Here is a 54,681-nt window from a genome sequence, read left to right on the forward strand (position 1 = left end):
GCCATTGGCTACCGAAATTCAGCCAAAAGTGGAAACAGGGTAGCCAAAGGGAGCTATTGGCTACCGAAATTCAAGCAAAAGTGGAAACAGGGTAGCCAAAGGGATCTATTGACTCCCGAACAGCCAGAAAATATTACTCATAATAGGTCCATTGACCATATCCCATTAATGTATAGTGTTGCTTAAGGATTCTTCCAATCATCTTTTTAGATCCTATCCCCCCGCACCACTCAAACACCAAATTAGTCGTAATCTTAAACTCCGGAAAAAGCAACCTTATCTCCCCAACACTGCGCAGCACTACAGACTCCAGTTTCTCCTCACACCTACACGTATTACAAACCATTTTCCTTTCCCCAACCGAAACCGAAAATGAATTGCACTTCGAACAATAAGGACCCTTTTTCAGCTCCTTATAGGTATAAGTCGGCTTTGTAGCATTTGGATAATCTCCTTGATCCAAAGAAATTAACAGGTCTGCCAGTCTCTCATGGCCACCATTCAGGTTTGATGGGATATTTTCTAATTTTCTTATAAAGCGATTGAGTTGTGTTGGGAGAATAACATGATTGTTTTGGGGAGCATTGTATAAAGTGAAGGTGGGGCAAATATGAACAACATAGGATTCAACCGGCAAATTAAATCTGTACTCGTCGAGAAGCTGCCGCAGCTTTGACTCGCTGCGAATTAATTGAAGGATTGGGTCGTCAACTTCGGTATCATTCTTACATAATCGGTCGGGGTCAGTTTTATAAATATAGTCTCCTTCAAAATTTTTAACATCAATCAGGTAAATCGTTTTTTGAAAAATAATAATAGTATCGATTTGAAAGTGCTTTTCTTTCAATTTAAAGAGCAAGCCATTTAATACGATGCAGTTATTCTTCAATCCTTCGGTTAAAGCATCAAACATCACTTCTCCTTGATAGCCTTTTTCAAGAGCGTAATACTTTCTCCTGTCTTTGTCAGAAAGTTTCATACGCGGGTTTAAGGCTCGTAATATAAGTAACTCATCTGTTTCTTGGCGCGATTTTTTGGGTGTAGGCATAGTCCACTTCCTTTCAAATTATTAAATACCCATCCCCAATTTTACTCCAATTTACAAACAAGCAAATTAGATTGTATGAATATTTTGTTAACATTACCAATATCTTGCATAGTCCGACATATTTCTCGGGAAATGTTAATATTTCCCCACCCGTCCGAAGATAATGTCGAGCAATTCATAAAGGAATAGACGCATCACTGCTGAATAGTATTTGGTATAGACAAGGATTTCGGAGTGATGGAAATGATTGATAACATTCATAGCTTTTTAAAAACATTCAAAGAACAAGGACATATTCTTCCGTTAATTCAGCACGCAGAACTTAGGATTAGCCTAAGCACCACCGACCAGAAATCGGTTCAACTGGTTATTAAAAACGGGGAAATATTAGCCCTCTTTGATTCAAAACAGGAGCAGGCAAATTGCCAAATCCACGGGGGACCACAAGAACTAAAGCAACTTCTAGAAGGGAAAGAAAGATTAAGGGTACTGCAACGGAATGGCGCCCTGAACGTAAAAGGCGCATTAAGGACCGTATTATTGCTGGAATCACTATTTTATTTAACTAAAGCTCAGACAAATCTTGCCGAAATAATTTAATCAAAGGTATTGACTCGGAATTAAACTTCAGGTATTATTTTTTTAGAATATTCAAGCAACGAATAGCAAACTAAATATACATTCTTATCAAGAGCGGCGGAGGGACTGGCCCATTGAAGCCCGGCAACCGGTGGACCACACGGTGCTAAATCCAGCAGAGCAAACAGGCTCTGAAAGATAAGAAGAGCGGAGAACCCCCATCTTCTTATAGGAAGCATGGGTTTTATTTTTATATTGGGAGGGAATAAGAACTATGTCAGAAAAACAAAAGAAGTTAAGGTTTGAAACATTAAGTGTTCACGGTGGCCTCTCACCAGACCCAGTAACAGGAGCACGGGCGCTACCTATCTATCAAAATAACGCCTACCAATTCAAAAGCACAGAGCATGCTGCCAACCTATTCGCCTTAGCAGAACCTGGGTACATATACACAAGGATTCACAATCCGACCACAACTGTTTTTGAAGAAAGAGTATCGCTTCTAGAAGGCGGCGTTGGCGCACTGGCAGTGGCAAGCGGAATGTCTGCCATCACATTGGCCATCTTAAACATTGCCGAAGCGGGTGATGAGATTGTTGCTGCATCCAATCTATATGGTGGAACGTATAATCTATTTGCAGTGACCCTGCCTAAATACGGGATTAATGTGAAGTTTGTCGACCCTGAGAATCCGGAAAACTTCCGTGCCGCCATTACGGAAAAAACAAAAGCTGTTTTTGCTGAAACGATCGGCAATCCAAGCTTAAGAATCCTTGATATTGAAAAGGTAGCCAATATTGCTCATGAAGCAGGGGTTCCTCTTATCGTGGACAATACCTTTGCAACACCATACTTGTGCCGTCCGATTGAGCATGGCGCTGATATCGTCGTTCACTCCGCAACCAAGTGGATATTAGGTAATGGAACAACTACAGGGGGCATCATTGTCGACGGAGGCAAGTTCGATTGGAATTCACCGAAATTCCCAGGCTTAACAACGCCAGACTCCAGCTATCATGACCTTGTTTATGCAGAGGCTCTTGGACCGGTTGCTTATATTATTAAGGCACGCGTACAGCTTCTCCGCGACATGGGGCCTGCTTTAAGCCCGCAAAGCTCATTCCAGTTTGTTCTTGGGTTAGAAACGCTTCATGTACGGATGAAAGAGCATGTCGCCAACACCCAAAAGGTAGTGGAATACTTGCATAATCATCCTGCGGTTGAATGGGTTTCATATCCGGGGTATCCATCACATCCTGATTACGAATTGGCGCAAAAATATTTACCTAAGGGCGCTGGTTCAATGGTTGTATTTGGCATTAAAGGCGGAAGAGAAGCCGGTGCGAAATTAATCGATGCGATCACCCTATGGGCGCACGTGGCCAATGTCGGCGATGCCAAGAGCTTAATTATCCATCCGGCAAGCACCACACACCAGCAGCTGGATGCGGAAGGATTAAAGTCAGCGGGTGTTTCTGAAGACTTGATCCGTCTTTCCATTGGAATCGAAAATGTTGAGGACCTAGTGGAAGATTTAGAGGATGCAATCGAAGCTGCAACAGGCTTAACATCTTTAAAAACAAATGCCTAAATTTTCCTTAAATAGTTTTTTGAAAATGTAGAATTTTGTCGTTGACACTACTATCTAACCGTGATACTATTACTTTCATAATAATAGTATTAATGCATGGATAATTAAATATAGGATAGCTTTTGCTCTTATCAAGAGAGGTGGAGGGATGTGCCCTATGAAGCCCGGCAACCGTCAATTTTATTGAAATGGTGCCAATTCACACAAAGCCTGCGGCTTTGAAAGATGGGAGAAAGGATTCATTTGATAATGATGCCTTTCTGCCTTTGCGGAGAGGCTTTTTATTTTACTAAAATAGAATTCTTTCATGAAAATTATCAAATCCTATAATAAGGACAAGAAGTAGGTGATTCAATGATTTCCATTAAAAATGTACGAAAGATTTTTTCTACCAAGCAGGGACAGCTAAAAGCTGTTGATGAAGTAAACCTGGATATAAAAGAAGGAGAAATCTTTGGTGTGATCGGATATAGCGGGGCTGGTAAAAGTACCTTAATCCGCATGTTAAATGGCCTTGAGCTGCCTACGGGTGGAACTGTCAACGTGGCTGGCCGGGAGATTTCAAAAATAAAGGGTGCAGAGCTTAGAAAAGCCCGTCAGGAAATCAGCATGATTTTCCAGCACTTCAATCTACTTTGGTCAAGAACAGTCAGTGAAAATATCGCGTTTCCATTAGAAATTGCCGGTGTGAGCGCTCCGGAAAGGAAAAAACGAGTTGAAGAGTTGATCAAGTTAGTTGGCCTTGAGGGCAGAGGTGACGCCTACCCTTCACAGTTAAGCGGTGGGCAGAAGCAGCGGGTCGGGATTGCCCGGGCCCTTGCCAATAACCCAAAGGTGCTTTTATGTGACGAGGCAACATCAGCACTCGACCCGCAAACAACAGACTCTATTCTCGACCTTTTAGTGAATATCAATAAACAATTCGGCTTAACGATTGTGCTGATTACTCACGAAATGCACGTCATCCGGAAAATCTGTCATCGAGTAGCGGTCATGGAAAGTGGGCGGATTGTCGAGCTTGGTCCGGTGCTTGATGTATTTAAAAACCCTCAGCAGCCGATTACGAAACGGTTTGTCCAGCAGGTAACCGAACCGGAAAAAACAAAGGAAACAGCAGAGCATTTGCTTGAGCGCTATCCGCATGGAAAGGTCATTCAACTATCGTTTCTTGGGGAAGCAACAGAGCAGCCATTAATCACACGTGTGATTCGTGATTATGATGTCGTAGTAAATATTCTCCAAGGTAATATTTCACATACGCAAAACGGGTCTTATGGAACATTATTTATTCATTTGGATGGCCAAGCTAATGAAATTCAGAAAGCCATCGATTATATTCACTCGCAGCAAGTGGGCGTGGAGGTGATCAGTAATGGCTGACTTTATGGAATTAGTTAAGTGGGATGAGCTGTTACTGGCAACACGTGAAACGATCTATATGACCGCTATCTCGGTCCTTGCGACATTTATTTTGGGCTTGTTACTAGGCTTGCTGCTATTTCTAACGAGTAAAGGAAACATATGGCAAAGCCGCGGGGTAAACATAATTATTGCTGGCTTTGTAAATATTTTTAGATCCATTCCCTTTATTATTTTAATTGTTTTATTAATCCCTTTTACTAAAGTTCTCGTTGGAACAATGCTCGGTGCCAATGCTGCACTGCCGGCACTGATTATTGGAGCAGCTCCGTTTTATGCTCGAATGGTGGAAATCGCCCTTAGGGAGATTGATAAAGGTGTGATTGAAGCATCCCAATCAATGGGTGCAACACATGGACATATTATTTTTAAGGTATTAATACCAGAATCCTTGCCAGCATTAATTTCCGGGATTACCGTTACGGCGATTTCACTTGTTGGCTTTACTGCAATGGCTGGGGTCATTGGAGCCGGTGGACTTGGTCATTTTGCCTATCTAGAAGGCTTTCAACGCAACAGGCCAATGGTTACATTAGTGGCAACGATTGCTATTTTAATCTTAGTTTTTATTATCCAATTTATTGGAGATTATTTTACAAAGAGAACAGATAAACGTTAACAGGAGGAGAAAAAAATGAAAAAAGTTCTGGGTTTGATCTTCATTGCGTTTACCGTATTTGCCTTAGCGGCCTGCGGCGGTGCAAAAAATGAATCGGCAGATAAAGATGGGAACAAAAAATTAGTTGTTGGTGCAACTGCTGTACCACACGCAGAAGTACTTGAAGCGGCAAAGCCAATATTGAAGAAAAAAGGTATTGATTTGGAAATTCAAGTTTTCCAAGACTATATTCTGCCAAACGTAGCATTAAAGGATAAAGAAATAGATGCAAACTATTTCCAAACACCTGGATATTTAGATCTGCAGATGAAAGAAAATAAAGATTTTGATTTTGTCAGTGTGGGTGGGGTTCATAAAGAACCAATCGGCATTTACTCAAAAAAGTATAAAAGTCTAAAAGATCTTCCAAATGGTGCAACCATTATTATGAGTGATTCTTTAAGCGACCACGGCCGTATCCTGCCGATTTTTGAAAAGGCTGGATTAATCAAGCTTAAAGAAGGCGTTGGTGCAAACGCAAGAATAGATGATATCGTTGAAAATCCAAAGAACCTGAAGTTCCCTAAATTAATTGAAGCAAAATTATTAGCATCTTCCTTTGAAAACGGTGAAGGTGATGCGGTTGCCATTAATACTAACTATGCATTAGAAGGCGGCATTGATATTGGAAAATATGGTATTGCCTTTGAAGGCAGTGACGTGGTTCCAGCCAACCTTGTTGTAGTTCGTTCAGAAGACAAAGACCGTAAAGAAATCAAAACACTTGTAGAGGTTCTTCAATCGAAAGAAATTCAAGATTTTATTAAGGATAAATACAAAGGTGCTGTTATCGCAGCAACTGAGTAATTGTTAAATATGTAGCAATATTGCAGAAAAGTCAGTGAGGATTCACTGGCTTTTCTGCATTCATTACATGAAAGCCCATTAAGTAGTAAAAAATAGATGGCATAACCACCCATGGCATTTTAGCAAAAAATAAGGTATCATTTTATTCGGGCTTGTATTACATAAAAAGTCTTTATCTGAATTTTCTTTAAAAACTTCCTGCTATTCTCATTTAGCATGTTCTTAGTGAAAATACATGCTAGTTATTACTATTAAAAAGTTGCTAACAAATTTCATTTGTTATAAGATTGTAATGAGAATAAAGTGAGAATGAATGTGGAAGATCTAAAAAATCTGTCTGCAAAGATACAATACATTTTCGGAGGTATGAATATGGCTGGATCAACTTTAACAATCAAAGATCTGCACGTAGCAATTGATGGGAAAGAAATCTTAAAGGGTGTCAACCTTGAAATAAAAGGCGGCGAAATTCACGCCATTATGGGTCCTAACGGAACTGGTAAATCTACATTATCTTCTGCTATCATGGGTCACCCTAAATATGAAGTAACAAGCGGCAGCATTACGCTTGATGGGCAAGATGTTTTAGAAATGGAAGTAGATGAGCGCGCTCGTGCTGGACTATTTTTAGCCATGCAATACCCAAGCGAAATTAACGGTGTAACGAATGCTGACTTCTTGCGTTCGGCGATTAACGCCCGTCTTGGCGAAGGTAACGAAATTTCTTTAATGAAATTCATTCGTAAAATGGATAAGCAAATGGAATACCTTGAAATGGATCTAGATATGGCGCAGCGTTACCTTAATGAAGGCTTCTCCGGCGGTGAGAAAAAGCGCAATGAAATCCTGCAATTAATGATGTTGGAGCCAAAGATTGCGATTCTCGATGAAATCGACTCCGGACTTGATATCGATGCCTTAAAGGTAGTATCGAAAGGTGTCAACGAAATGCGCGGTGAGGATTTCGGCTGCTTAATTATTACTCACTATCAACGTCTGTTAAACTATATCACTCCTGACCATGTGCACGTGATGATGCAAGGCCGTGTGGTAAAATCCGGCGGGCCAGAGCTTGCACAGCGCTTAGAAGCAGAAGGATATGACTGGATCAAGCAAGAGCTTGGTATTGAAGATGAAACAGTTGAGCAAGAAGCTTAAAAGCTTTTGTTAGGAGGGTTAGCAATGACAACAGAAACAACATTACCGTTTGATAAGGGTTTTGTGAGCTCTTTTTCAAAAGAAAAGAGCGAGCCTGCTTGGTTTGAAGAGCTTCGACTGAAGGCACTTGAGCATTTTCACGAACTGCCGATGCCTCGGCCAGATAAAACAAAAATAGATAAATGGAATTTTACACAGTTTGAGCAGCATACAGTTAAAAGTGCTCCATATACATCTTTGGCAGAACTGCCAGAAGAGGTTAAAGCATTAGTTGATTTGGATGCGTCAAAACAAAATTTATATATTCAGCGCAACCAAACTCCAGCCTATATTTCTCTTTCAGAAGACCTAAAGGCAAAGGGTGTTGTGTTTACCGATATTTTCACTGCTGCTAGAGAGCACGGCGATTTATTGAAAAAATATTATATGACACAGGCGATCAATGCTGATGAGCACCGTTTGACTGCTCTTCATGCTGCATTTGTTAATGGCGGAGCTTTCCTGTATGTTCCGAAGAACATCGAAATTACGGAACCGATTCAAGCAGTGTTCGTTCATGACAATACGGAAGCAAACCTGTTTAACCATGTTCTTGTCGTCGCAGAAGATAACAGCTCTTTAACATATGTGGAAAACTATATTTCCACAGTGGAAGAGTCTAATACATTGGCAAATATCCTGACAGAGGTAATTGCCAATACAAATGCAAAGGTGCAGTACGGTGCTGTGGATACTTTAGCAAAAGGAATCACAACCTATGTGAACCGCCGCGGTGTCACCGGCCGCGATTCCCGAATCGAGTGGGCGCTTGGCATGATGAATGAAGGTAATACCATATCTGAAAATACCACCAATCTTCTTGGTGACGGTTCTAATGGCGATACGAAAACTGTTGTGGTTGGACGTGGTGAGCAGACCCAGAACTTTACGACAAAGGTTGTTCATTTTGGCAGACATACAATAGGAAATATCTTGAATCATGGCGTTGTTAAGGATAACGCTACTTCTATCTTCAACGGAATTGGCAAAATTGAACACGGCGCCTCTAAATCTGACGCTGAGCAAACATCACGCGTGTTAATGCTGAGTGAAAAAGCTCGCGGCGATGCGAATCCAATTTTATTAATCGACGAAGATGATGTTATGGCTGGCCACGCTGCTTCTGTAGGACGTGTTGACCCAGTGCAATTATATTATTTGATGAGCCGCGGTATTCCGAAGAAGGAAGCGGAACGTTTAGTCATTCATGGCTTCCTTGCACCGGTGGTAAATCAGCTTCCAATTGAGCAAGTAAAACAGCAATTAGTGGAAGTTATTGAAAGGAAAGTAAGATAATGAATATCCAGGATATTCGCAAACTGTTTCCTATTTTAGACCAGGAAGTTAACGGCAAGCCATTAGTTTATCTGGATAGCTCTGCGACATCGCAGAAGCCAGTTCAAGTTATTGAAACACTCGACAGATACTACCGCGAGTACAATTCAAATGTTCACCGCGGGGTGCATACATTAGGTACAAAAGCAACAGATGCTTACGAAGGTGCCCGTGAAAAGGTCCGTAAGTTCATCAATGCTAAATCCATTCAAGAAGTTATTTTTACAAGAGGAACGACGACCTCCCTTAACACGGTGGCGGCAAGCTACGGCGCCGCCAACCTGAAGGAAGGCGACGAAATCGTCATTACCTTTATGGAGCACCACAGTAATATCATCCCATGGCAGCAGGTAGCTAAACGGACTGGTGCCCAGCTGAAATACATTCCGCTCCAAGAGGATGGAACGATTTCATTAGATGATGTTCGCTCGACGATCACACCAAACACAAAAATTGTGTCGGTGATGCAGGTATCCAACGTGCTTGGCGTCATCAATCCTGTTAAAGAAATCGCCAAGATTGCCCATGAAAATGGCGCTATTATGGTAGTTGACGGTGCACAAAGTGCTCCGCATATGAAAATTGATGTTCAAGATTTAGATTGTGATTTCCTTGCTTTTTCCGGTCATAAGATGTGCGGACCAACCGGGATTGGTGTCCTTTACGGGAAAAAGCATCTGCTTGAAAAAATGGAGCCGGTTGAATTCGGCGGTGAAATGATTGATTTCGTGGAATTATATGAATCAACTTGGAAAGAGCTGCCGTGGAAGTTCGAGGGCGGAACACCTATTATTGCGGGTGCCATTGGTCTTGGTGCAGCGATTGACTTTTTAAATGAAGTCGGTTTAGACAATATTGTCGAGCATGAACATAAGCTTGCAGCGTATGCACTGGAAAAAATGTCAACTGTTGAAGGCATCACGATTTATGGACCGCATGATCCAGCTAAACGCGCTGGTCTAGTGACTTTCAATTTAAGTGATGTTCACCCGCATGATGTAGCGACGGTTCTGGATGCGGAAGGAATCGCTGTCCGCGCCGGCCATCACTGCGCCCAGCCGTTGATGAGATGGCTTAAGGCATCGGCAACAGCTCGTGCCAGCTTTTACCTATACAACACAGAAGAAGATATTGATAAACTCGTAGAAGGGCTTGTCAAAACGAAGGAGTATTTCAGCGATGTCTTCTAACTTAGATGCACTTTACCGAAGAGTAATTATGGACCATTACAAAAACCCGCGCAATCGCGGGGTTTTGGAGGATGGCAGCCATACGATCAATATGAATAACCCGACCTGCGGTGACCGCATTCAATTAACCTTGAAGGTGGAGGACGGCATTGTTGTTGATGCCAAGCAGGAAGGGGAAGGCTGTTCGATTTCCATGTCATCTGCATCGATGATGACGCAGGCCATTAAAGGTAAGAAAATCGAAGACGCATTAAAGCTGTCGAAGATTTTTTCGGATATGATGCAAGGCAAAGAAGTGGATGATGATATCGATTTAGGCGATATCGAAGCACTTCAAGGGGTTGCCAAGTTTCCAGCCAGAATTAAATGCGCAACATTGGCTTGGAAGGCAATGGAAAAAAGCTTGAAAGAAGAGAATCAAGATTAAAACGGTTCTGAAAGTATCCGGCCTCTTGCCTGGAGCTTTCACCTCTCGTAAAAAAAGGAGGAATACTTGTGATGGCGAAGAAAATGCCGGAGATCGGCGAGTATAAATATGGTTTTGCCGATAAAGACGTTTCCATATTCCGATCAAAACGTGGTTTAACACGTGAGATTGTTGAAGAGATTTCAAAAATGAAGGGTGAACCTCAGTGGATGCTTGACTTCCGCTTGAAATCACTTGATATATTTTACAGTAAACCAATGCCGCAATGGGGCGGTGACTTAAACTCATTGAATTTCGATGAAATTACCTACTATGTAAAACCATCGGAGAAATCAGAAAAGTCTTGGGATGAAGTACCGGAAGAAATTAAAGCGACATTTGACAAACTTGGAATTCCTGAAGCCGAGCAAAAGTATCTTGCAGGGGTTTCTGCGCAATATGAATCCGAGGTTGTTTACCATAACATGAAGGAAGACCTTGAGGCATTAGGAATCATCTTTAAAGATACCGATTCTGCGTTAAGGGAAAACGAAGATATTTTCCGCAAACACTGGGCAACCGTTATTCCGCCAACTGATAACAAGTTTTCTGCATTAAACTCAGCTGTTTGGTCCGGCGGCTCTTTCATTTATGTACCGCCTGGTATTAAGGTGGATACACCATTACAGGCCTATTTCCGAATTAACTCAGAAAACATGGGGCAATTTGAAAGAACACTGATCATTGTGGATGAAGGCGCATCTGTCCACTATGTTGAAGGCTGTACAGCACCAGTTTATACAACTAACTCCCTGCACAGTGCAGTTGTAGAAATCATCGTTAAAAAAGGCGGCTACTGCCGTTATACAACGATTCAAAACTGGGCAAACAACGTCTACAACCTTGTAACAAAGCGGACTGTCTGCGAAGAAAATGCGACAATGGAATGGATTGACGGTAACATCGGTTCTAAATTAACAATGAAATATCCTGCTGTTATATTAAAAGGCGAAGGCGCCCGCGGTATGACCTTATCGATTGCAATTGCTGGCAAAGGCCAAGTGCAGGATACAGGTTCTAAGATGATTCACTTAGCACCAAATACTTCTTCAACGATCGTATCTAAGTCGATTTCTAAGCATGGCGGAAGTGTAAACTATCGCGGTATGGTCCATTTTGGCCGTAAAGCAGACGGCGCTCGCTCTAATATCGAATGCGATACGTTGATAATGGATAATCAATCTACTTCAGATACGATTCCATACAACGAAGTGTTAAATAACAACATCTCACTTGAGCACGAAGCAAAGGTTTCTAAGGTTTCTGAAGAGCAATTGTTCTACTTGATGAGCCGTGGTATCTCCGAACAGGAAGCTACTGAAATGATCGTTATGGGCTTCATCGAGCCATTTACAAAGGAACTTCCAATGGAATATGCCGTTGAGATGAACCGCTTGATCAAGTTCGAGATGGAAGGCTCTATCGGTTAATATTTTTTAAAAATTAAACCCGCTTGCTGGGATAGGCAGGCGGGTTTTTACTTTGGATATGGGGATACTCTCGGATGGTGGCGGGATACTCTCGGATAAGCGTGAAATACTCTCGGATGGGGGCAGGATACTCTCGGATAAGGACGGAATACTCTCAGAAAGGATGCTTACTGTCGTATAGGTCCTTCCAACTGTCGGAAGCCCACACAACTGTCGCCCAACTATTCCCAACTAAAAAGGTTATGCTATTATAAAAAATGGAGGTGAACGCATTGATATATATCGGTCTGACAGGCTGGGGCGACCATGACAGTTTGTATACAGGTCCAATCACGCCCAGAGACAAATTAAAGGAATATGCGGGCCATTTTCCAATCGTTGAAGTGGACACCGCATTTTATGCGATACAGCCCCAAAGGAACGCCTTGAAATGGGTTAATGAAACACCTGCCAACTTTCAATTTATCGTCAAAGCCTATCAAGGCATGACAGGCCACAATCATGGCGAAATACCATTTGAAAATAAACAAGCAATGTTTCAAGCATTTATAGAATCATTGGAACCTTATATTGAGAAAAATAAACTTGCCATGGTTTTATTTCAATTTCCCCCGTGGTTTGATTGCAAACGGGAAAATGTTGATTACTTAAGATGGTGCAAACAGCAAATGGGAGAAATCCCGTGTGCTCTCGAATTTAGGCACCAATCCTGGTTTGCGCCGCAATACCGCAAACAGACACTAGAGTTTATGAAACAGGAAAATTGGATTCACAGCATATGTGATGAACCGCAATCCGGGGAGGGTTCCGTTCCGACTGTTCTTGTATCCACAAACCAACAAAAGGTTCTCGTCAGATTCCACGGCCGCAATGTCCATGGCTGGCAAAAGAAAAACGCCGAGAATTGGCGGGATGTCCGCTACCTTTACCGCTATAACGAGCAGGAGCTTAATGAATGGGCCGAACGCATCCACAAGCTTGCCGAGGGATGCGACTATGTGTACCTCCTGTTTAACAACAATTCCGGCGGCGACGCAGCAGATAATGCTAAACAGATGATGGACATATTAAATATTGAATATGAAGGATTGGCTCCAAGACAGCTGGACTTATTTTAAAAGAAGACATAGAAAGAAAGTGAAACAATGGAATGGATTGTTCTTCTGATCATCGGTATTTGCGCAAGCTCATTGGGCTCGCTGATTGGCCTTGGCGGTGGAATCATTGTCGTGCCGGCGTTGCTCTATTTGGCTACAGTAAACGGGTTTGCACACATCACGCCACAGGTTGCAGTTGGGACATCGCTTTTTACGATGATTTTCACGGGGCTTTCCTCCGTGTTGGCCTACACGAAACATAAAGTGGTTGATTATAAGAGCGGGCTTATTTTTCTGATTGGAAGCGGTCCGGGGAGTATTTTAGGGGCGTGGGTAACAGAAAGAATGAACCTCCATGCTTTTAATTTATATTTTGGTCTATTTATCATTCTCGTCTCGATTATCCTGTTTGTAAAAGATAAATTAAAGCCAATACCATATCGGAAGGACATAGGCATTACCCGTACCTTTACGGATAACAGGGGTAAAACCTTTGAATATGGCTACAGCCTCGTTGTTGCTGTCATTGTTTCGTTTCTTGTCGGTTTTTTATCAGGTATTTTTGGTGTTGGCGGCGGCTCGCTGATGGTTCCAACGATGATTCTCGTCTTTTTCTTCCCGCCGCATGTGGCTACAGCAACATCTATGTTTATGATTTTACCAACTTCAATTTTAAGCTCCATAACGCATATCTCATTAGGAAACGTCAATTGGCTTTATGCTTTAGCACTTGTACCGGGGGCTTATATTGGGGCGAACATTGGCGTATTTTTAAATACAAGATTAAAGAGCAAAACGATTGTCTGGATATTAAGAACGGTTCTTGTCATCGTTGGGGTTCGGCTAATCTATGAAGGAATAACAGGGTAGGTAGATGCAAATGGAAAGAATACATATATACCATACGAACGACATCCACAGCCACTTGGAAAATTGGCCGCGCATTGAGCAATTTTTGAAGCAGCAAAGGAAGCACCACCAAGACCAAGATCAAGACGAGGTTTTCCTATTTGATATTGGCGATTTCATTGACCGCTGGCATCCGTTGACAGAGGCGACCATGGGTAAAGCGAGTATTGACCTCTTAAACGAATGCCAATATACTGCAGTCACAATTGGTAATAACGAAGGAATCAACCTGCCGCACAATGGGCTCGATCAGCTTTATGATGATGCACAATTTGATGTGCTGGCGGCGAATTTTTTTCAAAAAAATAACCAGCAGCCAGGCTGGGTGAAGCCCTATCAAATTTATCGAACCAAATCGGGTACCCGCCTTGGTGTCATCGGCTTAACGGCTAACTTCGCACGTCTCTATGAATTACTTGGCTGGAATCTGACCGAGCCGATAAATGAGCTTAAAAAATGGATCATAGCCGTAAAGGAACAATCGGACATGGTTATTCTGCTTTCCCACCTCGGTCTTCGTGATGACGAACGGATCGCAACAGAATTTCCTGAGATTGACGTGATTCTGGGTGCTCATACTCATCATTTTTTGGAAAATGGAAAGCTTGTAGACAATACGCTTTTGGCGGCCGCCGGAAAATTTGGCTATTATGTGGGACAGGTTACGATTACGTTGGACAGCCAGAAAACCATTCAAGACAAACAAGCCATTCTTTATGATACAAAGGAGCTTCCGGCGGCTCAAAATGAGGCTCAGATAGCAGAGACCTTTCTAGATAATGGGAAAAAGCTGCTTAATGGAAGAGTCACGACTCTAACGAAGCCATTCTTAAGCGATCCGTTTAAAGAAACAGATTTCTCGCTTTTCCTATGCAAAGCTTTACGGGATTGGTGCCATACAGATTGTGCGATGATCAATGCCGGCCTTCTTCTTGGTCCCTTATCAGGCGATGTGACAGAATTTGACCTTTTAAACATCTGCCCGCACCCGATTAATCCGTGTGTTGTCGAGGTTAACGGCGAAGAATTAAAAGATATATTAATCGAAACGATGGACGAAAGCCTTCATCAAAGGCAAATCAAAGGGCTTGGTTTTAGAGGAAACATGCTGGGAATCTTTGTTTATGACGGAATCACGTTTCATTCCGGAGAAATTTTTATTAATGGAGAAAAGCTAGAGCCGCAAAAAATCTACACACTTGCACTACCGGATATGTTTACGTTTGGGCATTTTTTTAAAGGAGTTCTTCCTCATAAGGATAAGCAATATTTTCTGCCGGAATTTTTACGCGATATCCTAAAATGGAAACTAAAGACCCAGTCTTAATCCTGGGACACACGCTTTTTCCTTTTCCTACATAATGTGATAGTAGGGAAAGGAGTGTGGAATCCTGATGATTGATCTTTCACCAATTGAAATTGACGGCCATACGTTCCTGGCGGTCTCCGTTCTACTTCCGAAAACGACCTTGCTTGCTGTGACAAGCGATAAAGGATATATAATGTGCGGTGCGTTGGATGTTGGCTTATTAAATGATAAACTAAAGGACCGAAACATCATCGCAGGAAGAGCTGTCGGAGTAAGAACGATTGACCAGCTGTTGAATGCGCCGCTGGAATCCGTCACAATTGGCGCGGAGGAATTAGGAATCTCAAAAGGCATGATCGGCAAAGACGCCTTGCTGAAAATGATATAAAAGTCTGCTATCGTAGCAGGCTTTTTACCATTTATTTATTGGGCTAGTTCACCCCTTTTTCGCATACACATACGATGAAGGGGTGATTTTTGTTGGCAAAATTTCGCATGTACCGGCGGCGAAGAGGTCCGTTGCCTTTCCGATATGTCATGCTTTTAACTTTTGTCTTTTTCCTGTTGACATCAGCAATCAGTGTGTTGCTTGTGAACAAAGGGATTGAACCTACCTTAATGAGATATGCCGAATCCGAAACTCGGAATATCGCTTCCCTTGTGATAAATAGAGCTATTACGAAAAGGACCACCAATGTCGGGGAAAATAATCAAGTCGTGCAAATCATCCCAGGCAGCGATGGGGAGAAACAAAACTTTCAGTTAAATACGGATTTAATAAACAGGGTATTGGCTGAAACAACCGCACAAATTCAAAAGAATTTGAAGGCGGCAAAACAAGGTAATCTTGCCCAGCTGGAACAGATTACAGATGTGGAAATTGAGACAGAGAACACGAAGGATGAGAACTCGATCACCTGGTATGTTCCATTAGGGCAGGCAACCAATATTGCTTTGCTTGGGAACCTTGGTCCGAAAATTCCTGTCAAATTTCAAGCCATTGGGGAAGTGGAACCGGATGTGCATATCCAAACGAAAGAAATGGGGATTAATAATACATGGGTGGAAGTCTCGATTGAGATTGAGGTGTCCGTTCAAATTATTACTCCATTTGCAACGAAAATTACGAAACTGAAGCAAAGTATTCCAGTAGGAAGTGCTCTTGTCGAGGGAACGGTTCCGCAGTTCTATAACGGTGGAGGAGGCATGATTCCATCCATTCAGGTTCCCGAGAAAAAGCAGAATACCAAAAAATCGGGAAATTAACAAAAGGACTATCCATTATGGACAGTCCTTTTGTCTGGTCAAGGCGCTTCCGCTTTTCTTATTTGCGTACATTCATCCGTTCAATGCGTTTCCACTTTGCCAAATACGGATAGGGGTCAAATGACCATTCGGTAATCCCATTATCTTTATACATGCCATAATGGAGATGCGGCGGGAATTTCCCTGATGTGCCTGGAGGGCCGTAGCCGGAGCTTCCTACTCCGCCAATTACCATCCCGGGTTCAACAATTTGCCCGACCTTTAAGTCTTTGGCAAACCCGCTGAGATGGGCAAAGTAATGATATGTGTTATTGATATCCCGGATGCCTATTCTCCAACCGCCAAATTTATTCCAGCCCTTCATTTCCACAATCCCGTAACAAGTAGCCCTTACGGGTACACCATAGCCGGCAAAAATGTCAGTACCCTCATGAATTCTTCGTCCGCCCCAGCCCCGGGCATCTCCCCAGGTGCTGCGATAGCTGTGATTGCTTCTTAAAGGAACTGGGAAAACATTTGTATCCAAATTCAGCCGTCCAAAATGATGGTACATTTTGGCATAGCTGACGATGCTGCCAACCGTTCGATCCCGGTGATAATAATCCCATAAACCGATTTTAATATTATCTTCATCTACTCCATAAGAAAGCAGATAATGAGCAAAGGAATACAATACATCTTCATCATTTTTTAGGCTGGCATTTCCATCTCCATCCCCATCAACTCCGACTCCATTAAAAAACTGGATAATTGCAGGATTCTCTTCGGATGGATTAGGATTAGTCAGCCCGGCCCATTGTTCAGGGCGAAAATAAATGCCAATCAGGCTCTCTGGTTTTGGCAAATCGCGGCGTGCCAAGCGGACATTTCGTTCATATTGGTCAACCGCAGCTAAATAATACCAAGGAATTTGTGTAATCGTTTCAACCTTCTTATAAAGCTTCATTCGTTCTTGGTATGGATTGGCTTCCGCAGCTTTTGCCTCTATACTTGAGGTAAATAACAATAGGAAAGCTGCTATTATCAGCACAGCCCGCATAGGAATTCTCCCTTCCCATTTATAGTTCAAGGTTAGTTTATGAATTCTAGAACATTTCATTATGGTCAATAATTGGAAATCGGGAAAATCATTGCGGCAGATGCTGACTTCTTGTCGTTGTCGACCCAAGTATGTTAAAGTGACAACAGGAGTGTTTATTCATAGTCGGGGGTGCATGATGAGCAAGAAAGAGGAAATCCTGAGAAAACCTGATTGGTTAAAAATAAAGCTTAATACAAATGAATCATATACAGGATTAAAGAAATTGATGCGGGAAAAGAATCTTCACACCGTTTGTGAAGAGGCGCGCTGTCCAAATATTCACGAATGCTGGGCAGTACGGCGAACGGCTACATTTATGATTCTCGGTGATACTTGTACCAGGGCCTGCCGTTTCTGCGCTGTAAAAACGGGTCTGCCGACAGAATTGGATTGGCAGGAGCCGGAAAGAGTCGCCGATTCTGTTCAACTTATGAACCTGAAGCATGTTGTCGTAACCGCAGTTGCCAGAGATGATTTAAAGGATGGCGGTGCTGGTGTTTTTGCGGAAACCGTTCGGGCCATCCGCCGGAAAAACCCGTTTACAAGCATCGAGGTTCTGCCGTCTGATATGGGCGGAAAAGAAGAAAACCTGCGGACGCTGATGGATGCGAAGCCAGATATTTTAAACCATAATATCGAAACAGTCAGACGCCTGACACCGAGAGTCAGAGCACGTGCCAAATATGACCGGTCACTAGAGTTTCTGCGCCGGGCTAAGGAAATGAATCCGAGTATTCCTACTAAATCAAGCCTAATGATTGGCCTTGGCGAAACAAAGGAAGAAATTATTGAGGTTATGGATGATTTGCGTGCAAATCATGTTGATATCATGACGATCGGCCAGTATTTGCAGCCGACCAAAAGCCACCTAAAGGTTATAAAATACTATAGCCCTGATGAGTTTAATGAATTACGTGACATTGCCATAAGTAAAGGGTTCAGCCATTGCGAAGCGGGACCGCTTGTTCGTTCTTCTTATCACGCTGATGAACAAGTAAATGCTGCTGCAAAGCATAAGCAATTACTTGGCGAACAAAGTACGCAGGAAGCCAAATAACTTGAATTTAAAAAAGAGTTCAGCCCTTAGTTTAATTCGGGTCTGAACTCTTTTTATTAGCGTTTGTGATTATAATCCATATCGTCCTTTGTCAGACCGTTTTCATCTTCACTATCGTTCATTCTCGTCCCTTGTGGGGATTTTTTCATTTGTTTGATTACATAATTTACCTGATCACGTGATTTACTGCTGAGGGAATCCAAATTAGCCAAGTTTTGGATATCTCGGATATGGACCTTATTATCACTGACATATACATGGTAATACCTTGGGACAACGGATAACGCCGTTTTCTTCACCTGGTCAGCAGTTAAGTTTCGGTTTTTCGAATCGGTACGGTAAGCAACTAGAACTTCTCTGTCCGTTACTAATGTAGCCACATCATTAACGTTTGGTATATTGGCACTTAAGCGGCTGATGACATGGGCTACCTGTTCACGGTCTAGGGCCGTGTAACCATCATTTGTGTTATTATCGTTCATCAGTGGACTTTTCTGATGACGTACAAAGCCATAGTCATTGCTGGCATTACGGATATCCTTACTTGCACCTTCACGGTAGAGCTCGTGACGTTTATTGTTCACATTGATGGTATTGCCAGACTCTTCATATACGTCGTTATTACCCATGTCCTTTGTGCAGCCTGTCATTGCTGTCAGTGCACATAATCCAATAATTATGCTTAATTTTTTCAACATTAACACCTCCTTTTATTAGATTTTCCAAAGCACTCATTTTTTTTCTTAGTAATTGATGGTGAATCGGTTATAATGGGATAAAGATAGCTGGCAAAATTTGAGGTGAAAACCATGATTCTTATTAATAACACTACTTACGAACTTGTACAGGAATTTCGGAATGGTTTTAATGAGGAAGCCCTAAAGGCTAGATATAGTGACATCTTATCCAGATATGATTATATTGTGGGGGACTGGGGCTATGGCCAGCTCCGATTAAAAGGCTTCTTTGAGGACCAAAATCAAAAAGCAACCTTTGATACAAAAATCAGCACTTTAAGCGAGTACCTTTATGAATACTGCAATTTTGGCTGTGCTTATTTTGTATTAAAAAAGGTTAAAAAATAAACGAAGGGGCGATTAATCCCCTTCGTTTATTTTTTAAGCTTCGTTATTGTTATACGGGGCCTGTTCATCGGTTTCTTTATCATCATGCGGAGGATGCGCTCCCGGGTATTCTCTTGGCAAATCCTGATGCAGGGCCTTAAACTCATAGTTAAATGCACTGTACCGGCGCTGCCCCTCTTTCCATGGGGTACTCTTCAGTTCGACAGGGTCTTCTTTTCGAATCGGCGATCCTAAAGGGCCATCGGGAAATTCTTCCGCAGTCAGATAGTTCCGCTGTACTTCCACATTCGAGAAATCCCCGTATTTATCGGAATCCTTTTCAGCCATGTTCCTCACTCCTTTTTCTTTTATTATTTCATCCTGAGTGAAAAACATGAGTCAACCTTTAGATAATCTCCTGTAAGAAGGATTTTAGCTCTTCTGCCTCTGCTTCATTAATATTAAAAGCATATTCTAAATATCCTTCCTCCTCGAGATCATCATGCCCAATGATGGCAAATCGATTTCCTTGCATATTCATTACTAGGGATTTGCCGTAGTGCCGGTCCGTTTTTACGACTGCTAAATCATAACGCTGATTTTCCCCGACAAAGCTGACAAACCTTGTTTTGGTATTTTCGGTATCATCATATAAGAAAAAACGCTCGCTCATTTCATATCTCCTTTTAAAAAATACTCTCACATTATCTATAGTAACAAATTCCTGCAGTGGATGGGAGGAGGATTAAATTTCCCAACCATTTGTTTAGGAATTTTTTCTTCGAAAAATACGGATAATGTAAAAATATGTTATAATATAACTAAATCTGTAAGCTAAACTGGTTGTGAGGGATGAATGTATGGCTCGTCGCATCATGAATATGCTATTAGGGGTAATGGAATGGGGGAAGATTTTGCTTCCTGCTGGTTCCTTGCGCTTTTATCCGCCTCAATTTATATTGCGCAACCCCGTATTAGAGGGTGTAACAGCCGCCTTTCAATCAGGCTTGGAGGCAGCAGTTATTGTTTTTCACCTGCAAAATATGAATGAATTGTCGGTTTTAAAAGGCAAATCACAGCAAGGTTATTTCATGAAGCAGTTAAAAAAGTATTTTCGCCATGCTGTCCAAGAGGAACTGAAAGAAGAGGAGATCATCGCGCTGCATGACTTTTATGGCGATGTGGTGACCTTGATTTTGAAGGTGGATGTTGATAAAAACACTTTGTCTGATATGGATCATGTCATAAACGGATTGCTTTATTATGTTGAGGGAAGTCTGCAAAAACATTATCCTTCACAGCAAATTCACTTTGAAACCGGATATATGTTTATTGACAAGAAACATTACTCCATTTCTGATTCTATCCAAAAAGCCCATCGACAGGCCATTGCGATGGCTGAAAAAAGACTGGCAGTAAAATATGATGATATAGATTATATGATCAATCAAATTATTACTAATAAAAATATCCGTCTGCTGGCCCAGCCCATTATTGATGTGGCAACAAATGAAATCCGTGCATTGGAGCTCTTGACACGGGGGCCTAAAGGTACGGCAGTAGAAAATCCTTTGCCGTTATTCTCGGTTGCAAGGCAGACAGGGACATTATATGCACTCGAAATGCTGGTATTGGAAAAAGCGTTTGAACAAATTAAGAAAGCAAAATGCAGACAGGATATTTTTATCAATTGTACTCCGTTAACCCTTGGAAATATTCGTTTCACAAGGGATATAAAGAATTTATTGCAAAGATTTACTGGTATATCACCAAAACAAATAACAATTGAAATTACAGAAAACGATTCAATCGAAGGTTTAAAGAATTTCATTTATAATATAAAAATGTTACGATTAATGGGGTTTCGAATTGCCATTGATGATACAGGTGCGGGATACTCCAATTTAAGTACCATTAGTGAAATTATGCCGGATATTATAAAAATTGACCGATCTCTTATTCAAAACATCGATAAAAACTCTCTTAAGGAATCGATGTTAAAGGGGATTCTCCTAGTCGCGCGGGAGGCCGGTTCACTGGTTGTCGCGGAGGGAATCGAAAATGAGGATGAGGCATCTGTCCTCACAAGAAACAAGGTCGATTTGGCGCAAGGCTATTTCTACGCTCCGCCTACTGTACTAAACATGGAAATGGCAACTTAGAACAGAAAATAGAAGGAAGTGGAGTTCATGTACTTTGTTGACCGGGATAAAATTGAAACGACATTAGTTTATTTGGAAACACAGATCACTCATTTCTCTACCCAGCAGGTATGGTCGACCCCCATTGAAAAGGCGGCATTAGAAAGGCTTACCCACATGATGCTCGAGTCGGTATTGGATGTCGGTAATGCAATGATTGACGGCTTTATCATGCGTGATCCAGGAAGCTATGAAGACATTATAGATATTTTAATGGATGAAAAGGTCGTTACTGAAGAAACAGGAAGCAGCCTGAAAGCTTTAATCAGTTTTCGGAAAAAACTGGTGCAGTTTTATACGGAAATTGACCATAGCGAATTAACCCGGGAATTTTCAAATCATCTGCCTGCACTGACTATTTTTTCAGTGAATGTACGGGACTATCTTACGAATGAATTGGGACCAGTTTCAGCATTTAAAAACTAAGACCGCCACCGGTCTTTTTCTTTTTAAAGAGAAGGACAAGATCAATTAAGGAGTGGGATGATTGAAGAAATATAAAGGATATTTAATTGATTTAGATGGAACGATGTACAAAGGCACGGAGAGGATAGAAGCGGCTTCTGATTTTATTAAGAACCTTCAGAAAAAGGAAATACCCTATTTATTTGTGACAAATAATTCTACCCGGACCCCAGCACAGGTGGCGGAAAAATTAAACAGCTTTGATATTCCAACTACGGAAGATAGGGTCTTTACGACAAGTCAGGCAACCGCCAATTATATCGAAGAACTGAAAAAGGATGCCTCTGTCTATGTTATTGGTGAAGAAGGGATTCGCACAGCACTTGAGGAAAAGGGCTTTCGGTTAGCCGGGGAAGATGCCGATGTTGTCGTAGTGGGCCTTGACCGCTCGATTACTTATGAAAAGCTGACAATTGCCTGTCTGGCTGTCCGAAACGGAGCCACATTTATTTCGACAAATGGCGATATCGCCCTGCCAACTGAAAGAGGGCTAGTACCGGGCAATGGCTCGATAACGTCGGTTATAGCAGTATCAACGCAAACAAAGCCAATTTTTATTGGAAAGCCGGAAGCTATCATTATGGAGCAGGCGTTAAAGGTTTTAGGTGTGGCCAAAGAAGATACGCTGATGGTGGGTGATAATTATGATACCGATATTCTAGCAGGAATAAATGCAGGGATAGACACTTTGCTCGTTCATACGGGCGTCACCACGAAGGAACTATTAAAAGGATATACTATTCATCCTACATATACAATCGATACACTAGATCACTGGGAACCATAAAAGGATGGCTGAAATAGCCATCCTTTATCATTTTTAACCTTATTCACAATTGGCTGCAGCGTGTGCCAGTCTGCTTGAGGCGGCAGCGGCAATGGCTCCAACGATATCATCTAAAAAGGTATGGCATTGGCCAGTTGATTTATCATTTAAATGTGCCAAAATACCAGGTTTTTGCTTATCGATATAGCCGTAATTAGTAAAGCCGATAGAACCGTACACATTCACGATCGAAAAAGCCAAAATCTCATCCACCCCGTAGAGACTTTCGTCTGTTGCGATAATTGATTGCAGCGGCTCCTCAAGCATTCCTTTTTCAGCTAAGACATCAAGCTGGATTCCGGTAATAATGGCATTTTGAACTTCCCTTTTAGTAAGTACTTTTTCCACGTTCGCAATACAGTCTTCCATTTGCAGGTTTTTATGATATTTTTCCTGGAGGTAAAAAACTAAATTGGCAATATCTTGGATTTCTACCCCTCTTTCTTTCAATAACCTGAGAGCCGTTTCCTGAACAACATTTGTCTTTTTTTGTTCTGCCATCCCTTATATCACCTTTTCTATAAATTTTTCTATAATTGCTCTATTAACTTATGATATGCAATTATCCTTTCAAGAATCAAATAAAATAACTTTATGATTTGTTATTACTAAAAGGAAGACAACAAGTTTTCTTGGCTTTACTCATATATATGACGTAGAGGTGAAAAGAAGAAGGGGTGGAGAGATGCTGCGAAAAATGCTGGAGGATCAATATGGAATCAAGGCTGAGGAACAGGTTAAAATAGATGCTTTTGATGCGCTAAGAGGAAATGGCTTGCTATATTTGATTGTAAGTCCTGTGGGCAGAGAGGAGGAGGATATGCAGGAACTGGCAAGCATTGCTGAGCATATGCGCCAAACAGGTGACAAAAATGTCCCTGCATTCATGCAGACTAAGGATGGCAGCTATATTACAAACTGGGAACAAAATAAATACTGCGTATTAGTAAACCGGCAGACGGACCAGCAGCAGCGAATATCCAAATTGGGGCGGAAACTGGCAAAATTTCATGAGCGGGGCAGAAGGGTGCCTTTTCAGATTCAGCGGTCGAGCAGAGTTGGACAATGGAAGGGAATTTGGGAAAAACGGCTGGAACAGATGGAAAAAGTGTGGAGTGGACTGCTTTTTCAAACACCCGAGGATGAATTTGAAAAATTGTTTATTGAGTCCTTTCCGTATTACATGGGATTAACAGAGAATGCAATCCAATATTTAGTGGATACGGAAATTGATGATTCCCCCTTGGAAACAGACAGCGGGACAGTTTGCTATGAACGTTTCACGAAAAAAACGTGGGGCGGCCAATATATGATCAAAAATCCATTTGAATGGGTATTCGACCACCGCAGCCGTGATATGGCTGAGTGGACAAGGGAACAATATTTTCATAATATCCAGACATATGATATGGAATTAAAACAGTTTTACGATGAATATCAGGGGATATCCCCATTGTCCTCTTTTTCATGGCGGCTTTTATATGCCCGTTTAATTTTTCCGCTCCATTATTTTGAATGTGTGGAAAATTATTATATTACCCGCTCGGAACAGGAAAAAAAGCTGTTGGAGGATACTTTAGGGAAAATTTTGCGGCAGTCCTCCGAATACGAACGTTTTCTGGCAGGCTTTTTTCATATTTCAGGGGCGCCGGTGAAACACTTAAGCCTTCCGCAGCTGGATTGGTTATATTCTTAATGGGTTTTAACTGAATACAAAAAAGCGATTGCATCTTTAGGCAATCGCTTTATTATTATTGTTTTAGAAAACTTGCTCGACTTCAACAACACCAGGTACTTCTTCTAGTAAAGCCCGTTCAATACCTGCTTTTAGTGTGATGGTAGAACTTGGGCAAGATCCGCAAGCGCCAAGTAAGCGAAGCTTAACAATGCCTTCCTCCACATCAACTAGTTCGCAGTCTCCGCCATCGCGAAGAAGAAATGGGCGTAATTTATCTAATACTTCTTGTACTTGTTCAAACATTTCCTGTTCTGACACTTTCATCGACTCCTTTCCTACTTATATTATACTGTCGGTGCAAGGAAAAATCCATTCTCAGAAACTGGAGAAATAAAGTCATTTTCTTAGGTTTTGAAGGGGCTATATTGTAAAATAAAAGAAAAATATAAGGAATGGTTTTATGGAATTTACGGAAGTGGAAATTATCCTATATGGAGCGGCAGTACTTTGCCCAAGCTGTGTGAATCTGCCATCCTCAAAGGAAACATTTGAATGGCTGGAAGCAGCGGTTGCGAGAAAATTCCCGGAGCAACCTGTTAAAATGACCTATGTAGATATTTTTCAGCCGCCTGAAGATAGCGATAAATCACAATTTGCCCAGAGGGTTATTGAAGAGGATATGTTTTATCCGGTTGTGGTGATAAAGGATAAAGTGGTTGGCGAGGGTAACCCTCGTCTTAAAACGATTTTTTCCGAATTGGAAAAGTACGGGTACAAGGCGATATAAGAAGGAAAGAGGCTGTCTCGAAAGACAGCCTCTGATCTTAAAACAAAGTCTTAACACTCCTCAGGTGTTCCAGCCGCTGTTGCAGTACGGAAAGATGAACCACAGCCGCAAGACGCAATCGCGTTAGGGTTATCAATCGTAAAACCGCCGCCCATCATCGATTGCTTGTAATCGATTTTCGTTCCATTTAAGATTGGTGCACTCTCTTTATCGACAAGAACCTTTATGCCAAATTGTTCAAATTGATGGTCATCTTCCTTAACTTCGTGCTCAAAACCCATGCCGTAAGATAAGCCGCTGCAGCCGCCGCCTTTTACACTGACTCGCAAAAAAGCGCCTTCCTCTTCATTATGCTTCATCATATCTTTAATTTGCAGTGATGCTGCTTCTGTTAAAATAACGATATCTTTGCTCAAAAATGACCCCTCCTTAAAGATTTGAGGCTTATAAACTTAGTATATACACTAGCTGAAAACTACTCAACTAATACGATTACTAGTAACAGGATATGCTGCCATTATAAAAAAGGGAGCGGCAAGCCCCCCTTATATTTAGAACATAGGATTTTCTTCGAGATACTGATAAATATTATCCACCAAATCTTCAGGGGTTTTACCCGTAACAACTTCTCCATTCACAAGCGCATAGAGAGTGGATGCGCATTTACCACAATAGCCAAGACATCCATATTCAATGATATCCAAATTTGGATCTCTTTCTAATACTTCTAGTGCTTTCTGTGCCCCACTAGCAAGATTACTGACACAAAATTCAATGATCGGCTTAATCATTACCTTCACCTCTCCACAACTTCTAATCCTACCGCTTTTGGGCTGCTTCGTCAATTATCACGTTCTTGGCAAACCTGTCAAGATGTATTTTAAATGTGTTGTTATTTAGCCATATTTTCGTTATACTCATATTTGTGTGTTAAATGGACGGAATATCTATTTCAATAAAATCCCACTCGTAATTTCAATTGAAATACTGTCTTTCTGAACAAAATAAAAAAATAGAAAATCTATAGTACAGTTATGACAAAGGGGAAATAAGCATGAAAAAATTAGTCATTCTTGGAGGCGGTTATGGGGGCATGAAGATTCTCTCCGAACTTCTTCCCAATAACCTGCCGGAGGACGTGACCATCACACTTGTGGATCGTGTTCCTTACCATTGTTTAAAAACAGAATACTATGCTTTAGCTGCTGGGACGATTTCAGATAAAGAAATACGCGTTTCCTTTCCAGAGCATCCTAGACTTGAGGTAGTTTTCGGGGAAGTCATCGGGATTGACAGAGAAGAAAAAAATGTCCTGTTAAAAGACGCTCAGCCAATAAGCTATGATGACCTCGTTATCGGATTGGGCTGTGAAGATAAATACCATGGTGTGCCGGGTGCTGATCAATATACCTATAGCATTCAGAGTATCGGTAAATCACGTGAAACCTATTCCGTCTTGAATAATTTACCTCCTGGTTCAGTCGTTGGGATTGTTGGGGCAGGCCTATCCGGAGTGGAGCTTGCCAGCGAATTAAGCGAAAGCCGCGATGATTTGCAAATAAAATTATTTGACCGCGGGAAGCATATTCTCTCTGCATTTCCTGACAGGTTGAGCAAATATGTTGAGAACTGGTTTGTAAAGCATAACGTTGAAATCATTAATAATTCTAATATCACCAAAGTAGAGGAAAACACCCTTTATAACCATGACAAGTCCATTTCTTGTGATGTTATTGTATGGACAGCAGGGATCCAGGCGAATAAAGTTATCCGTGAAATGGAAGGGGAAAAGGATAGCTCGGGACGAATGGTGTTAACCCCGCAGCACTTTTTGCCTCATGATGAGCATGTTTTTGTTCTAGGTGATTGTGCAAGTCTGCCGCATGCGCCAAGTGCACAGCTAGCAGAAGGACAGGCCGAACAGATTGTCGAAGTTTTAAAAAAGCGCTGGAACGGCGAAGAACTGCCAGATTCTTTCCCGCCTATCAAATTAAAGGGAGTTCTTGGTTCATTAGGGAAAAAGCATGGCTTTGCGATGCTAGCAGATCGGCCTTTAACCGGCCGCGTTGCCCGTCTGCTAAAATCAGGGGTACTGTGGATGTACAAATTTCATAACGGATAATACTAAAAAGGCGTCCTAATTTGGACGCCTTTCGTATTAGTTAATAATTATTTATCGAACATGGAAGAACTATGAAGTGGTTGGATTTTTGCTTTAGGGTCCATGTATGCCTTCGCATTATTAACAGCAGTTGGGGCTTCACCGAAGCCGCAGGCAATTAATTTTACTTTTCCATCATAGGTGCAGATATCTCCGGCAGCGTAAATTCCAGGGATATTGGTTTCCATCTTGGAATTTACCTTAATGGAATTCTTTTCAATTTCGAGGCCCCATTCTTTAATTGGTCCGAGGGAGGAAACGAAGCCATAGTTGCAAATAACGGCGTCAACGTCAACGGTTTCTTTTGTTTCTCCGTTTACGGTTTCAAGAACGACCTGTTTAATGCCAGTTTCATCACCGATTAATTCTGCAGGAACATATGGTGTTTTCACATCTACTTTGGAATTCATCAAGTTTTCTACGCTGTGTTCATGGGCGCGGAACTTGTCACGGCGGTGAACAATCGTTACTTTTTCGGCAATTGGCTCAAGCATTAGTGCCCAGTCGACAGCAGAGTCACCGCCGCCAAATACCACAACCTTTTGTCCGGCAAATTGATTCAAATCATCGATAAAGTAATAAAGGTTTTTGCCATCATACTGAGCAGCGCTTTCGAGCTCCAAACGACGAGGCTGGAATGCACCATTTCCGGCAGTGATAATAACGGTTTTAGAATAGTGGATCTCTTTGTTTGTTGTTAATTTAAAGGTTCCATCATCCTGCTTTTCAAGCTTTTCCACAGATTGCTCCAGAGCAACAGTAGGCTCAAACTTGGCCATTTGCTCCTTTAAGTTATTTATTAACTCCTGTGCACGGACTTTTGGGAATCCGGCAACATCATAAATATATTTTTCCGGATAAAGCGCAGATAATTGACCGCCCAACTGAGGCAAGCTTTCAATAATTCTAACGGATGCTTGTCTCATTCCCCCATAAAAGGCAGTAAAAAGACCAACGGGGCCTCCTCCAATGATGGTAATATCATAAACCTTTTGCTCTTGCACTCCGTATCCCCCCAACTAGTAGTTACGATTCCACTCATATCATAACATAAAATATGTAAAGCCTGATATCTTTGTTGAGAAAATTATGACAATGAATAATAATTTGTGAAAATTTATACTATTTTTGCGATAAATATATTCGATAAATTGCTTGAATTTCGGATAGAAGTAGCATATGATGTATTGTGGATATATTGTTAAGATTTTGTGACAAAACAGGTACAATTTTTTATGAAATGTCTTGCTCTGTTTTTCACAAAATGGCATTTGTTTGGATTCCCAAACTTTATGTTTGCTAGGTTCTTTATTTTTATCCTCGTTCGTGAATTATATCACATACATTTTCCAGTAAACCAAAATAATAATCGACAAAGCTGTGGAAGATAAGAAAAAGAGGATTTATTAAAATATTTTATAAGGGTGGAAGTGATTGCGTTGAGAAAGCCTAAAATTGTTATTCTCGGAGCGGGCTACGGCGGGCTGATGACGACTGTACGCTTGCAAAAGCACCTTGGTGTTAACGAAGCGGATATTGTCTTAGTGAACAAAAATGATTACCACTATGAAACCACTTGGCTGCATGAGGCTTCAGCCGGTACATTGCACCACGACAAGGTTCGTTATGATATTCGCGATGTCATTGATCGCAGCAAGGTTGACTTTGTTCAAAGTACCGTTGTTGAGATTAAGAAGGATGAAAAGAAAGTTATTTTAGAAAACGGCGAAGTGGAATATGATTATCTTGTGATTGCACTTGGCGGAGAGCCTGAAACCTTCGGCATCAAAGGCTTGAAGGAATATGCTTTCGGTATTACGAATGTAAATTCCTCCCGTTTGCTTCGTGAGCATATGGAATATCAATTTGCCACTTACAATATGGAAGAGGAAAAGGATGATACACGCTTGACAATTGTTGTCGGCGGCGCTGGTTTCACAGGAATCGAGTTTCTTGGAGAATTGACCAATCGTGTTCCGGAATTATGTCATGAATACGATGTGGATCAGCATAAAGTGAAAATTATCTGTGTTGAAGCTGCACCAACTGTACTGCCTGGATTTGATCCTGAATTAGTAAAGTATGCTGTATCACAATTGGAGCGTAAGGGTGTTGAATTCTTAATCGGAACGGCAATTAAGGAGTGCACGCCTGAAGGGATTTTTGTTGCAAAAGGTGAAGATGAGCCTCGTGAAATCAAAGCAGGTACTGTTGTTTGGGCAGCTGGTGTCCGCGGAAACTCCGTTATCGAAAAGTCCGGTTTTGAAGCAATGAGAGGGCGTGTCAAAGTTCAGCCTGATTTAAGAGTTCCTGGTTTCAATGATGTCTTCATTCTTGGCGACAGCTCGCTGGTTATTAATGAAGAAATCAACCGCCCATATCCGCCGACTGCGCAGATAGCGATGCAGCAGGGTGAAGTGTGTGCGCGTAATATTGCTGCACTTGTGCGCAATAAGCAGGATCTTGAAGAGTTCAAGTTTGATAATAAAGGTACTGTCTGCTCTCTTGGTGAGGATGACGCAATTGGAGTTGTTTTTGGTAAGAAAATAACAGGGGCAAGTGCTTCTTTCATGAAGAAAGTAGTCGATAACCGTTCTCTTTACATGATTGGCGGAGCTGGTCTTGTATTGAAAAAAGGTAAATTTAATATCTTTTAATAAATCTCCGTAACAAAAAAAGGACAGGGCAGCCCTGTCCTTTTTTTGTTAGAATAGTTTTAAAAGCTATAGATAGGGGGAAAATTATGAGCAGTCGGGAAAAACGCGGGAAGGTCTGGCTGGCTGTTTCCGGATTAGTTCAATCCGATGCGGGGGAATGGCTGGTAGTTAAAAAGAGGTATGGCGGGTTAAAAGGCAAGTGGTCCCTCCCTGCAGGCTTTGTGGAAGAAGGTGAGACGGCAGATGAAGCCGTGCTTCGAGAGGTGAAGGAAGAAACGGGAATTGCTTGTACGGTTAAAGGACTGATTGGGCTACGTACGGGTGTTATTAAAAGTGAAATTAGTGATAACATGCTGGTGTTTTTACTTGAACCAGCCGGGAAAATGGAGATTACCCATCAGGAATATGAATTGTACGAAGCTAGATTTATGGCGCCGGAAGAACTGCTTAAGGAAAAGGAAGCATCGATTCTTTTAGAGTATCTGATTGAGCGAAAGGATTTACTTGAGAAGCCTGTTATCGACGGCGTAAATCCTGGTGACCAGTTTGGCTATACCGCTTATAAATTATTTTTCTAATTTTTTGAAAATTTACGTCGCACTTAGAAAATGAAAGAAAACATTAGGTGTATCCGTTTTCTTCCGTCCAAATTGCTTGAATTTCGCTCTTTCTTTTTATTTAAATACTTGGTATATTATCAGAAAATTAAGTTAATAGGAAAGGGATGTTTATAATGACAGTTCAAAGTGTTGACACAAAAACCTGTGATTATTGTTCCGGAAACGGCTATTTTCAATTAGTTCTTGGCGGATCCGAAACCTGCGCAAGCTGCGGCGGCACTGGCAAGAAAGTTGAAAAATAACCGTTCCTAGGAAAAAAGGCAAACCCAGTTCTTCGATGACTCGAAGGGCTATTTTTTTGCGTTAAAATGCTGTTAATATTGACTCCCACATGGACATTGAGTACACTATATGTTGATGCAAAGGGGGAGTTTCAATGCAGATGAGCATTGTTGTCTTGATTATTTCAATTGTACTGTTTTTTGTGTTGTTTTTTGGAATTGGCTTTATTCTGAATATGCTTTTAAGAATGTCGTGGATTATGGCTGTCATTTATCCGTTTGTCGCCATTTTTATCATAGATAAAGTCTCATTTTTTGAATATTTCACCAATAGCAAAGCAGCTTTTTTAGACTTAGGGCACAGACTTGGCTCCTTAGCAACTGCGGATGTCCTTATTTTATCTAGTGGTCTGGCAGGGGCAATTACCGCAGGTCTTACCATCAAATTCTTACGAAAAAATGGATATCAAATGTTTTAGACCTTCTCTAATATGAAGGTCTTTTTTAATATAAAATTTAATTGGTAATTTTTTTCACTTCTTTTTTGAATAATTCATTCCTACTTGGGAATGAATATTTTGGGAGGAGTGAAAAAGAGAATGAATAAAGTGAAAAATTGGACGAAACGATTTGCTATGATTATTTTGTTCTTTTTGGCATTATTCGCGACGTTCCAATCTATTTCAGGTTTACCTGTGCAGACTATGTTTTTTCATCTAGTTAAAGCAGTTTCGGTAAGCGAGGCAGTTACCGCGCCTGCCCAAACACTGGAGAATTCCATCGATTGGTCACAATACCCTAAACATACCGTGACAGCAACCGGCTATACGGCTGGGGCAGAATCCACCGGGAAAAATCAGGGCCACCCCGAATATGGAATCACTTATTCTGGTGTTAAGGTAAAACGTGATTTGTTTTCCACCATTGCAGCCGACCTAACTGTTTTTCCAATTGGAACCGTCCTTTTTATTCCGGGGTATGGGTATGGAGTGGTCGCTGATAAAGGCGGCGCTATTAAGGGAAATCGTTTGGACCTTTATTATGAAACAGTTGAGGATGTTTACAGCCATTGGGGCAAGAAAACGGTCGATGTATATATTGTTCAAAAAGGAAATGGCAAACTGACTGAGGAACAGCTGCAAGCATTAAATGAAGATAAATCCCTGCAGGTCTTCAGGCAGCAATATACAAGCTCAGAAAAAAAATAACAGGCCCTGTGCCTGTTTTTATTTTTTAATGGAATTCTGAATGCCTATCTAATAAAATTGAAAAAAAGGCATATGGGCAGGTGGTTTTATGGATTATCCAATCGAGTATTATGAGTTTTTTGTCAGTTTTAATGAAGGGGATTATTACACTTGCCACGACCTGCTCGAGGAAATGTGGCTGATTGATCGGGATAATCTTTTTTTAAAAGGATTATTGCAAATGAGTGTGGCCATTTATCACTATGAGTACGGAAATGTGAAGGGAGCCAGGTCCATGATGGCGACAGCACACCGCTACCTGCAGGCATACCGTCCCAAGTTTTGGGGGCTGGACTTGGAAAAAGTCTATCCATTTATTGAACAATGCTTGGTTCTATTTCCTCAAGATATAGACAGTGTCCCGTTTGAACAGGTGGGGGAATTGCCAAAGCTACCGCAGTTGTTTTTGTATTTGGAGGATGTTTAGAGTATCGAAATAAATTGCCTGATTCGGTATAATGGATTCGAATCAAAAAGAGGAGGTCGGTTAAAATGTTTGATGTAAAAAAAGAATTCGATTTATCAGCAGAGCATGAAAGCTTAGTTATAGGTCTATTGGATAAACCGGAGAAGTTTTCCGGACTGCTGGCCAACTTGGATGAGGCTTTTGATGGGCAGTTGACAGAACTCGTCAAAGCAGGGGATATCTCTGCAAAGCTAAATAAAATTAACAAAGTACATAGCTTCGGCAAAATCGGTTCCAAGCGGCTCTGGATTGTCGGTCTTGGCAAAGAAAAGGAACTATCCTTTGATAAATTGCGGAAGGCTTTTGGACGTCTGTTCAAAGAGTTAAAGGCAGGCAAGCAGACAGAAGCGTCCGTATATTTGGATTCTTTCATAAGCGAAAAGGTAGATGGACCGGATGCTGCTCATGCGCTAAGTGAAGCATATGCTCTAGCCACTTATCAGTTCAATGGCTATAAGCAAAAATCAAATGAATCTGAGAAGAAGCTTGAACAGCTAACAATTTGTTGTAACAGTGTTGATGAGGGGGAAATATTAGCCTCATTAACGGTTGGATATGCCTTTGGCAAAGGAACCAATTCAGCCCGCTCGCTCGTTAACACTCCAGGTAATATGCTGACTGCTACTGATATGGCTGATTATGCTGTAGAACTCGCTAAAAAGTACGATTTTGAGGCAGAAATCCTCGATAAAGCTGAGATTGAAAAATTGGGTATGGGGGCTTTCCTCGCTGTCAATAAAGGGTCTGCAGAGCCGCCGAAAATGATTGTTTTAAAATATCAAGGTAAAGAAGAATGGAAGGATGTCATCGGCCTTGTTGGAAAAGGGATCACCTTTGATACCGGAGGCTATTCCATTAAAACGAAAGCAGGCATCGTTGGAATGAAGTCTGACATGGGCGGTGCAGCCGCTGTTCTCGGTGCCATGGAAATTATCGGTGAGCTTAGACCAGATCAGAATGTTGTGGCTGTTATCCCATCAACGGACAATATGATTAGCGGAAATGCCTTTAAGCCGGACGATGTTATTACTTCTATGAGCGGGAAAACAATTGAAGTTTTAAATACAGATGCGGAAGGCCGGCTCGTCCTTGCTGACGCGATAACCTATGCAAAGCATCATGGAGCAGAATACTTGGTGGATGTTGCTACCCTGACAGGAGGCGTGATTACTGCACTTGGTTTAAACACCACAGGCGCTATGACAAATCATGAGACCTTATATGAGCAGGTATTGGAAGCCTCGATGGAAGCAGGCGAGCAGATGTGGCAGCTGCCGCTGTTTGAAAGTGAAAAGGAACGGGTCAGGAACAGTAAAGTGGCTGACCTTAACAATTCTCCAGGCAGCGAAGGGCATGCCATTGTTGCCGGAGCGTTTATCGGCGAATTTGCAGAAAATACACCTTGGGTTCATTTGGACATTGCCGGGACAGCGACGACATCAAAATCCTACGACCTTGGCCCTGCCGGGGCAACAGGTGTCATGACCAGAACACTCGCCCTCTTTGTTGAACGGTTCGAACCTATCGAAAATTAGGAAAGGGGCTTGCCTTTGGTATAGCCCGCCCACTCCAAACCCATAGTACTCGCATATGAAATAGTATAGGCAAGTATAAAGGAAAAGGAGGAAATGCCTTCATGTACCCATATTATCGAAGTCCATACCCGGTCCAGGATCAAAGGTTTATTGGAGGATGGGGATGGGGCTTGCCGTTGGCTATTGGCGGGCTTAGTTTTTTAGGAGGTTTGATTGGCGGTGGATTAGGGGCTTCTTGGGCTGTTAGACCGCCGTTCTATGGCGGTTTTGGATACCCGGGCATTGGCTATCCGGGCATTGGATACCCTGGCGTTGGCTACCCTGGTTTTGGTGCACCTTATTATTAATATTTGAAAAAGCAGCTCTGCGCGGGCTGTTTTTTCTTTTAAAAAAATATAAAGGAAATTGTTCAAAAAACGAGAATAGGTTAATGTGGACCAAATACATATCGGAGGGAAAAATACATGATAGAAAATACATTATTACAAGCACTTGGAATTGAAGTCACTCACCTTGAAAAGGGAAAAGTTATTGCTACTATGCCGGTTGATGAACGCACTCGCCAGCCATTTGGAATTTTGCACGGCGGAGCATCGGTTGCCTTGGCGGAAACGGTGGCAAGTGTCGGTGCCTATGAGTTAGTTGACCAGGAGACGGAGGTTGTCGCTGGACTTGAAATTAATGCCAATCATGTCCGCTCCAAACATGAGGGAGTGGTTACGGCTGTCGGAACTGTCCTGCATCAAGGGAGAACGACACAGGTTTGGGATATTAAACTTACTGATGAACAAGACCGCCTCATTTGCGTTTCAAGGTGCACGATGGCAGTCATTAAAAAGAAATAGCGATAAGTGGGGATGGGGGATATTTCCCGTCCTTTTTTACTATATTGTACAAAAATTTAAAAAATTTACTTCAAATTCATGCTATAATGTAAGAAATGAGCACAATTTTTTGTACAGGTATCGTTATATAATGTAATAAGACGACTTAAATGGAAAGGTGGGTGAAAGTGATGAAGGCAGCGCGGCAGCATTTGTTTATTGATTTTGAATTTACAATGCCTGAACGGAATGTTCGAGTGAAGGACTTTTTTGCGGAAATTATTGAGGTTGGAATTGTTGCGGTAGTGGACGATCATATTACCGAACAGTTTTCCTCTTTTGTTACACCGCTTAAATTTCCAAGATTAACCGAACGCTGCAAGTCCTTCTTACATATTACGCAGCAGCAAGTGGACACGGGGTTATCCTTTTTTGAGTTTATCCGAAAGCTCGAGGAGTTTAATAAAAATAAATTGGATACCACCATTGTTACATGGGGAAATATGGATATGAAGGTACTTCGCCAGAATTGTTTAGCGGCAGGCGTTGTGTTTCCATTCCATGCTGCAGAATTAGATTTATCGATGGAATATAAACGATTCTTCGGTGACCAAAATCAAACCGGTCTTTGGAAAGCGGTCCAGGAATATGGGAAGGAAGGGACCGGCAGGCACCACCGGGCCCTGGATGATGCGTTGACTACCTATAATATATTCAAGTTGGTAGAAAAGGATAAACGTTATTTAGAGAAGCCAAAACCAACGACCATTGGTGATCGTATTGATTTTTCAAAGTTCTTAAATGAATTCGCATAAAAGGCCAAATCACTTTAATAGATTTGGCCTTTACTATTACTTAAAATAATCCTTTTCAAGGGAATCCAACATGTTCAGGCTCATTTCGGCCCATTTGGTTTGCATCTCCTCCAGTTCGTTTCTCATTTTTCCACATGCTTCCTTCAGTGATGATAAATATTCAGGTACGTCTCCTTCGAATGGCTTGACCATTTGTTTCGGAATATTCGCCTGTTCCCGATGTGCCAGGGCCCGTCTTTCATGAAAAATCATAACATCAGCATCCTTAGGATTATGTAAATCCCCCTGCATCGGGTGCTTGGCAACCGCCAAGACCCTTACCAAATAGGCTTGTGGTCTTACATCCGTGATTTCCCCGATATATTTTCCAGTCTTATAAATCCCCGTTACAATCGTTCCTAGTTCTAATTCTGACACAATTAAACACTCCTAACTCTAAAATTCATTCTTTTGCTTCTTCCATTTTATTATGAAAAATAATAAATTAAAAACAAGATGCAAAAAATTATAATCTCGTTTAAAGCGAGAGAATGGAGGGAAGCTAGTATGAGAAGGAATGTACATATCTTTATTTTATTTTTAATCATGGTTGTTCTATTGGCCGCATGTGGGACAAGCAGTAAGACGGAAGAAAGTAAATCAGACACTGCCGCGCCAAAAACTGAACAGAAGAAAGGAGAGCAGCAAGTGGAAAATACAGTTTATCCACAGCTTACAACAGAAGTAGCTGAGAATGAACGACTCGTAGAAATGGAAACTTCAATGGGGAATATCAAAATCAAATTATTTCCAGAGCACGCTCCAAAAGCAGTCGAAAATTTTGTGAAACATAGCGAGGATGGTTATTATGACGGCCTGATTTTTCACAGGGTCATTAAGGATTTCATGATTCAAGGCGGAGACCCGAACGGGAATGGGACAGGCGGCCAAAGTATTTGGGGTAAGCCGTTTGAGGATGAGTTCTCGAAAAATCTGTTTAACTTGCGCGGGGCGTTGTCAATGGCAAACGCAGGTGCCAATACGAACGGAAGCCAGTTTTTTATCGTTCAAAGCACTAAGCTTGATCCATCGATGAAGTCGCAAATGGAAAAGGCCGGTTATCCGAAAGAAATAATTGAGGCATATGCAGATAATGGCGGGACTCCATGGCTCGACTTTAAGCACACTGTTTTTGGCCAAGTGGTCGAGGGAATGGATATCGTTGACAAAATTTCCGATTCAAAGGTTGATGCAAAGGATAAGCCGGAAACAGATGTTGTGATTAAGCATGTTAAGATTCTAAAATAGGAGAATAAAAAATTGGTCTGAAACATCATTTATTGTATAATTAGGCTTTAGACAGGTCTCTGTAGAAAGGGAGATTAATATGTTTCAGCCATTTATTCTATCCTTGTTTTTATACTTCCCGGAAGATAAATCAGAATATATCCCAGCTGTCATCAGCTTTGCGATTTTCTTTGTGGCAGCTATACTTACGTTTCGCTTTATCATAAAAATTTCAAAGCGGGAAGCCCTGAAGGCAAAAGAATTAGAGAAACAGCTTGAACAAAATAACACTTCACAAAAGAACAGCTAAAATAGGCTGTTCTTTTTCTTTTTGGCACAGCGGGAATAGGAAAATATTCGATTGTTCATACTAACCGCAAATTGTCTATTTTGGGGGGATCCATAAATATGAAAAAACTACTTTGCCTGTTCATTCCGCTCCTGTTTCTGTCGGGATGTATGGAAAAGACGATTACAAAGGTGAATGTGGATATGTATAATGCTTCAGGAGATTCGCTTGGAACGCTTGAATTGGCTGAGCAGTCAAGCGGGGTGAAATTGACTGGAAGCCTTAAGGGCCTGACGCCGGGTGTACATGCTATTCATATCCATGAAAAAGGCACATGCAAAGCACCCGATTTTAAATCGGCAGGGAACCATTTTAACCCGGAAAGCAAGGAACATGGCCTCCTTCATCCCAAAGGTGCCCATGCCGGCGATTTGCCGAATTTAATTGTTGAGGATGACGGATCTGCGAAAGTAGACCTGATGGCCCCGAATGCAACGCTAAAGGATGGGAAGAAATCCTTGTTCACAAAGGAAGGTACCTCCATTGTCGTAACCCAGAAAAAAGATGATGGTATGACGCAGCCAGCAGGCAATTCTGGAAAAAGAGTCGCCTGTGGGGAGATTTCCAATAATAAACAGAAACCGGGCCAAAAGAAAGCTCAGGATGAAAAACAATAGTTGAAAAATTTTTCTTTGGAAAACAGGCTGAAAAGGTTAGGCTGTTTGCTTAAAGGGGGAACAGCCCTTTTTTTATGAGAATAGGTATCTATCTATGCTTATCCCACTATTTGTACATACACTACCATGAAATAGTTTAGGAGGGATAAGGATGAGCAAGAGACAAATGGGCGGATTTCCTGGTCAGTTTGGACCAATGGGGTCTCCGCAAATGACAGGATTTCCACAAATGGGCGGTTTTCCACAGCAATACCCGCATATGATGGGCGGTTATCATGGCTATCCACAAATGGGTTACCACGGCTATCCACAAATGGGCGGTTTTCCACAGCAAGGAATCCCGCAAATGGGCGGTTTTCCACAGCAAGGAATCCCGCAAATGGGCGGTTTTCCACAGCAAGGAATCCCGCAAATGGGCGGTTTTCCACAGCAAGGATTCCCACAAATGGGCGGTTTTCCACAGATGACCACTCCTACTGGCACAAGAAAAGAAAAAAAATAATCCCTCAATGAAATTAATACGACCTTAATCATTTTTGCCTGTTCCTTTATGGGAGCAGGTTTTTCTCTGGCTATTAGGAAAGTATAAATTCAACTACGCCTCATGAACCGTCCTATCGGACTTGCCATCAGCGAGTTTTCATTTAACTTGATTAATTGATTGTTTTTTTTCACAATGGGTATAGTGAAATACTTCGGAGGCGAGATCTATGTTGAAAAATAAATTGTACTATACTGACTCGTACATAAAGTCCTTTACAGCGGAAGTTGTAAAGCAGGAACAGGATTGTTCAGGCAATTGGTTCGTTGTGTTATCACAGACTGCTTTTTACCCGACCGGCGGCGGGCAGCCATTTGATACAGGCTTGATAGAAGGAGTCAAAGTGGTCAATGTGGAGGAAGTCGATGGTGAAATTCGCCATTGCCTCGAGGTCCCATTACCCTTGGCGAAAAAAGAGGTATGCGGGGAAATTGATTGGGAGCGGCGGTTTGACCATATGCAGCAGCATGCCGGCCAACATATATTGTCCGCAGCGTTTGAGCATTTATTTGAGTATAAAACAGTTGGTTTTCACCTAGGTAATGAAACCGTAACGATTGACTTGGATACTGAACAATTAACCGCAATAGAAGCAGAAAAAGCCGAGGAACTGGCCAATCAAATTATTTTAGAAAATAGACCGATTGAAACAAAATGGGTGACCGAGAAGGAATTATCTCAATACCCTTTACGAAAAGAGACGAAGGTTAAGGAAGATATCCGCCTCGTTATCATTCCGGATTTTGATTATAACGGCTGCGGCGGGACGCATCCGAAAGGAACAGGTGAGGTAAGGGCAATTAAGATTTTAGATTGGGAAAGACAGAAGAAAAAGGTCCGCCTTCAATTTGTCTGTGGTGAACGTGTCCTGAAGCAGTTTTCTCAGAAACAAAAGGTGTTGCTTGGCTTAACACAACTTCTTAATACACCAGAACATGAGATGGAACAAGCAGCCATTCGGCTTCTCGATAGCCGAAAGTTAATGGAGAAGGAACTGGAGCAGCAGCAAGAGCTCCTACTAAAATATGAAGCGAAAGAGCTTCTGGGCAAGTCATCATCCGCTGGTGTTATTGGTGAAGTATTCCAAAACCGTTCGATTCAGGAACTGCAAAAGCTGGCAAGGCTTGTGACTGGCGAAAATGATGCAGCGGTGGTTGTTCTGGCAGCAGAAAATGAAGACCGGCTCCAGCTAGTATGTGCTAGGGGGGTGTCCCGAACCGAAAAGATGAATAAGTTGATTCAAAGCGGTCTGGAACTCATTAACGGCAAAGGCGGGGGCAATGACTCCTTCGCCCAAGGCGGCGGTGCCCCTCAAGTTTCAAGCGAAATGCTTTTGCAGCATATACTAGATTCACTAAAAGTGGCTTCCACATAAATAAAAAAATTGGATGAACATCCCTTCTCAGTGAATACTAAAATTGAATTTTCTAAAATAGTGTATTAGAGTTGTTTGAAATATTTTTTCGTTTATAATAAAAAATGGTGAAATATTTTTTAAACATCTTGAAGGGATGATTTAGATTGGCTAAACAACAAGTGGGCGTTGTAGGAGTCGGAGTGATGGGGAGAAGTTTGGCATTGAATTTTGAAAGCAAGGGTTTCTCCGTGTCTATCTACGACCTATCAACCGAGAAAGTAAACGAAATATTAGAGCAGCATAATGATAAAAATATTACCGGAACCACAAACATCGGGGAATTTATCCAATCGCTGGAAATACCTCGGAAGATTTTGTTGATGGTGAATGCCGGTGTGATTACGGATAAGGCAATTGAATCACTCGTTCCACATTTGGAGCAAGGAGATATCCTTATTGATGGTGGCAACAGCTACTATCAGGATACGATTCGGAGGAATGCGGCGCTTGCGGACAAAGGGATTCTTTTCATTGGTGCCGGAGTTTCTGGAGGAGAAGAAGGGGCATTAACGGGTCCTTCCATCATGCCGAGCGGCCAAAAAGAAGCATACGAGCACGTAGGGCCGCTGCTTACAGCAATTTCTGCACAGGTAGATGGTGAGCCATGCTGTACATACATAGGACCAGATGGAGCGGGACACTTTGTTAAAATGGTACACAATGGCATCGAGTATGGGGATATCCAGCTTATTTGTGAAACTTACCATCTTATGAAATCAATGCTGGGCTTGTCCGCAAAAGAACTTCATGAAGTTTTTCATGAATGGAACCAAGGAGAGCTAGACAGCTACCTTATCGAAATTACTGCGGATATTTTTACAAAAATCGATCCTGACACCGGCAAGCCCTTAGTTGACGTCATTCTTGATACGGCCGGACAAAAGGGAACGGGAAAATGGACCAGTCAAAGTGCGCTTGAATTAGGTGTGCCACTATCCACGATTACTGAATCGGTCTTTGCGCGGTTTATCTCAGCAATGAAGGATGAACGTATGAAAGCCAGCAAAATTTTAAGTGGGCCGCGCGACAAAAAGTTTATTGGGAACAAGCAGGATTTTATTGAGCACATCAGAAAAACTTTATATTTTAGTAAAATCATTTCCTACGCACAAGGATTCAGTCAATATCAATCAGCCTCCAAGGAGTATAAATGGGACCTGAAGCCAGGTGAAATTGCAAAGATTTTCCGGGGAGGCTGCATTATTCGAGCGGCATTTCTGCAAAATATCATGGATGCTTATGAACGCGATCCGCATTTGGAAAATTTATTGTTGGATTCTTATTTTCAGTCGGTTACCGCTGATTATCAAGAGTCTGCTAGGGAAGTGGTGGCAACTGCCGTAAAGATAGGAATTCCAGTTCCAGGGTTGTCAAGTGCCGTTGCCTACTATGATAGCTACCGTTCAGCAGTATTGCCTGCCAACCTGCTGCAGGCGCAAAGGGATTATTTTGGAGCCCATACTTATCAGCGAGTCGATAAGGAAGGAACCTTCCATACCGAATGGCTGGAAATCTAGAAAAACTCACAGTATCTCTGTGAGTTTTCTTGTATACTTAAATGAGATAAGTTGGAAGAATGGGGGATTATTGATGGGATTTTTGGATGGCTTAATGGGTAACGCTTCGGAAGTAAATGTTACGGAAATTCAAAGGGAATTTGCTAAGGTGCTGGCGCCGAATGAACAAATTGAGAAGGCGTATAAGCTGATTCGCGACTTGTTCCTCTTTACAAACAAGCGCTTGATTTTAGTGGACAAGCAAGGTTTAACAGGAAAGAAAGTCGAGTATCATTCGATTCCTTATAAGAGCATTACTCATTTTAGCATTGAAACGGCAGGAAATTTTGATTTGGATGCAGAACTAAAAATTTGGGTTTCCGGCAGCGCCCGGCCCTTGCAAAAACAATTTAACAAAAATTTAAATATCTATGAACTGCAAAGTGTATTGGCTGAATATGTACTAAAATAAAAAAATCCTGCCCCTGCTGATTTTACGCGTTAAACCTAAGCAGGGGCCAGGACTTTTTTTAGCTAATAAAAAGTATAAATTCAACTACGCCTCATGAACCGTCCTATCGGACTTGCCAATCGGCGAGTTATCATTACTCAAATGCTTTTTTCAGCCGCTTCAATCCTTCGATTAAATCATCCATTGGGCAGGCGATGTTCATGCGGACAAAGCCTTCGCCGCCTGGCCCGTATTTTGGACCGGGCTCGAGCGCCAGTTTTCCTTTTTGGAGGAGGTGCTGCCTAAGTTCCTTATCGCTAAATCCAAGCTTTCGGCAATCCAGCCAAAGCAGATAGGTTCCTTCCGAGTCGATGCAAGTAATTTCAGGCAGATGCTCCTTAAGATAGGAAATTGCGAAATCTTTATTAGTCTGAAGATAATCAAGCAAATCCTCGAGCCAAGCCTCGCCTTCACGATAGGCAGCTTCCATCCCAGTAATGCCAAAAGTATTCAGTGAAAAGGACCCCTGCCGCCGCATCGTTTCCTGGAATTGAGTACGCAAGGTCTCATTTTTGATTACAACAGCGGAAGCGTGCAGACCGGCAAGATTGAAGGTTTTGCTGGGAGCGATAAAAGTAATCACCTTTTCAGCTATTTCCTCATTCAGTGACGCAATCGGTATATGCTTATGCTTTTTATAGACGAGATCGGAATGTATTTCATCAGAAAGAATCAGGCAGTTATACTTTAAACAGAGTTCAGCCATTTTCTCCAGCTCTTCCTTGGTCCAAACTCTTCCTCCAGGGTTATGCGGACTGCACAGCAAAAAGAGCTTGCAGCCTTGCTTTAAAGCATTTTCAAAGGCGGTAAAGTCAATCCTGTACCTATCTTCATCAAGAATTAGCGGAGCATTGACAATCTTGCGGTTGTTTTTTTCAATCATATCGAAAAAAGGTGTATACACTGGTGATTGGAGCAGTACCTGATCGCCCTCTTCGGTAAACGTTTGGATCGCCGTGCTGATTGCCTGGACTACGCCGCCGCAATACAGAAGCCAATTCGGCTCAATATTCCACTGATGTCTTTTCAAAAGCCATTCTGCTATCGCTTGAGATGTGGAGGGAGGTACAAATGTATAGCCGAAAATACCGTGCTCCACCCGCTCCTTTATTGCCGTGATGACAGCCTGTGGCGGCTTGAAATCCATATCTGCAACCCACATCGGCCACAGGTCCTCTTCCCCAAAAAGCTGCTTTGTTGCTTCCCATTTAACTGAGGAGGTATTCCTCCGGTTAATTCTTTCATTAAATATTGACATCTTTGTCCCACCACCCGAAATATTTTATAGTACCTATCTCTTATGATAAAATATTTTAAGTAAAATGGAAAAGTAATAGGAGATTTTTACGATGAAAAAAGAGATTCAAACAAATTTGATGATCGTTGATTTATTGAATGAATGGAACCCATTTCAGTTGACAAACGCCAGTTATGAAACAGAGATTGCGGATGTGATTCAGGCAGTCCATGAATTAGATGAGCCTGCCAAGCTGGCAAGGAGAATCCAAAGCATTTATGAATTTTCTTTTGAGAGAATTATTCCGTTGGAGAACTGCTTGAAAATGGCGGAAGAACTTTTAACCATTAAATCCAATGATTCATGTTCGATCTAACAAAAAAAAGCGGACCAACTGTTAGGTGGTCCGCTCAAAAAGGGGGGAATACTAGAAAGCTTATGTTATCATAATTTCCACATTTTCCCCTTCATATACATTGATAAATAAAAAAAGCGGATATTTCCGCTTTTTTTTATCAATCATTTACAGATGGTTCTTTATGGTTTTTTAAAAGCTCCGCGGCCGGAATATCGAGAACAGTAGATAGTTTTAAAATCGTTTGAGAGCTTGGCATTTGTTCCCCTGACTCATAATTCTCAATCGTTTGAGTCCCTACTCTAACCTTTTGTGCAAGTTCCTCCTGGGTCATGTGGCGTCTTTCACGGGCCTCTTTAATAATATGACCGATTGAATTCATACTGTTCACCCCTATTTTTGGATAGTTTGCTGTCTATTATTATATCATGGTAACAATTCTTTTTTTAAATCTCATTGCAAAAAAAATGTTACGATATTCTGACAATTTGAAAATATTGAAGAATTTGTTTATTTTTTGGAAAATAGTTTTTGATTATGACTAACTGATGTGATATAATTTTATAATGCGTATAAAAGGGATATATAATTTATTTACTTAGGAGTGTTTTCATGTCAGGAAAAATTGAAACCGGTAGTATTATAACAGGTAAAGTAACAGGTATTCAACCATATGGAGCATTTGTTGCTTTGGACGGAAATACACAGGGTCTTGTTCATATTTCTGAAATCACGCACGGATATGTGAAGGATATAAACGACCATTTAAAAGTAGGCGACGAAATAAAGGTTAAAGTTTTGTCGGTGGATGAAGGGGCTGGAAAAATTGGCCTTTCCATCAAAGCTACAGAAGAAGCACCAGTTCAACAAGCGGCACGCCCTAAAAAGCCACGTAAGCGCCAGGCTGCTGCCATTATCCAAGAAGGCGATGGACAGCAAGGATTCAACACATTAAAAGAAAAGCTTCAGGAATGGATTGACCAATCCCAACGAGAAGAAATTAAAAAATAGCATTTTTAAAGCCTAGACTCAGCATATAAAGGGTCTAGGCTTTATTTTTTCTGTTAACCGTCGCTATTGATCCTTTTAAAGAAGAATATAAAAATTTTTGTGAACAAATTCATTCTTTTATCGTGCTGGGCTACAATAAAGATGTATGTAACTAAATTGCCTGAAAACGGAGGATTCATAAATGCCTGCAAATATAAAATCGCAAGAAATTATTGAAAAAACCGAGAAGTATGGCGCTCATAATTATCATCCCCTGCCAATCGTGATTCATAAGGCCGAAGGAGTTTGGGTGGAAGACCCGGAAGGCAATAAATATATGGATATGCTAAGCGCTTATTCAGCGGTCAATCAAGGCCACCGCCACCCCAAAATTATTCAAGCGTTAAAGGAACAGGCCGATAGGGTAACGCTGACTTCCCGTGCTTTCCATAACGATCAGCTTGGACCTTGGTACGAAAAAATTTGTAAAATGACAAACAAAGAAATGGCTCTCCCAATGAATACAGGTGCTGAAGCTGTGGAAACTGCTGTAAAAGCAGCAAGGCGCTGGGGCTATGATGTCAAAAAGATTCCTGATAACCAAGCCGAAATCATCGGCTGCGTCGGAAACTTCCATGGCAGAACGATGCTTGCAGTTTCTTTGTCTTCTGATGACGAATACAAACGTGGTTTTGGGCCGATGCTTCCAGGGATTAAACTAGTTCCATACGGCGATATTGAGTCTTTAAAGTCGGCGATCACACCTAACACTGCGGCTTTCTTAATTGAACCAATTCAAGGTGAAGCGGGAATTATTATCCCGCCTGAAGGATATATCAAGGCAGCATATGACCTTTGTAAGGAAAATAATGTTCTGTTCATTGCCGACGAAATTCAAGCAGGTTTAGCACGGACAGGAAAGATGTTCGCCTGTGAATGGGAAGGTATTGAACCGGATATGTATATCCTCGGAAAAGCACTTGGCGGGGGCGTATTCCCAATCTCCTGCGTTGTGGCCAATAACGAGATTTTAGGAGTCTTCAATCCGGGCTCACATGGGTCCACTTTTGGAGGAAACCCGATGGCATGCGCAGTATCAATCGCAGCTCTCGATGTTCTTCAAGAAGAAAAACTTGCGGAAAGGTCATTGGAATTGGGAGAATACTTCGTTAAGAAACTAAGGGAAATCCAGAATCCAAAAATTAAGGAAATTCGCGGGCGAGGCCTGTTTATTGGTATGGAACTGTCTGAACCTGCTAGAAAATATTGCGAGCAATTAAAAGATGAGGGTCTGTTGTGTAAAGAAACCCATGACAACGTCATTCGCTATGCTCCACCGCTGGTCATTACAAAAGAAGAACTCGACTGGGCAATTGAACGAATTCAAAAGATATTAGGATAACGACGTTCATGCATGAAAGCAGCGGGGCCTTAGCCCTGCTGAACGTATGGGGATTTTTTGATATAGTAGGGGTGCAGTGATGGGGAATACGGTTGGAGATGGAAAGGAAAAAGAGACATTAAGCCTGCTTACATCTACACAAATGGTCTTTCGCGAAGTATTAGATAAACTTGGGTTTAAACCGGAGATGTTTGATTTGCTGTCTGAGCCAATGAAGTCACTCATTGTGAGAATCCCAGTGAGGATGGATGATGGATCGACACAAATTTTTACAGGCTTCCGGGCCCAGCATAATGATGCCCTTGGGCCAACAATCGGGGGAATTCGATTTCATCCTCGCGTTTGTGAAGATGATATAAAGGCATTGGCAATTTGGATGAGTTTAAAATGCGGGATTGCCGGTCTCCCTTTCGGAGGAGGAAAAGGGGGAGTCCTTTGTAATCCGAGAACCATGTCAATGGGAGAACTTGAACGGTTAAGCCGCGGTTATGTACGGGCAATCAGCCAAATTGTCGGGCCGACAAAAGATATTCCGGCCCCGGATATTTACACGAATGCCCAGATTATGGCATGGATGCTTGATGAATATAGCAAGCTTAAGCAGTATGGTTCAGCTGCATTCATTACTGGGAAGCCGCTCGTGCTCGGGGGGGCAGAAGGCCGTGATATAGCCGGAGCATTGGGGGCAGCGATCTGCATTGAAGAAGCAGCCGAAAAACAAGGGATTAGACTTAAGGGAGCCCGGGTTATTATTCAAGGGTTCGGCAATGCCGGAGCCTTTATTGCCAAGTTTCTGCATGAAGCGGGAGCAGATATTATCGGAATTTCGGATGTTTATGGTGCCTTATATGAACCGGACGGCTTAAATATAGAGTACCTTCTTAAACGTCGTGACAGCTTTGGCACGATATCAACTCTTTTTGACGATGCCATTACAAATGAAGAACTACTGGAGCAGGACTGTGATATATTGATTCCTGCTGCTGTCTCCAATCAAATTACGGCAGAAAATGCACATGCCATAAAAGCAAGGATTGTGGCTGAAGTGGCAAACGGACCAACGACCATTAAGGCAACCAGAATCCTTACTGAGCGTGGCATTTTTCTGGTCCCCGATGTTTTAACTGGGGCCGGGGGTGTAATTGTATCTTATTTTGAATGGGTTCAAAATAAACAAGGATACTATTGGGGCAGAGAAGAAATCATGGATAAACTGCGAGAAAGAATTGTCAAATCCTTTACCACGGTCTATAACTTGTCGCAAAGTCGAAATATTAATATGCGTTTGGCTGCCTATATGACGGGAATCCAAAAAATGGCGGAGGCATCTATTTATAGAGGATGGGTTTAAATGAAGAAAGGAATGCCCGCCTGCCGGCGGGCATTCCTTTGTCTCCAGGGATATGTTGGGCGCCAACTTTGCAAAAAAACTTAATATCCTTAATAATAAAGAATGGAAGGGAGTGTTCAAAAAAATGGATAATTTTATTTTTCAAAATCCAACCAAATTGATTTTTGGGAAAGATCAGCTTCAACAACTAAAAGTAGAAGTTCCGCGCTATGGAAAAAAGGTCCTGCTAGTTTATGGGGGCGGAAGCATCAAGCGTACTGGTCTCTATGACAAGGTCGTGACAATTCTAAATGAGATTGGGGCAGAGGTATTTGAACTTCCTGGAGTAGAACCCAACCCACGTATAACAACGGCCCGAAAAGGGGTAGAAATCTGCAAAACAGAAGGAATAGACTTCATTTTGGCCGTAGGCGGCGGAAGTGTAATTGATTGCAGCAAATTAATTGCTGCCGGAGCGAAATATGACGGCGATGCCTGGGATATAGTCATTAAAAAGGCATTTGCTAAGGAGGCGCTTCCGTTCGGTACCGTGCTGACACTGGCCGCAACCGGTTCGGAAATGAATGCGGGTTCCGTCATCACAAATTGGGAAACAAATGAAAAATACGGCTGGGGAAGTGCAGTAACATTTCCGAAATTCTCTATTCTTGATCCAGTTCATACTTATTCCGTTCCAAAAAATCAAACCATATATGGGATTGTCGACATGATGTCCCACGTTCTTGAACATTATTTCCATCTTACTGAGGAAACGGATTTTCAGGACCGCATGTGCGAATCTCTGTTGATTACAGTTATGGAAACAGCACCAAAATTGCTGGAAGACCTGGAGAATTATGATCACCGGGCAACCATTCTTTATTGCGGCACCATGGCTTTAAACGGTATTTTAAATATGGGCTACCGCGGCGATTGGGCAACCCATAATTTAGAGCACGCAGTGTCGGCAGTTTATGACATTCCACATGGCGGCGGTCTTGCGATTCTTTTCCCGCATTGGATGGAGCACAATCTTAAAGTCAAGCCTGAGCGTTTCAAGCAGCTTGCCGAACGGGTTCTTGGCGTTAATTCTGAAGGAAAAAGCGCTGAGGAAGCAGGCCTTGAAGGTATTCGTAAGCTGCGGGAGTACTGGAATAGCATCGGTGCCCCTGCTCGTTTAGCTGATTATGACATCGATGAAAGCAAGCTTGACCTGATGGCAGACCGTGCGATGGCCAACGGGGAATTTGGCAGCTTTACAAAATTGAATAGAGAAGATTGCTTGGCGATTTATCGTGCAGCATTATAAGAAGAGTGGCTCGGGCATACTGCCCGGGCCTTTTTCTGCGGGCAAAACGCAAAAATAAAAGCAAAAGACGAAAAATGTCCAATTTTGTAAAAAAATTATCAAAATTGGGTACGCTTACAACAGGGGGCTTTCCTTGCTAATCCACCCCTTATTCGATAAAGTGATTTATGAAATATAAAATAATGGAGGATCATGCATGACACATGTTCGTTTTGATTACTCAAAAGCTCTCTCCTTCTTTGGAGAACATGAACTTACATACTTAAGGGATGCTGTTAAAGTTGCCCACCATTCCCTACATGAAAAAACCGGAGCTGGCAGTGACTTTTTAGGGTGGATTGACCTGCCAACTAACTATGACAAAGAGGAATTTGCCCGGATCCAAAAAGCAGCTGAAAAGATCAAGACAGATTCCGATGTTTTGCTTGTTATCGGAATTGGCGGCTCTTATTTAGGAGCAAGAGCTGCAGTTGAAATGCTTCAGCACAGCTTTTACAATGCCCTGCCAAAAGACAAGCGGAAGACCCCGCAAATTATTTTTACCGGCAATAATATCAGTTCTTCTTATATGCGGGATATTATGGACCTTCTTGAAAATAAGGATTTCTCGATTAACGTGATCTCCAAATCCGGAACAACCACAGAACCGGCGATTGCTTTCCGTATTTTCCGTAAACTACTCGAAGAAAAATACGGTGTGGATGAAGCCCGCAAGCGAATTTATGCGACAACCGATAAAGCGAGAGGAGCTTTGAAAACACTTTCGAATGAAGAAGGCTATGAAACCTTTGTCATTCCTGATGATGTCGGTGGCCGTTATTCCGTGTTAACAGCTGTCGGCTTGCTGCCAATCGCTGCGAGCGGAGCGGATATTGTGAAAATGATGGATGGGGCTGCGAAAGCTCAAGAGGACTATAGCCATTCAGAGCTTGAGGACAACCAGGCTTATCAATATGCTGCCGTCAGAAACGTTCTCTATAATAAGGGTAAAACCATTGAAATGCTGATAAATTATGAGCCAGGGCTGCAATATTTCTCAGAATGGTGGAAGCAGCTGTTCGGAGAAAGTGAAGGAAAAGACCAAAAGGGCATCTATCCTTCATCGGCTAATTTTTCAACGGATCTTCATTCACTTGGTCAATATGTGCAGGAAGGGCGCCGTGACCTATTTGAAACCATCATCAAGGTGGAAAATCCACGTCACGAGCTGACTATTGAGAAATTTGATAACGACCTTGATGGACTTAATTATTTAGCAGGTCAAACTGTGGATTTCGTTAATAACAAGGCATTTGAAGGAACAATGCTTGCCCATACCGATGGAGGCGTTCCGAATTTAATTGTATCGATTCCGGCAATGGATGAGTATACATTTGGCTATCTTGTCTATTTCTTTGAAAAGGCATGTGCCATGAGCGGTTACCTGCTTGGCGTCAACCCATTTGATCAGCCTGGTGTGGAAGCCTATAAAGTGAATATGTTCGCTCTTTTAGGCAAGCCTGGTTTTGAGGAGAAAAAGGCGGAACTGGAAAAGCGTTTGAAATAATTATAATTAGGAGTGCTGAATTAATCTTCAGCACTCTTTTTAGCTAATAAGGAATAATAAAATTTTTCCAAATTTTATTATTCCTTAACGCATAAATTCAACTACGCCTCTGCCTTCGTCCTATCGGACTTGCCAATCGGCGAGTTTTCATTTACTGAAATTTCTTCAAACGGGAATACTAACCTTAATGCTTAAAAGGGGTGATATGTTATGAAGGAATTGCCGTCTAAAGTTGAAGGAAAACAGTTTGATTTGTATAAGCTTGAGCAAAAATTAAAACCAATCGGCTATTCGATTGGCGGGAATTGGGACTATGACCATGGTTCCTTTGATTACAAAATAGATGATCAAGATGGCTATCAATTTTTAAGGCTGCCATTTTCAGCAGTTGATGGCACCCTCGATAGAAATGGCTGCACGGTTGAACTTGGCAGGCCGTTTCTGCTTGCTCATCAATATGAAGCAGGAGTTGATGTGCAAGGAACTTCCGGCAACTTTTCCGGTTCCTTTAATCAGTTCCAAGAGCCAACCGACAAAGATGCCAGTCTTTCAGATCATGCCTTGAACGCAGGGCAATCACTTGTAGCGGAACTGGAATCCGTATTGTTAACAGATTAGCCTTTTTGCTTAATGGGAGAGGAGGAGGTGAAGGACTGCCTCTCTCCTTAACACCAAGAATTCGTGTTCACAAAATCTTCACAAAATGAACTATTCTTTTAGCATTAAGATACTTGTATATATCTTGGAAAACATGTAAATTATGTTTAATACTATTGTTATATTATAAAATTGAGGGTTGGAGCATGATGATGAGCGAGAATTCTTTGTTATCCATTATTGAAAAAACGAGGCAGGAAATGATTGAATTAGCTCATCTTTATGGGTACTCCAATCCTAATGTAGTCCAATGCAGTCAGCAGCTGGACCAACTTTTAAATACATATGACCGGAAAACTGTAAAACATTAATACATGAAAAAGCCTTCCATTAGACGGAAGGCTTTTTTTATGGAATAATTTCCAGCCGAAATGCAAAGTTTAAAAGGGAATACGGAACTATTTACAATCATGTTTTTGAGGTGCAAAAAGTATGATGGAAACAAAAAAAGAGCGAAGATATATCATCTTTGCCTTGCTTGTTTTAGCAGTCTATCTTTCTCCGTTATTTATCCTTCAGGAAAATGCTCATATTCGTGTTCACGATAATTTGGACTCTAACATCGCCTGGTATAAGGTCTTGGCAAGGAGCGGCGAAATGTTCGGCGGTGTTGAAGGGGCAGTTCCGCAAATTATTAATGGGCTTCTTTCAAGGAATGCCTTTGGAACGGAGTACAGTGTCATTGTTTGGCTTCATTCATTGCTGCCAACGATGACGGCCTATGCGTTGAGTCAGGCATTAACGAGAGTTACTGCATTTTTAGGGATGTATTTGCTGTTAAAAAATCATTTTCTTCCTGATGGGCGCTGGCTTTCATTAAACATTGCCGCGGCCCTGGCCTTTGCCCTGACGCCGTTTTGGCCATCTGGGATGTTGAGTACATTAGGGATGCCGCTTGCTCTGTGGGCGTTTTTAAATATCCGCAGCGGTAAAGGATCTTTAAAGGATTATGCGGTGTTAACCTTCCTGCCTTTTTACGCCAGCATCGTTTTGGGTTTTTTCTTTTTTTTAAGTGCGATGGGAGTTTTTTGGCTGATAGATTGTCTTCGTAAAAAGGACTGGAACCTTCGCTTCTTGTTTGCGATTGTTTATATGACATTTGTATTTGCAATCGTTGAGTATCGTTTAGTCTATTCTTTTTTATTTAAAGGCGAACCGAACAGCCGCGACGAATATTTCCATGCGCACCTTCCCTTTTGGCGTGCTGTCCGGCTCACCTTTAAAAATTATCTACTGGGACACACCCATGTAATGACCGTGCATACTTTAATCATCCTGCCGGCTACTTTTATCGCCTTTTATTTTATTGTTTCAAAAAAGCTGTGGAGGCAGGAAAGAATCTTTGTTTTTTTATTTGCCCTAAATTTCCTCTTATCGTTATGGTATGCGTTCTGGTTTTATGAAGGCTGGCTGCCTTTGACGAAAAAATTCCACTTTATGGATACCTTTAATTTTGCCCGTTATCATTTTTTACGGCCGATGGTGATCTATGCAAGCTTTGCGTTAGCTCTTAAAATCATCACCACGCAAGGAATCAATTGGGCGAAAACAGCCCAGTGTTTGGCGGTCATGCAGCTTCTGGTGCTGGGATTTTTCAATGATGAAATCATTTACCGCGACAAACCGACAGTAAAGCAGTTCTATGCCGAGGATTTATTCGCGGAAATTAAAGATTATATTGCGCTGCCTCAGGAGGAGTATCGGGTCGCAAGCATTGGCATCCATCCGGCAATCGCTCAGTTTAATGGGTTTTACACACTTGATACCTATAATAATTTTTATCCATTAAGCTACAAACATCAATTTAGGAAAATAATTGAAAAGGAATTGGCTAAAAATAAAACCATTCAAAAGTATTTCGACCAATGGGGCGGGCGCTGCTATATTTATACGGCACAGCTTGGAAAGAGATATATGATAAAAAAAGATTCGAAGCGGCATCTGAAAAATTTGGAATTAAACACGGCTGTTTTTAAGGAAATGGGCGGGCGTTATATTTTTTCGGCTATCCCAATCGATAACGCTGCTAAAAATAAGCTGACACTTGAAAAGGTGTTTGTCACCAAAACGTCTGCCTGGAAAATTTACTTGTATAAGACATTTTAACATCGGGGGTATTAGCAGATGATGGAACCAATCCTTACTATTGTTGTACCGTGCTATAACGAGGAGGAGGTTTTGCCGGAAACGATGGTGAAGCTTCAGCAGCAGCTTGAGGAGCTGATTGCCGATTCGCTTGTTTCAAAGCAAAGCAAGCTTTTGTTTGTAGATGACGGAAGTAAGGATCGAACATGGGAACTGATTTATAAAGAGGGGCTGCGAAATAAGTATGTCCGCGGCTTAAAATTGGCCCGCAATGTCGGTCACCAAAACGCACTTGTGGCTGGACTCCATGCGGCCAAAGATTTTTCTGATTGCGTCATTTCGATTGATGCAGACCTTCAAGATGATATTCAGGCCATCCGCGAATTTATTATGAAATTTAATGAAGGCAGCGAAATTGTTTACGGTGTACGAAAAGGCCGGGAAACGGACACCTTTTTTAAGCGAAGCACGGCCCAAGGCTTTTATAAAATGATGAGAAAATTAGGTGTTGACCTTGTTTATAACCATGCTGATTTCAGGCTGATGAGTAAACGGGCCCTACATGAGCTGGAGCGTTTTAAAGAGGTGAATTTATTCCTGAGGGGAATTGTACCGCTTCTCGGGTTTCGCACGGATGTGGTGTATTATGACAGGCTCGAAAGACAGGCAGGAGAGACTAAATATCCGTTAAAAAAAATGCTGGCATTTGCCTTTGATGGGATTACCTCCTTTTCTGTTTCGCCGATCCGTTTTGTGCTGGTAATTGGCTTTGTTTCTTTCCTGATGAGTTTAATATTTGGCGGCTATTTCCTGACGCTTAAATTTTTAGGCAATACCGAAACAGGCTGGACCTCGATGATTACCTCCATCTGGTTAATCGGCGGGCTGCAGCTGATTTCAATTGGTCTAATCGGGGAATATATCGGAAAAATATATAAGGAAACGAAGCAGCGGCCTAAATACATTGTTGATATCGATACGTTAAATCTGCCGATTCCTCGGCGTCATTTACTGAACACTACAAATGATGAAGAACTATATCCTGTAAACCTAAAATAAGAGGAGGGTGCTTCTCTCAGATTGTCGAGAAAGGGTATTTTCTCGGCAATTTTCCATTTTGTCTGAATTCAAAGTTACGATTTTTATTAAATGATTTGTCTATGCTAATGGGTCTGTTGATTTCCGCTCCGGGCACTCGCTTTCCGCGGGGAGGTCCTGGAGCCTCCTCGGCGCTATGGCGCCTGCGGGGTCTCCAGTGACCTCTATATCCCGCAGGAGTCGAGTGCCCTCCGCTCCAATCAACAGGGAGGGAAATCAACCTATATTATTGCAACAAATATTTTCGAACTTGCTAAGTGCTTCACCTTTATGAGAGACATTTTCTCTTGGATTCCTTCGCTTTTGTTCTTCATCGGCTTATGAGAGACATTTCCCTCAATGATTCAATCGATTTTGTCCTTCATCAGCTTTATGAGGGACATTTCTCTCAAGGATTCTACTGTTTTGTCCTTCTTTGGTCTTCTGGCAAGAAAATAGTTGCTTCATTTTGTGAGTTGAAGTTTTAATT

63 protein-coding genes and 2 riboswitches are annotated in these 54,681 nt (G+C 41.8%); of the genes, 50 read left to right on the top strand and 13 right to left on the bottom strand.

Annotated features, from left to right (window positions below):
- Positions 1-133 precede the first annotated feature (133 nt).
- Positions 134-1,048: a nuclease-related domain-containing protein gene (locus ACNQGS_RS23220; RefSeq protein WP_491489403.1), complete on the bottom strand. Its 915-nt coding sequence runs from the start codon at positions 1,046-1,048 to the stop codon at positions 134-136.
- A gap of 243 nt (positions 1,049-1,291) precedes the next feature.
- Between ACNQGS_RS23220 and ACNQGS_RS23225 the strand changes: the two genes are divergently transcribed.
- From ACNQGS_RS23225 to yunB, 15 genes are all read left to right on the top strand, one after another.
- Positions 1,292-1,648 (top strand): SCP2 sterol-binding domain-containing protein, encoded by a 357-nt coding sequence (locus tag ACNQGS_RS23225; RefSeq protein ID WP_491489404.1) that lies wholly within the window; start codon positions 1,292-1,294, stop codon positions 1,646-1,648.
- A gap of 81 nt (positions 1,649-1,729) precedes the next feature.
- Positions 1,730-1,832: riboswitch (SAM riboswitch) on the top strand.
- A 69-nt stretch (positions 1,833-1,901) separates the two neighbouring features.
- Entirely contained in the window at positions 1,902-3,218 is a 1,317-nt protein-coding gene (locus ACNQGS_RS23230; RefSeq protein WP_491489405.1) for an O-acetylhomoserine aminocarboxypropyltransferase/cysteine synthase family protein, read from the top strand.
- Positions 3,219-3,343: 125 nt separating this feature from the next.
- A riboswitch (SAM riboswitch) is annotated at positions 3,344-3,450 on the top strand.
- Between the two features lie 122 nt (positions 3,451-3,572).
- Positions 3,573-4,598: a methionine ABC transporter ATP-binding protein gene (locus ACNQGS_RS23235; RefSeq protein WP_491489406.1), complete on the top strand. Its 1,026-nt coding sequence runs from the start codon at positions 3,573-3,575 to the stop codon at positions 4,596-4,598.
- Entirely contained in the window at positions 4,591-5,256 is a 666-nt protein-coding gene (locus tag ACNQGS_RS23240) for a methionine ABC transporter permease (protein WP_213144325.1), read from the top strand. Before ACNQGS_RS23235 ends, ACNQGS_RS23240 begins: the two co-directional genes overlap by 8 nt.
- A gap of 15 nt (positions 5,257-5,271) precedes the next feature.
- Complete coding sequence (locus tag ACNQGS_RS23245; RefSeq protein ID WP_491489407.1) at positions 5,272-6,102, top strand: MetQ/NlpA family ABC transporter substrate-binding protein; 831 nt, start codon at positions 5,272-5,274, stop codon at positions 6,100-6,102.
- 372 nt (positions 6,103-6,474) lie between these two features.
- Positions 6,475-7,260, top strand: coding sequence for a Fe-S cluster assembly ATPase SufC (gene sufC, locus ACNQGS_RS23250; protein WP_464491409.1), 786 nt, complete (start codon positions 6,475-6,477; stop codon positions 7,258-7,260).
- Between the two features lie 24 nt (positions 7,261-7,284).
- Positions 7,285-8,595 (top strand): Fe-S cluster assembly protein SufD, encoded by a 1,311-nt coding sequence (gene sufD, locus ACNQGS_RS23255; protein ID WP_491489408.1) that lies wholly within the window; start codon positions 7,285-7,287, stop codon positions 8,593-8,595.
- Positions 8,595-9,824 (top strand): cysteine desulfurase, encoded by a 1,230-nt coding sequence (locus tag ACNQGS_RS23260; protein WP_491489409.1) that lies wholly within the window; start codon positions 8,595-8,597, stop codon positions 9,822-9,824. Before sufD ends, ACNQGS_RS23260 begins: the two co-directional genes overlap by 1 nt.
- Complete coding sequence (gene sufU, locus ACNQGS_RS23265) at positions 9,814-10,251, top strand: Fe-S cluster assembly sulfur transfer protein SufU (protein WP_213144330.1); 438 nt, start codon at positions 9,814-9,816, stop codon at positions 10,249-10,251. Before ACNQGS_RS23260 ends, sufU begins: the two co-directional genes overlap by 11 nt.
- Before the next feature lie 71 nt (positions 10,252-10,322).
- On the top strand, positions 10,323-11,720 hold the full coding sequence (gene sufB, locus ACNQGS_RS23270) for a Fe-S cluster assembly protein SufB (protein ID WP_491489410.1): 1,398 nt from the start codon (positions 10,323-10,325) through the stop codon (positions 11,718-11,720).
- Between the two features lie 272 nt (positions 11,721-11,992).
- Entirely contained in the window at positions 11,993-12,838 is an 846-nt protein-coding gene (locus ACNQGS_RS23275) for a DUF72 domain-containing protein (RefSeq protein ID WP_491489411.1), read from the top strand.
- Between the two features lie 27 nt (positions 12,839-12,865).
- A complete protein-coding gene (locus ACNQGS_RS23280) occupies positions 12,866-13,687 on the top strand; it encodes a sulfite exporter TauE/SafE family protein (protein ID WP_491489412.1) in 822 nt (273 codons plus the stop codon).
- Between the two features lie 10 nt (positions 13,688-13,697).
- Positions 13,698-15,053 (top strand): bifunctional metallophosphatase/5'-nucleotidase, encoded by a 1,356-nt coding sequence (locus ACNQGS_RS23285; protein ID WP_491489413.1) that lies wholly within the window; start codon positions 13,698-13,700, stop codon positions 15,051-15,053.
- Positions 15,054-15,120: 67 nt separating this feature from the next.
- Positions 15,121-15,423 (top strand): YunC family protein, encoded by a 303-nt coding sequence (locus tag ACNQGS_RS23290; protein ID WP_378582819.1) that lies wholly within the window; start codon positions 15,121-15,123, stop codon positions 15,421-15,423.
- A gap of 92 nt (positions 15,424-15,515) precedes the next feature.
- Positions 15,516-16,301, top strand: coding sequence for a sporulation protein YunB (gene yunB / locus ACNQGS_RS23295; RefSeq protein ID WP_491489414.1), 786 nt, complete (start codon positions 15,516-15,518; stop codon positions 16,299-16,301).
- A gap of 58 nt (positions 16,302-16,359) precedes the next feature.
- On the opposite strand, the gene ACNQGS_RS23300 is transcribed toward yunB, so the two are convergent.
- Entirely contained in the window at positions 16,360-17,340 is a 981-nt protein-coding gene (locus tag ACNQGS_RS23300) for a M23 family metallopeptidase (RefSeq protein WP_491489415.1), read from the bottom strand.
- 178 nt (positions 17,341-17,518) lie between these two features.
- Here ACNQGS_RS23300 and lipA point away from each other — a divergent pair, with 178 nt between their 5' ends.
- The gene (gene lipA, locus ACNQGS_RS23305; RefSeq protein ID WP_491489416.1) at positions 17,519-18,439 is read left to right on the top strand and encodes a lipoyl synthase; all 921 of its coding nucleotides are present in this window, start codon (positions 17,519-17,521) and stop codon (positions 18,437-18,439) included.
- A 56-nt stretch (positions 18,440-18,495) separates the two neighbouring features.
- On the opposite strand, the gene ACNQGS_RS23310 is transcribed toward lipA, so the two are convergent.
- Positions 18,496-19,137, bottom strand: a complete 642-nt coding sequence (locus ACNQGS_RS23310; protein ID WP_491489417.1) for a YhcN/YlaJ family sporulation lipoprotein — start codon at positions 19,135-19,137, stop codon at positions 18,496-18,498.
- Between the two features lie 111 nt (positions 19,138-19,248).
- On the opposite strand from ACNQGS_RS23310, the gene ACNQGS_RS23315 reads away from it, so the two are divergent.
- Positions 19,249-19,524 (top strand): YutD family protein, encoded by a 276-nt coding sequence (locus ACNQGS_RS23315; protein ID WP_213144339.1) that lies wholly within the window; start codon positions 19,249-19,251, stop codon positions 19,522-19,524.
- A 33-nt stretch (positions 19,525-19,557) separates the two neighbouring features.
- Here the strand turns inward: ACNQGS_RS23315 and ACNQGS_RS23320 are convergent, their stop codons facing one another.
- Positions 19,558-19,851, bottom strand: a complete 294-nt coding sequence (locus ACNQGS_RS23320; protein ID WP_491489418.1) for a cytosolic protein — start codon at positions 19,849-19,851, stop codon at positions 19,558-19,560.
- 58 nt (positions 19,852-19,909) lie between these two features.
- Positions 19,910-20,176, bottom strand: coding sequence for a DUF3055 domain-containing protein (locus ACNQGS_RS23325; protein WP_213144341.1), 267 nt, complete (start codon positions 20,174-20,176; stop codon positions 19,910-19,912).
- Between the two features lie 187 nt (positions 20,177-20,363).
- Between ACNQGS_RS23325 and ACNQGS_RS23330 the strand changes: the two genes are divergently transcribed.
- The 3 genes from ACNQGS_RS23330 to ACNQGS_RS23340 all read left to right on the top strand — a co-directional run bounded on the left by ACNQGS_RS23330 (position 20,364) and on the right by ACNQGS_RS23340 (position 22,956).
- On the top strand, positions 20,364-21,665 hold the full coding sequence (locus tag ACNQGS_RS23330) for an EAL domain-containing protein (protein ID WP_491489419.1): 1,302 nt from the start codon (positions 20,364-20,366) through the stop codon (positions 21,663-21,665).
- A gap of 27 nt (positions 21,666-21,692) precedes the next feature.
- Complete coding sequence (locus ACNQGS_RS23335) at positions 21,693-22,130, top strand: DUF86 domain-containing protein (RefSeq protein ID WP_213144343.1); 438 nt, start codon at positions 21,693-21,695, stop codon at positions 22,128-22,130.
- Positions 22,131-22,191: 61 nt separating this feature from the next.
- Positions 22,192-22,956, top strand: a complete 765-nt coding sequence (locus ACNQGS_RS23340) for a TIGR01457 family HAD-type hydrolase (RefSeq protein WP_491489420.1) — start codon at positions 22,192-22,194, stop codon at positions 22,954-22,956.
- A 39-nt stretch (positions 22,957-22,995) separates the two neighbouring features.
- Here the strand turns inward: ACNQGS_RS23340 and ACNQGS_RS23345 are convergent, their stop codons facing one another.
- The gene (locus ACNQGS_RS23345) at positions 22,996-23,496 is read right to left on the bottom strand and encodes a phosphatidylglycerophosphatase A family protein (protein WP_491489421.1); all 501 of its coding nucleotides are present in this window, start codon (positions 23,494-23,496) and stop codon (positions 22,996-22,998) included.
- A gap of 184 nt (positions 23,497-23,680) precedes the next feature.
- Between ACNQGS_RS23345 and yutH the strand changes: the two genes are divergently transcribed.
- Positions 23,681-24,691 (top strand): spore coat putative kinase YutH, encoded by a 1,011-nt coding sequence (gene yutH, locus ACNQGS_RS23350; protein WP_491489422.1) that lies wholly within the window; start codon positions 23,681-23,683, stop codon positions 24,689-24,691.
- A gap of 63 nt (positions 24,692-24,754) precedes the next feature.
- Here the strand turns inward: yutH and ACNQGS_RS23355 are convergent, their stop codons facing one another.
- Positions 24,755-24,997 (bottom strand): NifU family protein, encoded by a 243-nt coding sequence (locus tag ACNQGS_RS23355; protein WP_241114018.1) that lies wholly within the window; start codon positions 24,995-24,997, stop codon positions 24,755-24,757.
- A 136-nt stretch (positions 24,998-25,133) separates the two neighbouring features.
- On the opposite strand from ACNQGS_RS23355, the gene ACNQGS_RS23360 reads away from it, so the two are divergent.
- A complete protein-coding gene (locus tag ACNQGS_RS23360) occupies positions 25,134-25,460 on the top strand; it encodes a YuzD family protein (protein WP_491489423.1) in 327 nt (108 codons plus the stop codon).
- A 50-nt stretch (positions 25,461-25,510) separates the two neighbouring features.
- Here the strand turns inward: ACNQGS_RS23360 and ACNQGS_RS23365 are convergent, their stop codons facing one another.
- Both ACNQGS_RS23365 and ACNQGS_RS23370 read right to left on the bottom strand, forming a co-directional pair.
- Entirely contained in the window at positions 25,511-25,876 is a 366-nt protein-coding gene (locus ACNQGS_RS23365) for a HesB/IscA family protein (protein ID WP_213117857.1), read from the bottom strand.
- Between the two features lie 135 nt (positions 25,877-26,011).
- Positions 26,012-26,251: a YuzB family protein gene (locus ACNQGS_RS23370; protein WP_491489424.1), complete on the bottom strand. Its 240-nt coding sequence runs from the start codon at positions 26,249-26,251 to the stop codon at positions 26,012-26,014.
- A gap of 263 nt (positions 26,252-26,514) precedes the next feature.
- On the opposite strand from ACNQGS_RS23370, the gene ACNQGS_RS23375 reads away from it, so the two are divergent.
- Positions 26,515-27,582: an NAD(P)/FAD-dependent oxidoreductase gene (locus tag ACNQGS_RS23375; protein WP_423799467.1), complete on the top strand. Its 1,068-nt coding sequence runs from the start codon at positions 26,515-26,517 to the stop codon at positions 27,580-27,582.
- A 47-nt stretch (positions 27,583-27,629) separates the two neighbouring features.
- Here ACNQGS_RS23375 and ACNQGS_RS23380 read toward each other — a convergent pair whose 3' ends face one another.
- Positions 27,630-28,625 (bottom strand): NAD(P)/FAD-dependent oxidoreductase, encoded by a 996-nt coding sequence (locus ACNQGS_RS23380; RefSeq protein WP_213144351.1) that lies wholly within the window; start codon positions 28,623-28,625, stop codon positions 27,630-27,632.
- A 435-nt stretch (positions 28,626-29,060) separates the two neighbouring features.
- Here ACNQGS_RS23380 and ACNQGS_RS23385 point away from each other — a divergent pair, with 435 nt between their 5' ends.
- The 10 genes from ACNQGS_RS23385 to kapD all read left to right on the top strand — a co-directional run bounded on the left by ACNQGS_RS23385 (position 29,061) and on the right by kapD (position 36,006).
- On the top strand, positions 29,061-30,278 hold the full coding sequence (locus ACNQGS_RS23385; protein ID WP_213144352.1) for an NAD(P)/FAD-dependent oxidoreductase: 1,218 nt from the start codon (positions 29,061-29,063) through the stop codon (positions 30,276-30,278).
- Positions 30,279-30,364: 86 nt separating this feature from the next.
- Positions 30,365-30,856 carry an NUDIX domain-containing protein gene (locus ACNQGS_RS23390; RefSeq protein WP_213144353.1) on the top strand — a complete coding sequence of 164 codons (492 nt, stop codon included), beginning with the start codon at positions 30,365-30,367 and terminating at the stop codon, positions 30,854-30,856.
- Positions 30,857-31,011: 155 nt separating this feature from the next.
- On the top strand, positions 31,012-31,140 hold the full coding sequence (locus ACNQGS_RS23395; RefSeq protein ID WP_213144354.1) for a YuiA family protein: 129 nt from the start codon (positions 31,012-31,014) through the stop codon (positions 31,138-31,140).
- Between the two features lie 134 nt (positions 31,141-31,274).
- A complete protein-coding gene (locus ACNQGS_RS23400; protein WP_491489425.1) occupies positions 31,275-31,598 on the top strand; it encodes a YuiB family protein in 324 nt (107 codons plus the stop codon).
- 120 nt (positions 31,599-31,718) lie between these two features.
- Positions 31,719-32,327 (top strand): stationary phase survival protein SpsC, encoded by a 609-nt coding sequence (gene spsC / locus ACNQGS_RS23405; RefSeq protein ID WP_491489426.1) that lies wholly within the window; start codon positions 31,719-31,721, stop codon positions 32,325-32,327.
- A gap of 88 nt (positions 32,328-32,415) precedes the next feature.
- A complete protein-coding gene (locus ACNQGS_RS23410) occupies positions 32,416-32,793 on the top strand; it encodes a DUF309 domain-containing protein (RefSeq protein WP_491489427.1) in 378 nt (125 codons plus the stop codon).
- A 65-nt stretch (positions 32,794-32,858) separates the two neighbouring features.
- Complete coding sequence (locus ACNQGS_RS23415; protein ID WP_491489428.1) at positions 32,859-34,367, top strand: leucyl aminopeptidase; 1,509 nt, start codon at positions 32,859-32,861, stop codon at positions 34,365-34,367.
- Positions 34,368-34,468: 101 nt separating this feature from the next.
- Entirely contained in the window at positions 34,469-34,714 is a 246-nt protein-coding gene (locus ACNQGS_RS23420; RefSeq protein ID WP_491489429.1) for a hypothetical protein, read from the top strand.
- A gap of 117 nt (positions 34,715-34,831) precedes the next feature.
- On the top strand, positions 34,832-35,212 hold the full coding sequence (locus ACNQGS_RS23425; protein ID WP_213144358.1) for a hotdog fold thioesterase: 381 nt from the start codon (positions 34,832-34,834) through the stop codon (positions 35,210-35,212).
- A gap of 170 nt (positions 35,213-35,382) precedes the next feature.
- The gene (kapD, locus tag ACNQGS_RS23430) at positions 35,383-36,006 is read left to right on the top strand and encodes a 3'-5' exonuclease KapD (protein ID WP_213144505.1); all 624 of its coding nucleotides are present in this window, start codon (positions 35,383-35,385) and stop codon (positions 36,004-36,006) included.
- A gap of 36 nt (positions 36,007-36,042) precedes the next feature.
- On the opposite strand, the gene kapB is transcribed toward kapD, so the two are convergent.
- A complete protein-coding gene (gene kapB / locus ACNQGS_RS23435) occupies positions 36,043-36,423 on the bottom strand; it encodes a kinase-associated lipoprotein KapB (protein ID WP_213144359.1) in 381 nt (126 codons plus the stop codon).
- A gap of 129 nt (positions 36,424-36,552) precedes the next feature.
- On the opposite strand from kapB, the gene ACNQGS_RS23440 reads away from it, so the two are divergent.
- From ACNQGS_RS23440 to ACNQGS_RS23470, 7 genes are all read left to right on the top strand, one after another.
- Positions 36,553-37,293 carry a peptidylprolyl isomerase gene (locus tag ACNQGS_RS23440; protein WP_491489430.1) on the top strand — a complete coding sequence of 247 codons (741 nt, stop codon included), beginning with the start codon at positions 36,553-36,555 and terminating at the stop codon, positions 37,291-37,293.
- A gap of 79 nt (positions 37,294-37,372) precedes the next feature.
- Complete coding sequence (locus tag ACNQGS_RS23445) at positions 37,373-37,582, top strand: hypothetical protein (RefSeq protein WP_217032069.1); 210 nt, start codon at positions 37,373-37,375, stop codon at positions 37,580-37,582.
- 98 nt (positions 37,583-37,680) lie between these two features.
- Complete coding sequence (locus tag ACNQGS_RS23450; RefSeq protein ID WP_491489432.1) at positions 37,681-38,238, top strand: superoxide dismutase family protein; 558 nt, start codon at positions 37,681-37,683, stop codon at positions 38,236-38,238.
- A gap of 151 nt (positions 38,239-38,389) precedes the next feature.
- The gene (locus ACNQGS_RS23455) at positions 38,390-38,740 is read left to right on the top strand and encodes a hypothetical protein (protein ID WP_491489433.1); all 351 of its coding nucleotides are present in this window, start codon (positions 38,390-38,392) and stop codon (positions 38,738-38,740) included.
- Between the two features lie 208 nt (positions 38,741-38,948).
- Positions 38,949-40,154: an alanyl-tRNA editing protein gene (locus ACNQGS_RS23460; RefSeq protein WP_491489434.1), complete on the top strand. Its 1,206-nt coding sequence runs from the start codon at positions 38,949-38,951 to the stop codon at positions 40,152-40,154.
- Between the two features lie 146 nt (positions 40,155-40,300).
- Positions 40,301-41,713, top strand: a complete 1,413-nt coding sequence (gene gnd / locus ACNQGS_RS23465; RefSeq protein ID WP_491489435.1) for an NADP-dependent phosphogluconate dehydrogenase — start codon at positions 40,301-40,303, stop codon at positions 41,711-41,713.
- A gap of 73 nt (positions 41,714-41,786) precedes the next feature.
- Complete coding sequence (locus ACNQGS_RS23470; RefSeq protein WP_491489436.1) at positions 41,787-42,164, top strand: PH domain-containing protein; 378 nt, start codon at positions 41,787-41,789, stop codon at positions 42,162-42,164.
- A gap of 133 nt (positions 42,165-42,297) precedes the next feature.
- Here ACNQGS_RS23470 and ACNQGS_RS23475 read toward each other — a convergent pair whose 3' ends face one another.
- Positions 42,298-43,461: a MalY/PatB family protein gene (locus ACNQGS_RS23475; protein ID WP_491489437.1), complete on the bottom strand. Its 1,164-nt coding sequence runs from the start codon at positions 43,459-43,461 to the stop codon at positions 42,298-42,300.
- Positions 43,462-43,552: 91 nt separating this feature from the next.
- On the opposite strand from ACNQGS_RS23475, the gene ACNQGS_RS23480 reads away from it, so the two are divergent.
- Positions 43,553-43,816 carry a DUF1871 family protein gene (locus ACNQGS_RS23480; RefSeq protein WP_491489438.1) on the top strand — a complete coding sequence of 88 codons (264 nt, stop codon included), beginning with the start codon at positions 43,553-43,555 and terminating at the stop codon, positions 43,814-43,816.
- 139 nt (positions 43,817-43,955) lie between these two features.
- Here ACNQGS_RS23480 and ACNQGS_RS23485 read toward each other — a convergent pair whose 3' ends face one another.
- The gene (locus ACNQGS_RS23485) at positions 43,956-44,177 is read right to left on the bottom strand and encodes a helix-turn-helix domain-containing protein (protein ID WP_423799453.1); all 222 of its coding nucleotides are present in this window, start codon (positions 44,175-44,177) and stop codon (positions 43,956-43,958) included.
- 230 nt (positions 44,178-44,407) lie between these two features.
- Here ACNQGS_RS23485 and yugI point away from each other — a divergent pair, with 230 nt between their 5' ends.
- From yugI to ACNQGS_RS23530, 9 genes are all read left to right on the top strand, one after another.
- A complete protein-coding gene (yugI, locus tag ACNQGS_RS23490; RefSeq protein WP_213144369.1) occupies positions 44,408-44,806 on the top strand; it encodes a S1 domain-containing post-transcriptional regulator GSP13 in 399 nt (132 codons plus the stop codon).
- 181 nt (positions 44,807-44,987) lie between these two features.
- Positions 44,988-46,187 (top strand): ornithine--oxo-acid transaminase, encoded by a 1,200-nt coding sequence (locus tag ACNQGS_RS23495; RefSeq protein ID WP_491489439.1) that lies wholly within the window; start codon positions 44,988-44,990, stop codon positions 46,185-46,187.
- Between the two features lie 79 nt (positions 46,188-46,266).
- On the top strand, positions 46,267-47,538 hold the full coding sequence (locus ACNQGS_RS23500) for a Glu/Leu/Phe/Val family dehydrogenase (protein ID WP_491489440.1): 1,272 nt from the start codon (positions 46,267-46,269) through the stop codon (positions 47,536-47,538).
- Between the two features lie 124 nt (positions 47,539-47,662).
- Entirely contained in the window at positions 47,663-48,826 is a 1,164-nt protein-coding gene (locus ACNQGS_RS23505) for an iron-containing alcohol dehydrogenase (protein WP_464491381.1), read from the top strand.
- 196 nt (positions 48,827-49,022) lie between these two features.
- Entirely contained in the window at positions 49,023-50,372 is a 1,350-nt protein-coding gene (locus ACNQGS_RS23510; RefSeq protein ID WP_423799448.1) for a glucose-6-phosphate isomerase, read from the top strand.
- A 210-nt stretch (positions 50,373-50,582) separates the two neighbouring features.
- Positions 50,583-50,990, top strand: a complete 408-nt coding sequence (locus ACNQGS_RS23515; RefSeq protein WP_491489441.1) for a YugN-like family protein — start codon at positions 50,583-50,585, stop codon at positions 50,988-50,990.
- Positions 50,991-51,181: 191 nt separating this feature from the next.
- Positions 51,182-51,340 carry a Spo0E family sporulation regulatory protein-aspartic acid phosphatase gene (locus tag ACNQGS_RS23520; protein ID WP_423799446.1) on the top strand — a complete coding sequence of 53 codons (159 nt, stop codon included), beginning with the start codon at positions 51,182-51,184 and terminating at the stop codon, positions 51,338-51,340.
- Positions 51,341-51,461: 121 nt separating this feature from the next.
- On the top strand, positions 51,462-53,135 hold the full coding sequence (locus tag ACNQGS_RS23525) for a DUF6044 family protein (RefSeq protein ID WP_491489442.1): 1,674 nt from the start codon (positions 51,462-51,464) through the stop codon (positions 53,133-53,135).
- Positions 53,136-53,153: 18 nt separating this feature from the next.
- The gene (locus tag ACNQGS_RS23530; protein WP_491489443.1) at positions 53,154-54,173 is read left to right on the top strand and encodes a glycosyltransferase family 2 protein; all 1,020 of its coding nucleotides are present in this window, start codon (positions 53,154-53,156) and stop codon (positions 54,171-54,173) included.
- Positions 54,174-54,681 lie beyond the last annotated feature (508 nt).

The organism is Neobacillus sp. PVCKKU3, from assembly GCF_058323225.1.

Coding starts and splice junctions, on each gene's coding strand:
- ACNQGS_RS23220 (WP_491489403.1), bottom strand. CDS start 1,048: ATGCCTACACCCAAAAAATCGCGCCAAGAAACAGATGAGTTACTTATA.
- ACNQGS_RS23225 (WP_491489404.1), top strand. CDS start 1,292: ATGATTGATAACATTCATAGCTTTTTAAAAACATTCAAAGAACAAGGA.
- ACNQGS_RS23230 (WP_491489405.1), top strand. CDS start 1,902: ATGTCAGAAAAACAAAAGAAGTTAAGGTTTGAAACATTAAGTGTTCAC.
- ACNQGS_RS23235 (WP_491489406.1), top strand. CDS start 3,573: ATGATTTCCATTAAAAATGTACGAAAGATTTTTTCTACCAAGCAGGGA.
- ACNQGS_RS23240 (WP_213144325.1), top strand. CDS start 4,591: ATGGCTGACTTTATGGAATTAGTTAAGTGGGATGAGCTGTTACTGGCA.
- ACNQGS_RS23245 (WP_491489407.1), top strand. CDS start 5,272: ATGAAAAAAGTTCTGGGTTTGATCTTCATTGCGTTTACCGTATTTGCC.
- sufC (WP_464491409.1), top strand. CDS start 6,475: ATGGCTGGATCAACTTTAACAATCAAAGATCTGCACGTAGCAATTGAT.
- sufD (WP_491489408.1), top strand. CDS start 7,285: ATGACAACAGAAACAACATTACCGTTTGATAAGGGTTTTGTGAGCTCT.
- ACNQGS_RS23260 (WP_491489409.1), top strand. CDS start 8,595: ATGAATATCCAGGATATTCGCAAACTGTTTCCTATTTTAGACCAGGAA.
- sufU (WP_213144330.1), top strand. CDS start 9,814: ATGTCTTCTAACTTAGATGCACTTTACCGAAGAGTAATTATGGACCAT.
- sufB (WP_491489410.1), top strand. CDS start 10,323: ATGGCGAAGAAAATGCCGGAGATCGGCGAGTATAAATATGGTTTTGCC.
- ACNQGS_RS23280 (WP_491489412.1), top strand. CDS start 12,866: ATGGAATGGATTGTTCTTCTGATCATCGGTATTTGCGCAAGCTCATTG.
- ACNQGS_RS23285 (WP_491489413.1), top strand. CDS start 13,698: ATGGAAAGAATACATATATACCATACGAACGACATCCACAGCCACTTG.
- ACNQGS_RS23290 (WP_378582819.1), top strand. CDS start 15,121: ATGATTGATCTTTCACCAATTGAAATTGACGGCCATACGTTCCTGGCG.
- ACNQGS_RS23300 (WP_491489415.1), bottom strand. CDS start 17,340: ATGCGGGCTGTGCTGATAATAGCAGCTTTCCTATTGTTATTTACCTCA.
- lipA (WP_491489416.1), top strand. CDS start 17,519: ATGAGCAAGAAAGAGGAAATCCTGAGAAAACCTGATTGGTTAAAAATA.
- ACNQGS_RS23310 (WP_491489417.1), bottom strand. CDS start 19,137: ATGTTGAAAAAATTAAGCATAATTATTGGATTATGTGCACTGACAGCA.
- ACNQGS_RS23315 (WP_213144339.1), top strand. CDS start 19,249: ATGATTCTTATTAATAACACTACTTACGAACTTGTACAGGAATTTCGG.
- ACNQGS_RS23320 (WP_491489418.1), bottom strand. CDS start 19,851: ATGGCTGAAAAGGATTCCGATAAATACGGGGATTTCTCGAATGTGGAA.
- ACNQGS_RS23325 (WP_213144341.1), bottom strand. CDS start 20,176: ATGAGCGAGCGTTTTTTCTTATATGATGATACCGAAAATACCAAAACA.
- ACNQGS_RS23330 (WP_491489419.1), top strand. CDS start 20,364: ATGGCTCGTCGCATCATGAATATGCTATTAGGGGTAATGGAATGGGGG.
- ACNQGS_RS23335 (WP_213144343.1), top strand. CDS start 21,693: ATGTACTTTGTTGACCGGGATAAAATTGAAACGACATTAGTTTATTTG.
- ACNQGS_RS23345 (WP_491489421.1), bottom strand. CDS start 23,496: ATGGCAGAACAAAAAAAGACAAATGTTGTTCAGGAAACGGCTCTCAGG.
- yutH (WP_491489422.1), top strand. CDS start 23,681: ATGCTGCGAAAAATGCTGGAGGATCAATATGGAATCAAGGCTGAGGAA.
- ACNQGS_RS23355 (WP_241114018.1), bottom strand. CDS start 24,997: ATGAAAGTGTCAGAACAGGAAATGTTTGAACAAGTACAAGAAGTATTA.
- ACNQGS_RS23360 (WP_491489423.1), top strand. CDS start 25,134: ATGGAATTTACGGAAGTGGAAATTATCCTATATGGAGCGGCAGTACTT.
- ACNQGS_RS23370 (WP_491489424.1), bottom strand. CDS start 26,251: ATGATTAAGCCGATCATTGAATTTTGTGTCAGTAATCTTGCTAGTGGG.
- ACNQGS_RS23375 (WP_423799467.1), top strand. CDS start 26,515: ATGAAAAAATTAGTCATTCTTGGAGGCGGTTATGGGGGCATGAAGATT.
- ACNQGS_RS23390 (WP_213144353.1), top strand. CDS start 30,365: ATGAGCAGTCGGGAAAAACGCGGGAAGGTCTGGCTGGCTGTTTCCGGA.
- ACNQGS_RS23395 (WP_213144354.1), top strand. CDS start 31,012: ATGACAGTTCAAAGTGTTGACACAAAAACCTGTGATTATTGTTCCGGA.
- ACNQGS_RS23400 (WP_491489425.1), top strand. CDS start 31,275: ATGCAGATGAGCATTGTTGTCTTGATTATTTCAATTGTACTGTTTTTT.
- spsC (WP_491489426.1), top strand. CDS start 31,719: ATGAATAAAGTGAAAAATTGGACGAAACGATTTGCTATGATTATTTTG.
- ACNQGS_RS23410 (WP_491489427.1), top strand. CDS start 32,416: ATGGATTATCCAATCGAGTATTATGAGTTTTTTGTCAGTTTTAATGAA.
- ACNQGS_RS23415 (WP_491489428.1), top strand. CDS start 32,859: ATGTTTGATGTAAAAAAAGAATTCGATTTATCAGCAGAGCATGAAAGC.
- ACNQGS_RS23420 (WP_491489429.1), top strand. CDS start 34,469: ATGTACCCATATTATCGAAGTCCATACCCGGTCCAGGATCAAAGGTTT.
- ACNQGS_RS23425 (WP_213144358.1), top strand. CDS start 34,832: ATGATAGAAAATACATTATTACAAGCACTTGGAATTGAAGTCACTCAC.
- kapD (WP_213144505.1), top strand. CDS start 35,383: ATGAAGGCAGCGCGGCAGCATTTGTTTATTGATTTTGAATTTACAATG.
- ACNQGS_RS23440 (WP_491489430.1), top strand. CDS start 36,553: ATGAGAAGGAATGTACATATCTTTATTTTATTTTTAATCATGGTTGTT.
- ACNQGS_RS23445 (WP_217032069.1), top strand. CDS start 37,373: ATGTTTCAGCCATTTATTCTATCCTTGTTTTTATACTTCCCGGAAGAT.
- ACNQGS_RS23450 (WP_491489432.1), top strand. CDS start 37,681: ATGAAAAAACTACTTTGCCTGTTCATTCCGCTCCTGTTTCTGTCGGGA.
- ACNQGS_RS23455 (WP_491489433.1), top strand. CDS start 38,390: ATGAGCAAGAGACAAATGGGCGGATTTCCTGGTCAGTTTGGACCAATG.
- ACNQGS_RS23460 (WP_491489434.1), top strand. CDS start 38,949: ATGTTGAAAAATAAATTGTACTATACTGACTCGTACATAAAGTCCTTT.
- ACNQGS_RS23470 (WP_491489436.1), top strand. CDS start 41,787: ATGGGATTTTTGGATGGCTTAATGGGTAACGCTTCGGAAGTAAATGTT.
- ACNQGS_RS23475 (WP_491489437.1), bottom strand. CDS start 43,461: ATGTCAATATTTAATGAAAGAATTAACCGGAGGAATACCTCCTCAGTT.
- ACNQGS_RS23480 (WP_491489438.1), top strand. CDS start 43,553: ATGAAAAAAGAGATTCAAACAAATTTGATGATCGTTGATTTATTGAAT.
- ACNQGS_RS23485 (WP_423799453.1), bottom strand. CDS start 44,177: ATGAATTCAATCGGTCATATTATTAAAGAGGCCCGTGAAAGACGCCAC.
- yugI (WP_213144369.1), top strand. CDS start 44,408: ATGTCAGGAAAAATTGAAACCGGTAGTATTATAACAGGTAAAGTAACA.
- ACNQGS_RS23495 (WP_491489439.1), top strand. CDS start 44,988: ATGCCTGCAAATATAAAATCGCAAGAAATTATTGAAAAAACCGAGAAG.
- ACNQGS_RS23500 (WP_491489440.1), top strand. CDS start 46,267: ATGGGGAATACGGTTGGAGATGGAAAGGAAAAAGAGACATTAAGCCTG.
- ACNQGS_RS23505 (WP_464491381.1), top strand. CDS start 47,663: ATGGATAATTTTATTTTTCAAAATCCAACCAAATTGATTTTTGGGAAA.
- ACNQGS_RS23510 (WP_423799448.1), top strand. CDS start 49,023: ATGACACATGTTCGTTTTGATTACTCAAAAGCTCTCTCCTTCTTTGGA.
- ACNQGS_RS23515 (WP_491489441.1), top strand. CDS start 50,583: ATGAAGGAATTGCCGTCTAAAGTTGAAGGAAAACAGTTTGATTTGTAT.
- ACNQGS_RS23520 (WP_423799446.1), top strand. CDS start 51,182: ATGAGCGAGAATTCTTTGTTATCCATTATTGAAAAAACGAGGCAGGAA.
- ACNQGS_RS23525 (WP_491489442.1), top strand. CDS start 51,462: ATGATGGAAACAAAAAAAGAGCGAAGATATATCATCTTTGCCTTGCTT.
- ACNQGS_RS23530 (WP_491489443.1), top strand. CDS start 53,154: ATGATGGAACCAATCCTTACTATTGTTGTACCGTGCTATAACGAGGAG.